Raw genomic sequence first — 44,368 nt, forward strand, 5'->3', positions numbered from 1 at the left:
TTCATCGTCGTGGGTCCGTTCCGTGAGCTGTCTTCTAAACGTCCTCGGCTACGTCTGCGATGACCGCCGAGCCGAATAAATCAGCGTTTCCCTAGATCGGCACCGGTCGCGGTGCCATCCGCTTCGGTCCAGCCGAATGGCGGTTCTTCGATGTACGCAATGGTCACCTTCATCGCTTTCTCTCGCAAGCCGAAGAATCGATCAGGAATGCATCAGCTTACCGTGGGAAGTCGAGGTCCACTCAGCGTGGACAAAATTAATCCGGATGTAAGCAAGTTGGCGGCATTTTCCTGACGCGCCCGTCGATGCAGTCATCAACCCGAAACATCGAGGCCCGATGCGACTGGCGTTCTGGCGTGACGGCATGACCTGGCGCCACGCTATTCGACGCTATCCGTCACGTCCGTCATCCGGATCATGTGCGGCTTGATGCCGTCGTCTTCGACCGTCGCGGCCTCCTTCGGATGAATCAGCGCTTCGAGTCGCGCCTTCGTCGCGATGAACTCGGGCGTATTGACCTGCGAATAATCGCGCGGCCGCGGCACCGGCACTTCGATCAACTCCTGCACTCCGCCCGGATTCGCCTTCAGCACCAGGATCCGGTCGGCCAGAAAGATCGCCTCGTCGAGGTCGTGCGTGATGAACAGGATCGTCACGTCGATGTTGCGCCAGATGTCGAGCAGGTGCGTCTGCATCCTTGTCCGCGTCTGGGCGTCCAGCGCGCCGAACGGTTCGTCCATCAGCAGGATGCGCGGACGGTTCGCGAGCGCACGGGCAATCGCCACGCGCTGCTTCATGCCGCCCGACAACTGGTGCGGATACACGTCGGCAAAACGCGTCAGCCCGACGAGATCGAGCCACTGCAGCGCCTCGCGCTCGGCCGCGCCGCTGCTGCTGCCGTTCATGCGCAGGCCGAACATCACGTTCTTCTTCACCGTGAGCCATGGAAACAGCGTATAGCCCTGGAACACCATCCCGCGATCGGCGCCCGGCCCGTCGACCGGCTTGCCGTCGAGCAGCACGTCGCCGCTCGTCTGCGCGTCGAGCCCGGCGAGGATCCGGATCAACGTCGACTTGCCGCAGCCGGACGGGCCGATCACGCACACGAATTCGCGCCGGTGCGTGCGGAAACTGATGTCGTCGAGCGCGACGCACTCGCCCTGCGGCGTCGCGAAACGCTTGCCGACGTGTCGCACGTCGAGGATCACGTCGCGCTCCTTCAGCCGCGCGAAGCGCTCGCGCACCGCGTCGGATTGAATCAGGTAATCGGGGACGGCTTGCGGGTTCTGCATGATGCCCTCTGCGGAAATCGGTCGATGGGGACGTGGGAGCGGACGTCACGCTTTCAGCGTGCGGTCCCACGGAAAGAGCCGGCGGCCGAGCAGCCCGAGCACGATGTCGGTGCCGAGGCCGATGATCCCGATCATCAGGATTGCCGCATATACGTTGTCGAAATGCTGGTAGCGCGCCTGCTGGCTGATGTACCACGTGATGCCCGAACTCGTGCCGACCAGTTCGGCGACGATCAGGTAGGTCCACGCCCAACCGAGCAGGATCCGCTGATCGCGATACAGGTCGGGCAGCACGCCCGGAATCACGACGTGCGTGAGCAGCTTCAGCTTCTTCGTGCCGAGCGTCATCGCGGCCTCGAACAGCCCGTATTCGAGCTTGCGCGTGGTGTTCGCGATGATCAGCACCTGCTGGAACAGCGTACCGATCACGATGATCGCGATCTTCGGCGCGTCGTAGATGCCGAGAATCGCGACCATCAGCGCGCCGAACGCCGGCGCAGGCAGGTAGCGGAAGAACTCCAGGAACGGCTCCTGCAGCCGCGCGAGCGCACTGAAGGTGCCGCAGACGATGCCGAGCGGCACGCCGATCGCGGACGAAATCACGAAGCCCCAGAAGATGATGCGGATGCTGTGCCACAGGCTTTCGTGCAGCCACACGCCGTCGCGCGACGCGGGCGGCGTCGTGAACGCCGTGTAGAACGCGCGCAATACCTGGTGCGGCGCCGGCAGGTAGACCGGATTCGCGCGCTCGCCCTCGGGCACCGCCGCGTGCGCCGCACGCGCATGCGCGAGCTCGTCGTCGAACACGTCGCGGTCGATCTGCATGCCGGTCTGGAAATAGTCGACGCTGCCCGGATTCGTGATGCGCATCTGCGGATGCCAGACGAACGGGACGTAGCTGATCAGGCACCAGACGGCGAACGGCAGCAGGAAGGACGCCAGCCCGAGCGTCCATTGGCCGCGCGTCGTCAGCTCGCGGCGCACCGCGAGCCAGCCGGTCGTGTTGCGGGTCGTTGTCATCGGAATCTCCGTATCGTTTCGGGTGCCGGTCGCGCGGATGCCGCGGCATCGCGCGACCGGGCGTTCATTGCAATGCGCCGCTGGCTGCCTGCGCGCGGTATGCCCGCCAGCCGCCGAACCGCGTGATGTCCTGCGCATCGTCGAGCGCCACGCTTTCGCACAGGAAGCCCTGCACGCGCGTACCGTCGGCGAGCGTCAGCGTGCCGATGCCGAGCGGCGCCGCGATACCGGCGACGAAGCTGCCGTACGCGTCGACCGGCATCTCCCAGACCTCGACCGCGATCGGTGCGCCATCGTTCGGCACACGCACGAGGCCCGGTTTCGCGACACCGCCGCTTGCTTCCGCGGACAGCGCGTAGAGGCGATAGGCCGGCGCGGTGGTGGTCGCGGTGACGAAGCGCGCGCCGCGCTGCGTGAGCTGCCCGTTCAACGGTTCGCCGCGCAGATGCGCGCCGACGACAGCCACCCGCACGACACCCGCGGCTGCGACACGCGCCGACACTGTGGCCGCAGGCGGCCGACCGTCATCGGCAGCGGCAACGCCGTCGCCCCACGCGTGTGCGAGATCGAGCAGCCGCGCATCGTCGTGCGCACGCCCGACGAACGTGATCCCGAACGGCAAGCCCGCATGCGGCCCGGTCAGGCACGTGCCCGCCGGCATCGCGATCGCCGACAGGTCGAGCAGGTTCACGAAGTTCGTGTAGTAGCCGAAGCGCGAATTGATCGCGATCGGATCGGCTTCGAGCGCATCGACGGTCGCGGTCGTCGCCGAGGTCGGCATCACGATCGCATCGAGGCCGTCCCACGCGCGGGCTGCGTCGACGCGCAGCGCCGCCAGCCGGTCGAATGCGGCGAACGCGTCGGCGGCGCTGAAGCGCGACGCCCCGCCGACGATTTCGCGGATCACCGGATGCAGCGCGTCGGGCTCGCGCGCGGCGAATGCGCCGATCGCGGCGAGCCGCTCGGCGACCCACGGGCCGTCGTACAGCAGCCGCGCGGCGGCCAGGAACGGTGCGAAGTCGATCTCGACGAGCCGCGCGCCGGTCGCGCGCAGCCGTTCGAGCGCCGCGACCCACGCCGCGCGATACGATGCGTCGCCGAAGAATTCGAGCTGATCGGCACGCGGCGTGCCGAACCGCACTTGCCCGAGCGGCCGCGCCGGCTGTGCCCGCAACCCGTCCGCACCCAGCAGCGGCTGCCATGCGCGCCCGTACGGATCGCCTTCCGTCACGCCGTGCGCAGCGGCGAACACGACGCGCGCGTCGTCCGCCGAACGCGCGAACACCGACACGCAATCGAGCGACCGGCAGGCCGGCACCACGCCGAGCGTGCTCAGCACGCCCCGTGTCGGCTTGAGCCCGACGAGCCCGTGGAAGGCGGCCGGCACTCGCCCGGAGCCGGCCGTGTCGGTGCCGAGCGAGAACGTCGCGACCCCGAGCGCGACGGCCACCGCCGACCCGGAACTCGAGCCGCCCGACGCGTAGCGCGGGTCGAGCGCATTGCGGCACGCGCCGTAAGGCGAGCGCTGCCCCGAGAGCCCGGTCGCGAACTGGTCGAGATTCGTCTTGCCGACCGGAATCGCACCGGCCGCGATCAGCCGCTCGACGACGGGCGCGCTGCGTGCCGGCGTGTACGCGTAGGCGGGGCAGCCGGCCGTCGTCGGGATGCCGGCGAGGTCGATGTTGTCCTTGATCGCGAACGGCACGCCGTACAGCGGCAACGACGCGATGTCGCATCCGGCCAGCGCGTCGGCGTACGGCATCATCTCGTCGCGCGTGAGCGGCCGGATCCACGCATGGTGCGGGTCGCCCGCATCGAAGTGCGCGGCGATCGCGTCGACGAGCGCAGGCGGCGTCAGGTCCCCCGCCGCGTAGCGGGCGCGCAGCGCGGCAATCGCATGCACTCCGCGCAGGATCGAGCGTTCCGTCGTGCTCATGCGACCTCCTCGGCGGCGCCCGCCTTCATCACCATCAGCCGCTGGCCGGCCACCACCGCCATGCCGGGCGCGCAATCGATCGTCTCGATCGCGCCGTCTTCCGTTGCCGTCACCGCCACCTCCATCTTCATCGATTCGACGATCGCGACGACCTGCCCCGCGCTCACGCGCTCGCCGGCTTCGACCAGCACTTTCCACACGCTGCCCGACACGTCCGCGGCGATCGCCCGCTGCGTGTCGTCGAGGGCGCCCGCTACCCGTTCCGCTTGCGCATCGCCCGGCTCCCCCTCGCCGACGTATTCCGCATGGCCGGCCACGCGCCACCGCTCGCGCTCCGCGTCGAACGCGGCCTGCTGCGTCGCCTTGAACGCGGCGATCGACTCCGCCTCGTCGTGCAGGAAGCGGTTGTAGGCGCGCAGGTCGAACACCGATTCCTCGATCTTCAGCGTCGCGCGGCCCGCGATGAAATCCTCTCGCAGCGCACGCAGCTCGGCCTCGCTGACTTCGTAGAAGCGGATCTCGTCGAAGAAGCGCAGCAGCCACGGCTTGCCGGCCTCGAATTCGCGCGTGGTGCGGTGGCGATTCCACATCTGCACGGTGCGGCCGACGAACTGATAGCCGCCCGGCCCTTCCATCCCGTACACGCACAGATACGCGCCGCCGATGCCGACCGCGTTCTCCGGCGTCCAGGTGCGCGCGGGGTTGTACTTCGTCGTCACCAGCCGGTGCCGCGGATCGATCGGCGTCGCGACGGGCGCACCGAGGTAGACGTCGCCGAGCCCCATCACCAGATAACGCGCATCGAACACGATGCGCTTCACGTCGTCGATGCTCGCCAGGCCGTTGATGCGCCGGATGAATTCGATATTGCTCGGGCACCACGGCGCATCGGGCCGCACCGACTGCATGTAGCGCTCGATCGCGACGCGCGTCGACGGGTCGTCCCACGACAGCGGCAGATGCACGATGCGGTTCGGCACGCGCATGTCGGCCACGTCGGCGAGTTCGCGTTCGGCGGTCTGCAGATGCGCGAGCAGCGCGGCAAGCGGTAGCGTCCGCGCGTCGAACTGCACCTGAAGCGACCGGATGCCCGGCGTCAGGTCGAGCATGCCGGGCAACCGGTGCGCGTCGAGCCAGCCCATCAGCGCGTGCACGCGAAAACGCAGGTTCAGGTCGAGCACGAGCGGCCCGTATTCGACCAGCACGTTGCGATCGCCCGAGCGCCGGTAGACGACCCCGATGCCGCCGCCGGCCGACGGATCGCGATGCAGCACGCAATCGTCGAACGAGCCGGATGCAGCCGCGGCAACGTCATGTGTCGCCTCCACGACCGCGGCAGCCGGTTCCCCGGCCGATATTCCGGACGACACGCCCGCGCGCACGAACTGCACGGTATCGCCCGGCCGCAACTGCCCGAGCTTCCACAACTCGTCGCGCACGACCGTCACCGGACAGACGAAGCCACCGAGGCTCGGCCCGTCGGGGCCAAGGATCACCGGCATGTCGCCGGTGAAATCGACGGCCCCGATCGCATACGCGTTGTCGTGGATGTTCGATGGATGCAGCCCCGCCTCGCCGCCGTCCGCACGCGCCCATCGAGGCTTCGGGCCGATCAGCCGCACGCCGGTGCGGCTGGAGTTGTAATGGACGGTCCACTGCGTGCCGTACAGCATCGCGATGTCGTCCGGCGTGAAGAAATCCGGTGCGCCATGCGGACCGTCGAGCACGCCGAGCGTCCATGCATGCGTCAGCGCGGGAATGTCGGCCGCGGCCAGCGTCGCGCCGGCATCGCCACGCCCCGCTTGCGCGTGCAGATGCAGCACGTCGCCCTTGCGCAGCGCGCGGCCGGCATGGCCGCCGAACTGGCCGAGCGTGAAGGTCGCCTTGCTGCCGAGATAGTCGGGCACCTGCAGCCCGCCCTTGACGGCGAGACACGCGCGCACGCCCGCGCCCGTCACGCCGCCCAGCTTCAGGACCGCGCCCGCTCGTGCGCGCACGACCTGCCAGAACGGCGCCGCTTCGCCGTCGAGCGTGGCCGCGAGCGGCGCACCGCCGAGCACGAACAGCGTCGCGGTATTGAAACGCAGCGTCGCGCCGACCATCGTGAATTCCAGCCCGGCCGCGTCACGCGGGTTGCCGAGCAGCGCGTTAGCAAGGTCGAATGCGCGGTCGTCCATCGGCCCCGACGGCGGCACGCCGACGCTCCAGTAGCCGACCCGCCCGGGGGCCTGCTGAACGGTGGTCTGCACGCCGCCGTCGAGCACGTCGATCGTATGCGGCGCGAACGCGAAGCGCGACAGGAAGGCGGTCGTCGGCGCGCCGCGCGCGAACGCGTCGGAGCCGACGACGGCACGCAGGTAGTCGAGATTGGTCTCGATCCCGTACAGCTCGGTCTGGTCGAGCGCGGCACGCAGCGCGGCCAGCGCGTCGCGCCGCGTGTCGCCGCGCACGATCAGCTTCGCGAGCAGCGGATCGTAATGCGCGCTGATCTCCGTGCCTGCCTCGATCCAGCCGTCGACCCGCACGTTGTCCGGAAACGCCACGTGCGTGAGCAGCCCGGCGCTCGGCTGGAACTGCTTGTGCGGATCCTCCGCATACAGCCGCACCTGGATGCTCGCGCCGCGTGGTGCGACGGCGAGCGTGTCGAGCGGCGGCAGGTCGCCCTCGGCCTGCAGGATCATCCATTCCACGAGATCGACGCCCGTCACGGCCTCGGTCACGCAATGCTCGACCTGCAGCCGCGTGTTCACTTCGAGGAAATAGAACTGTCGCGTGCTCGCGTCGAACACGAATTCGACCGTGCCGGCCGATGCGTAGCCCACCGCGCGGGCGAGCCGCACCGCGCTCGCGTGCAGCGCGTCGCGTTCGGCGTCGGTCAGGTCGGGCGCGGGGGTTTCCTCGATCACCTTCTGGTTGCGCCGCTGCACGGAGCAATCGCGTTCGCCGAGCGCGAGCGCCCCGCCGCGACCGTCGCCGAAGATCTGCACTTCGATGTGTCGCGCATGTTCGACGAACTTCTCGAGATAGACGCCCGCATGCGCGAAGTTCGCGGCGCCGAGCCGCACGACGGATTCGAACGCCGCGCCGAGCTGCGCGGCATCGCGGCACAGCGACATACCGATGCCGCCGCCGCCCGCGGTGCTTTTCAGCATCACCGGATAGCCGATCGCGTCGGCTTCGGCAAGCGCCGTCGCGACGTCGTCGAGCAGTCCGGTGCCGGGCAGCAACGCGACGCCGTGCGCGGCCGCGAGTTCGCGGGCGGTGTGCTTGAGGCCGAACGCGCGCATGTGTTCGCCGCGCGGCCCGATGAAGCGCAGGCCTGCGGCTTCGCATGCGTCGGCAAAGGCGGCATGCTCGGACAGGAAGCCGTAGCCGGGGTGCACGGCCTGCGCGCCGGTCTCGCGCGCGGCGGCGAGGATCGCCGCGACGTTCAGATAGCTGTCGGCCGCCGGCGCGGGCCCGACGCGTACGGCTTCGTCGGCGAGCGCCACGTGGCGCGCGTCGCGATCGGCATCCGAATAGATCGCGACCGATGCGATACCGAGGCGCTTCAGCGTGCGGATCACGCGGCAGGCAATTTCGCCGCGGTTCGCGACGAGGACTTTGGCGAATCTCATGTTGCCTCCTGCAGCGAACGTATCGGCCCGGAGTAACGCTTCAGCGCGTACTCCGGCTCCATGCCAAGCAAGTGCGCGTGGGGGCCGTTCATTCCGCCTCCCACACCATCAGGCGCACGGGTGTCGGGTTGTAGCCGTTGCACGGATTGTTGAGTTGCGGGCAGTTCGAGATCAGCACCGTGACGTCCATCTCCGCACGCATCTCGACGTACTTGCCGGGTGCGGAGATGCCGTCCTCGAACGTGAGCCCGCCGAGCGGCGTGACGGGCACGTTCATGAAGAAGTTGACGTTGCCGACCAGGTCGCGCTTGGTGAGCCGCGCGCCGGCGCCGCACGTGCAGTGTGCGATCGCGTTGAGGAAGCTGTCGCGGCAGTTGTGCATGTAGCGCTTGTCGAGCGCATAGCGCACCGTGTTGCTCTCGGCCGCGCACGCGCCGCCGAGCGTATCGTGACGGCCGCACGTGTCGGCGACGATCGTCGCCATCGGGTTGCCGTGGTTCGACACGAGCACGCTGCCCGCGCTCAGGTACAGGTTGCGCTGCGCGCGGATCGTGTCCTGCGCGCTGTAGCGCTCTTCGGGATCGTCGGTGCGGTAAAACAGCGTGTCGACGGCCTGGTTGCCTTCCAGGTCGAGAATGCGGAAGATCTGCCCGCGCTTCAGGTCGTGCAGCCACGGGTCGCCCGCGTTCAGCGTGACGTCGTGGATCGCGTCGCGCGGATCGAGACGGCTTTCGGTGATCGGCATGGTCTCGCTCCTCATGCGAACAGACGGTCGGTGTTGGCGAAGCCGCGCGTGTTCTCCGCGCATGCGCGCCGGCACGGGTCGTCGTCGGGCGCGGCGCCGTCGGCCGGATACGCGCGGTACGCGATCAGCTTCACGGCTTTGGGCGCATAGTCCGGACGCGGATCGAGCGGATGCGGCGCGGTCGAGAACGCCGCGAGCGTGTTCATCTCGAAGCGCAGGTCGAACGTGCTGCCGGCCGGCGAATGGCCGGCGACGAACTCGAGCGCGCCGTCGTCGCGCGTGTCCAGCTTGCTGAAGAAGTTGACGTTCGCGGCGAGGTCGCGCGCCGACAGTCCGTATTTCGCGAGTTCGAGCACGAGGCTGTCGCGGCCGTTGCGGATCATCGCGTTGCGATCAGCCTGGTACGACGACGTGCCGTACTTGTGCGCGAACAGCCGCGCATCGCCGACGCCGCCGAGCGGGTCGTGCCAGCCGAGCGTGTCGGCCGTGATCGACGCGATCACGCGGCCCATGTCCGTATACAGCGCATGGCCGCGCGTGAGATGCGCGGTGTGCTGCGCCTTCAGCGTGTCGGCCATGTTGTAGCGTTCGAGCAGGTCTTCCTGGCGATGAAAGACGGCGGAGAGGTTCGCGCCGCCGTCGACGTCGACGATGCGCAGCGCGAGGCCGCGGCGCAGGATGCCGGACCAGTGGGTTCCGGCGGGAATCAGCGTTTCCCACGCGACGTGCGGCGGCGGGGCAAGAATGGCTTGGGGGCTCGGCGACATGGCGGCTCCGGGGTCGGTTGATAAAAGGCGTGAGAGGGCGACCGAACGACATCGCGACCTCCCGGGCTTTTATCCCTCCGTGGAGCCTCGCCGTTTCCTCTCATCGAGGCGAAGGCAAGACCGGATTGCTCTCGGACCAGACATCGCACGGCACATGCCGCACGACCGGAACCCTAGCGATCCTGAAGATGATGCAAATTGCTTCGCACCTCTCGAGCGTCGAATAAGCGAGTTGCGTGCCAGGCGCTGCCCAATGACCACACGACGCGGCTCGGCGGCGCGATGATGCATGGCATCCGAATGGCGGACGCATTTTCTTGCCCTCGCGGCGGGCGTGCGGCGCACCATGCGCACGCAACCGCGCACCGGCGCAGTGCGCGTCGCGTGCTCGCACACTGCGCGCTCCGCGATGGCATGGCTATTGCTGAATCCGTGCACCGTCATCTCACGCACGATCCTTCATGAACAAGCTCGACCTGCTCCGACGCGTACTGCACGCGCTGTTCGCCGCCCGTTTCATCGAACTTCAGCGCCCCTTGCGCCGACGTTGAATCGGATGGCCGCGTGCCATTGGCACGCTTCTCGCTCGGCATGACGCCGAGAGGTGCGGCGGCGTCGCATCTTAGGGGTGCTAGGGTTCCGGTTCATCGAGCGTCTGGTCCGAGAGCAGCCCGGCGCGGGTTCATCCGTTCGCGAGACCGGATGCGCACGCGCTACACGGCGGGACAAAAGCCCGGGAGATTGGCGATGGCAACGGCCGTCGCGCCTCTCCGTGGCCGCCTCGTTCGTTCCGCATCCGCAGGAACCGGCCATGCAGTCGGAACGTGTGCTCACGCACGATCCGTATCGACGATCCCGATCCCGGTCTCCTGGAGAACAACGATGACCCGTCCCGCCCCGGCGTTCCGCCGCCTGCCGTCCTTCCGTTTCATCCGTCATACATTGGGCGCCGCCGTTGCGGCCGCCACGCTATGGGCGGCGCCTGCCGCGCAGGCTGCCGCACCGCTGAAGATCGGCTACAGCGACTGGCCCGGCTGGGTCGCCTTCCAGGTCGCGCTCGACAAGGGCTGGTTCAAGGAGGCCGGCGTCGACGTCGATTTCGAGTGGTTCGATTATTCGGCGTCGCTCGACGCGTTTTCCGCAGGCAAGCTCGATGCGGTTGCGGCGACCAACGGCGATGCGCTGGTAACAGGCGCGTCCGGCGCGAAGAACGTGATGATCCTGCTGACCGACTACTCGGCCGGCAACGACATGATCGTCGCGAAGCCGCCCTTGCGCACCGTCGAGGCGCTGAAGGGCAAGAAGGTCGGCGTCGAGCTCGGCCTGGTCGATCACCTGCTGCTCGAAACCGCGCTGCAGAAGCACGGGCTCAAGGACGGCGACGTCACGCTCGTGAATGCGAAAACCAACGAGTTGCCGCAGGTGCTCGGTTCGTCGGCCGACATCGCGGCGGTGGCCGCGTGGCAACCGAATGCGGGCGAGGCGTTGAAACGCGCGCCGGGCGCACGCGCGATCTTCACGTCGGCGGATGCGCCGGGGCTGATCTACGATGCGATCACCGTCGCGCCGGCGAGCCTCGCCGCGCGCCGGGCCGACTGGGCGAAGGTGGTCAAGGTCTGGTATCGCTGCGTCGCCTACATCAACGATCCGAAGACGCAGGCCGATGCGGTCAAGATCATGTCGGCACGCGTCGGGCTCGCGCCGGCGCAATACCTTCCGCTGCTGAAGGGCACGCATCTGCTCGACGAAGCGGCCGCGAAGCGCGCGTTCCGCAAGGGCGACGGGCTCGATTCGATCTACGGCTCGACGCGCAACGCGAATGCGTTCAACGTGCGTAACGCCGTGTACAAGCAGTCGCAGGACGTGGACGCGTATATCGATCCGCGGCTCGTCGACGCGCATTGACGGCGGCGCGCCTGCCGGCGCGGCGACGCGCCGGTGGTAACGCCGGTCGATCGTCTGCTCCGGGGTAACAAGCGACATGGCGTGTCCATGTCGTGCCAATGCCTCGTACGTCATCGACCGCCGTGTCCCCGACGGGGACGCTTACGCGAAGGGGAACGGGCCCTCGAAGTGCCCCACGTAACACAAGTGGGAGACCGCTGGCTGACCTCGACCTGCCCAGCGATGCAGCATGTATGCAGGGGGTTCGAGAAAAGAAGCGGGCTGCGCGTCCGCTTCAACGCGCAGCGCAATCTGAGTGGTCGTGCTCGGGCAGGTGAGTACCGGAACGCGCCCAAGACGCGTCTGCATCGACCGGTGGACGTGCCCGGCAAGAATGCGATCTACGTTGCTATGCCGCGCAAGAACCGCGGCAAATGCCTCCGCATTTCGCAACCCGTAGATGTCGAGATAAGGAATGCCGGTCATGAACGGTGGATGGTGCATGACGATAACCACCGTCCGATTGCGATGCTCGGCAAGTTCAGTGTCGAGCCACACCAGGGTTTCGGCGTCCAGTTCACCGTGATGTAGCCCTGGAACGGAGGTGTCCAACGCCACGACGCGTAGTTCGCCCACGTCCAGCGCGAACGAGAGTGCGCCCTCGTCCGGAAGCCACGCGTGATCCGGGAACGCGGCTCGCAGATTGCCACGGTCGTCGTGATTACCCGGCAGAACCACGAACGGTCGCCTCAACTCGACGAGCAGTTCGCGAAGTTTTCGATACTCGTCTTCGGTGCCCTCGTCCGTCAGGTCGCCGGAGATGACGACCAGATCTGGCTCAGGTCGAATGCGGTTCAGCGAATCGACGGCTGCCGAAAACATGACATTGGAATCCACGGCGTCTTGATACAGGACGCCGTGAGGCCGGACATGAATATCGGAAAGTTGTGCGATGACCGTCACTCAGCGCTCCGTTGGCTTTGACCTGCCCGTACATCGATCGAGGAGATTTTAGGCCGGACAAAATTCGCCCATCGACAGAGGCTTTCGGTGACAACGGTCGTGCGCCACGCGCGCTCAATCGTGCGTCAGCGTGGCTGATTCGGGTTGGCAAGCAGACGCAGACGCCGGGTGGCGAAGCACGCAAGGCGGCTTCTGGCCGGTAGCGGCCTCTCGCCACCGCCGACCGCAAGCCCGACGGCGAATCATCCCCCGGCCCGCGCTTCCCGCTTCATACACGTCTCGGCAGCCGCACCGCAAACACGGTTTCCGTCTGATCGGAGCGCGCGTCGATCCGGCCGCGATGCGCCTTGGCGATTTCCCTCGCGATGAACAAGCCGAGCCCCAGGCCGGCATCGTCACCCGTCCTTCCCTGACGCTCTTCCCCGCGCTCGAGCGGATCGAAAATGCGGTCGAGCATGCGCGGATCGATCGCCGGCCCGCTGTTGCCGACCTCGACGAACACTTCATCGCCGGTCGTCGTGGCCACCACCCGCACCGGGGTATCGCGCGCGCCATACTTGATGGCATTGCCCACCAGGTTGCTCAGCAACTGCTGCATTCTCTGCTCGTCCCACTCACCCCGGAGATCACCGCGCATATCGACGGTAATTTCGCGATCCGGATGACCGGCCCGCAACTCGTCCACCACATTGACGAGCACGTGCGCGAGATCGATATTGCGGGGAACGACGTTGATGCCCAGCCCGAGCTGGGTTCGATTGAAATCGCAGAGATCGTCGAGAAGGCCCTGCATGCGGCCGCCGCTTCGGATCAGCCGAGCGGCGGCCTCCGATACGGCCTCGCCCGCATTGAGGGCGGCAAGATACGACGCCGTGAGCTGGATGGTCTGCAGCGGCGTGCGCATGTCGTGGCTCAGCATGCCGAGCAGCAAGTTGCGCGCCTGCTCGACCTGGTCGGTAAAGAAAGCCACGGATTCCGCCAGCGCTTGGTCGATCGCTTCGTTGAAGCGAATCATGTCGCCCATATCAGGCGGCGCCGGGTGACACGCATCGATCCACAGCCGCAGCACACTGGCACGCAGCGCCCGATACTCGGCTGCCAGCTGGTTGATGTTGAAACCCCGCCGGGCGCGCAGAACGGCATGCGTCTGGGCGGCCGTCTCGCTGGCGTTCGCCGGCTCGGGCGCGCGCCCCAGGGATTTCTCGTGCTGCTCCTCCCTCGTTTGCGGCGTCGCGATGTCCTTGGCGACGGCGGTCAGGATCTCGCGCGCGTGGTCGCGTAGCCCCTGCGAGTTCATGTGCCTCGCGGCCGGTAACAACGTGGCGGCAAACGCTTCCCACTGCACCAGGATCGGTTCCATGTTCCGTACGATGAAATCAGCAAGACGCATGTCGCCCCTCACAACGGAATGAACGGTGAACGCTTCTGTCGAACCGCACGATATCACTGAACAACGGCGTTATCCGACGATTCGATCACCGCCGTCGTCATTTCCGGCCGCGTGGGCGGTGAATGCCCGGCGGCCAGGGCCCGGCGAACCGAACGATTCCCGATGCGCGATGGTCCTTTTCAGGGCCGAAGGAGGCTTCGATTCGCACGCTCGTCACGTCGGGCGGCTAGCATCGCCGATAATCGATGCGCGTCACCCCCGTTCAACCGGACGCCGCCTTTCGGTTGCCGCGGCACCGGCAGCACGAACCTTGCTCCGCGCCCGTTCGACTTCCATCCGACGGTGGAGTCGGCCGCCTCTTCCCGCCACGGCCGGCCGCCCGCACGAAACCGCACATGCCCAGGAAAAAATCCAGCCTCTGGTTACGGCATCTCGAACTGTTTTCCATCGCGACCGGTGCGCGGCCGAAGAAGCGGGCCGGCAAGCCGCGACCAGCCACCCAAAAAGCCGCCAAAAAGGTCGTTCAACGCACCATCAAGCCGGCCGTCGCCGCCCCTGCCGCCAAACGGACGGGCACCGCGCCCGCCGCACGCGCGCCGTCGGTCGAGCTGCCCGGCACCTGGCTGCGCTCGTTTCATTCCGCCGGCCCGAGCGCCGGCCGGCTCGTGAACCATCTTGCGTATGCGCTGTATCTTCCCGCCGCACCCGCCAAGACAGCAGGCATGCCAGCCATCGTCATGCTGCACGGCTGCAAGCAGACCGCCGAATCGTTCGCCGCGGGCACGCGCATCTGCCGTCTGGCCGAGCGAGCGGGGTTCGCCGTGCTGTTTCCCGAACAGGCCAAGACGACCCATGCGCACCGCTGCTGGCACTGGCATGGCGATGCGACCGAGTCCGAAGCCGCGGCCGTCGCATCGCTGGTCGACGCCATCGTGCGGCGCCACGGCTTCGATCGCGACCGGATCTACGTGGCCGGCCTGTCCGCCGGCGCCGGGCTCGCCGCGGTGCTGGCGCTCCGGTATCCCGACCGTTTCGCGGCCGTCGGCCTGCACTCCGGCCCGGCCATCGCGCCGCCGTCGTCGACGATGGCCGCGATGAGCCTGATGCGTCGCGGGCTCCGCGACGATCCGATCGCCGCGCTCGACGCGTGCGCCGACGTCGCGTCCTATCCCGGCATGCCGGCCCTCGTCATCCACGGCGCGCTCGATACGGTCGTGACCGACCGGAACGCGACGCAGCTCGGCATCGCGTTCGCGCGGCTCAACCGGCTCGTCGACGAACACGGTGCGATCCGCGTCGGCGAGCAACGCAGCTACGCGCAGGACGATGCGGACTACGTCGATTATCTGAAGGGGGGGCGGCTGGTCGTCAGGGTGTGCATCGTCCGCCGGCTGCCGCATGCGTGGAGCGGCGGGGACCCGAGCGAGCCGTTCCATTCCGCCAAGGGGCCGGACGCGACCGCGATGTTCTGGCATTTCTTTCGTCGTCAGCGCCGCAAGCGATCGGCGTGACGCACGACGCTCGCAGCGGCCGCTCGCGAACGGCCGCCGTCATGACGTCAAACCCGCTGCTCCAGCGCTGCGGCGTCCGCGCGGTCGCCGGCACGCCGAACCGGCAACCGTATCCGGAAGGTCGTGCCGCGCCCCGGCTCGCTGGTCACGTCGATCGCGCCGCGATGACGCTCGACGATGCCGTGCGAGACCGACAGCCCGAGCCCCGTGCCCTGCCCGACCGGCTTCGTGGTGAAGAACGGATCGAAGATCCGCCGCACGACGTCGGGTGTCATGCCGGCGCCGGTATCGCTGATCGCGATCGACACCTGTTCGCCGTCGCTCGACGTGCGGATCGTGATCACGCCGCGCTCGGGAATCGCCTGCGCGGCGTTGACCAGCAGGTTCATGAACACCTGGTTCAACTGCGACGGCAGGCATTCGACGTGCGGGACGTCGCCGTAATCGCGCACGATGTCGGCCTTGTACTTGAGCTCGTTGTGAACGACGTTGAGCGTGCTCTCGAGGCCCGCATGGAGATCGACCACGCTCCATTCGTCGCTGGCCGGGCGCGAGAAATCGCGCAGGTCCTGCACGATGCGCCGCACGCGCAGCGCGCCGTCGATCGATTCGTCGATCAGCGTCGCGATCTCGTCGCGGACGTAGTCGAGATCCGCCGCGCGGTGCGCGGCCGTCAGCGCGTCGCGGGTGGCCGGATCGAGCTGCGACAGCGCGGCTTCATGCGCCGCGACCACGTCGAGCAGGCTGCGCACCCACGTCTTCAACGTGTTGAGGTTCGCGCTGACGAAGCCGATCGGATTGTTGATCTCGTGCGCGACGCCGGCCGCGAGCTGGCCGATCGACGCGAGTTTTTCGGACTGCAGCAACTGCTCGTGCGTTTCCTCGAGCGCATGCAGCAGGCGTCGCTGCTCGTCCTTCTCCTGTTCGAGCAGCGCGTGCGCGGCCTTGCGCTCGTCGATCTCGGTCGCCATGTTCTCACGCGTGCGTTGCAGCATCTGCGTCGTCTGCTCGTAGCTGTGCAGCGCGCGTTCGAGTTCGCTGGTTCGCACCCGCACGAGCCGTTCGAGCGTATCGGTCATGCCGCGCAGGAAAGTGGTGCGCGCATCGAAACGGCACACGAGCAGCGTGACGACCAGCGTTGCCATCGTAAACAGCGCGACGGTCGTCGCGAGCCACGGCGCGTCGACGCCGTTCGCGGCGCCGCACCGCGCGTCCGGGGCGAAATGCGCGGCCGCCATCGCCGTGTAGTGCATGCCGGTAATCGCGATGCCCATGATGGCGGCCGCGCCGATGCGCTGCGCGGTCGCGTGGCGCGCCTGCCGCATGCGCAACGCCTGCGCGATCCAGAGCGCGGCCGTCGACGCGACCACCGCGATGCCGATCGACGCGGTGAACAGCGCGGCGTCGTAGCGAATGCCAGGCTGCATGTGCAGCGCGGCCATCCCCGTGTAGTGCATGCCGGCGATCCCGCCGCCCATCAGCACGCCGCCCGCGCACAGCCGCCGCCAGCCCAGCCGGGCGCGCGTGACGACGTTCAGCGCGAAGTACGACACGAGCACCGCGATCGCGAGCGAGGCGCCCGTTTCCTGCCACGCATAGCCGAGCGGCACCGGCAACGAAAACGCGAGCATGCCGACGAAATGCATCGACCAGATTCCGGTGCCCATCGCCGCCGCGCCGCCGCCGAGCCACGCGCGCTTGAGCTTCGGATTGTCGAGCAGCGAAATGAACGCGGCGAGGTCGAGCGTCGTATAGGAAGCCAGCGTCGCGATCGCGAGCGACAGCAGGACGAGCGGAAGGTTGTAGATGCCATGCATGATCGGGGCGCCCGCAACGAGTTGAATGCAGCGTCGCGGTGCGGGCGGTCGCACGCCCCGCGGTCGTCGTCCGGTCGACGTTCGATATCAGGCCGGCGGCGCCCCTCCATTGGGTGCGTGCGCCTGCCCGGCCGGACGGGCCAGCACGAGAATGTCGAACGGCGTGCCCTCGCGCGTCTCGAAGCGGCGCACGAGCTCGATCTGATGCGCGGACATCACGCTGCCCTTCGTCATCAACAGCACGCCGCGATGCGTGCGCAGATCGTCGGCGAGCTCCATCCCTTCGCGCAGTTGCGCCGACCGGATCTCCGCGACGGACGCCGCGATGCCGAGGCTCGCTGGATCCCGCATCAACTCGATGAAGCGCGCGACCAGTTGCGGGTCGTAACGCACGTTCGCCTGCGAACGCAACACGTCGATCGCCTGCTCGATCGAATGCGGCGCGCCGATTTCGCCGTGGCGCAGCCCTTCGAAATCGCGCGCGATCGCGACGATCCGCGACCCGACCGGGATCGCGTCGCCGACCAGCCCGTCCGGCGTGCCGCGGCCGTTGAAGCGCTCGTACTGGTGCAGCACGATCGACGCGACCTTGTGCAACTGGGCGACCGGCGTCAGCACCATCTGCGCACGCAGCGGATGCTCCTGGAACACGCGGTGCTCGTCGGTCGTCATCCGCGCGAGCGGCTTGTGCAGCAATTCGTCCGGCAGCGACAGCTTGCCGATGCCGTGCAACAGCCCCGCGAAATAGACGTCCTGCGCGTGCAGTTCGCTCATCCCGGACGCCAGCGCGAGCCGCCGCGCGATCTCGCCGACCCGCATCGCATGCCCGCTCGCGGCCCCGCAGCGCAGCTCGATCATGCTCGCGCACACCTGAACCATCGCGGTGAAACTGCTTTTCAGGTCGCTCTGCGCCGCTTCGAGAAACATCACGGTCTGGCCAAGCTCCTCGGTGCGCGCGCGAACCTGCGTTTCGAGGTCGGTATTGAACCGGCGCAGCGCGTCGTTCTGCGCTTCGGTGAGGGCCGCCAGCCGCGCCGCTTCGCGACGCAGACGGCGCTGCTCCAGCGCCTGCTCGATGGTCAGCAGCAGGTCGTGATCGTCCCACGGCTTGTTCAGGTAGCGATACACGCCGCCTTCGTTGACGGCCTGCACGACCGACGCGATCTCCGCATAGCCGGTCAGCAGGATGCGCATCGTGTCAGGGTACAGCGCCCGCGCGCGCGCCAGGAATTCCGCGCCGCTCATGTGCGGCATCCGCATGTCGGACACGATCAGGTCGATGTCGGTCGACGCCAGGATCTCGAGCGCGGCCTCGCCGCTGTCGGCCGTCGCGATGTCGTAGCCGGTGGGCCGGAATACGCGCCTGAGCGCCGACAGCACGTTCGGTTCGTCGTCGACGAGCAGGATCGACGGTACGCGGGCCGCTTCACCGGATGCCACCGCGGTGTCGGACGTTTCGGGCGACACGGCATTCAGGTCGTTTGTTGCAGATGTCGTCATAATCGGCCTCGGATCAATTATTCACGCCCTCTCTGCGACATCGGCCGGCCCCGCGTTTTCCACATTGGTGGAAACGCTAATACGTGCGTGTCGATTTCATTCGGAATCCATCACGCGAGCGCTACGTCGTCGCCGTGCCCGGTTCGCGCCGGTAGTAGATGTCCCATTCCGCTTCGCCGGTTCGCACGAAGCCATGCCGTTCGTAGAAGCGGTTCGAGTCGCTGCCGCGCAGCGCGCCGACGTGAACGGGCATCCGGTGTTCGTCGGCTTCGGCAAAAATCTCGCGCAGCACGGCGGCGCCGATGCCCTTCCCCTGATGCGCGGGCACGATGTACAGATGGTCGAGCAACCAGTGATCCGCCCTCGGGCGAAGCGTGTAGAACCCCGCACGCGAATGGTCGACTTCGACGAAACGGCATCGCGCCGGATCGAACGACGCGAGAAACCGCTCGCGCGCACGCTGCGGATCGAAACGGCCGATGCGCTCGAGGCTGTCGCGCATCGCGGCGATGCGGATCGCGACGAGCGCTTCGGCGTCGGCGTGCGTGACGGGGACGAAGATCAGGGGCATGGAGCTGACGCGATTGACGCGATGCGTGGGACAGTGTCTGATGTGCCGCTACCGACGATGCAGCGTTGCCTGACCTTACCCGATAAAGGATCGCGCGCAAAGCGAGCGGTCATCCAGCCACCGCTCGCCTCGCTCTGAACAAAATTCCCGAACAAAACGGTCTTTCGGTTTGTCCGGATAAGCGCCCGGCAAACGAGCCGACGAGATCGGCTCGAGGAATAAAAAACGCTGGCCAGTGAACTGGCCAGCAAATTGGTTCTGGCGATCCGAGGTTGGTGCGTGCCAGAACCACATGCATTAGACGGCCTGCGCGTACAGACGGACGGGCTCGTCAGACGACCGCGTCCCGAGAATCGGAGCGGTCCCGGACCGCGCCCGCGCAACAATCTGTGATCGCAGTTCAGGCCAGGCTGGCGGAGGCGATCAGGTCTGCCCGCGCGCCCGGAAACGCGAAGACATCGTCGCGATTCGGCACTTCCCACGTTGCGATCGTCGCCGCCGTCGGAAGATAGTCGGGATCAGCCGACGCGACCCCGACCCACACGCCTTGCGACACCTGTTTGCCATGGAGATAAAACTGCAGCTCCCGGCCACCGCGTTCGCAAGTACACCTGATTCTCCCCACCGATTGGCCCAAGCCTCTGATCCGTGCGACCTGGTTGCGATCCAGTTCGAACATGGCACTCATCACCCCGTCGCAATCGCCGATGCCGAGCATGTTGCTGTCATCGGTGAATGTCCACGACGGATGCGGCGTGCCTAAGCGCAGCATGAAAAAATCTGCGGACGCTGAACCAACCATCATCTTTCTCCGGCAAAAAATACGTCGTCCTACCCACTGAAACTCGACAAGAACGCGCGCTCGTCCAGTCTTGTTCTCCTCTCGGCGCCTGGATGGCCGAGCGGGCGCCCCCCAATGCGTGACATTCGCCGGGCGCGACATTGAAAAACGCCCGCCGCCCGTCGCTTCCGAAGCACCTACACGCTTGCCTGACGCGTCACGATTTCCGCGGCCATGTCGTCTGAACCGGAAAGCCTCACCGCGACAGCGGCCGCCGTCGTGCTCCCGTACACGTTGAGCGCGGTTCTCCCCATGTCGAAAAAGGCGTCGACGCCCAACAGCAGCAGCACCGCATCGGCCGGCAACCCGATCGACGTGAGGACGATGGTGATGGCGACGATCGCCCCGGACGGCACATTGGCCGCTCCGTCGATGGTGATGATCGTCAGGATCAAGATCGTGATCACCAGCGGCCAGGACCAGGCCAGGTGGTACGCGTCGGCCAGATAGCCGACCGCAAGGGCCGTATAGAGCACGGCGCCGTCGCGATTGAAAATATAGGCGAGCGGCAAAATCGTGGACGCGACGCCGTACGGCACACCCAGTTCAACCAGCTTCTTCAGGTGCAACGGGTAGGTAATTTCGGACGAACGCGTCGTGAAACCGAGGATCAGCGGTTCCTTCACCTTCCTGAGAACGGCGACCGGCGACTGACCGGCAATGCGAATGACGATCGTGAGTACGACGGCCAGCACCGCCATGCCGAGATAGGCCACGCCCAGCAGTTCGATGAGCGAGTGCGCGCCGGTAAAGCCCTTGGCCGCCAGCAGTTGCGCGATCGCGGCGAAGATCGCGAGCGGCGACCATGCGATCACCCACTGGACCATCTTGAACAGCCCCGACAGCAGCGCCTCGAAAACGGCGATCGCAGGCTCCGCACGCTCCGGTGCAGCCGCCAATGCCGCGCCGAAAATGACGCCGAAAACGAGCACCGGCAGAGAATTCCCCGCGGCGAGCGCCGCAACGATGTTCGCGGGAATCAGGTCAACGAGAAACTTCGTCCAGTCGATGCTGGACGCGAGCGCTGCCGGCATCGATCCCGACTGCGCCATGCTCGCACCGAGCCCCGGTCGAAATGCGAAGTTGAGCAGCAGGCCGAGCGACGCAGCCAGGCCGGTCATCAACACGAAGAAGGCGATACTGGACAGCGCGACCTTTCCAAGCCGCTCGCGAAGCTTGCCCGCGCGAAAGACACCGACCGTGACCGACAGGAAGATCAACGGCATCACGACCATCTTGATCGCGTGGCCGAACATCGTGCTCAAGAAGCCCAGCTTCGCGGCAAAGCCCGGAGCAAGCACGCCGCAAGCGGCGCCCAGGACAAGTCCGCCAAGCATTTGCATCGGGAGGGAAAGCCCTTTATTTTTCGTGTTCATGCCGCGCCTTTAGCAGTTTTATCCGTGCCGGCGTACCGTCAACGATGTGGTTCCACATGTGCTGACGCGCCAGCTCGCCGTTGTTCGCTTCGATTGCCTGAAAGATGTGCAGATGCTCGATCGTGCCGCGCCGGACGGTTTCGGCGTCGCCACGCGGGAGTTCGTTCAAGGCGAGCGTCTGGGCCCGCAACAAACCATACGCCGACGAGATTCGAACGTTCCGTGCGGCAGCGAACAGCTCTTGATGAAACACCCAGCCGATACGTTGCTCGAGCATGATGTCCGCGACGTCCCGGTCGATCAGTTCCCGCATCTTCCCCGCCGCCTCGCAAAGACCCGGCGTGACGCCCGATCTCGCGGCAAGAAACGCCGCGGTACTCTCCAGCGCCAGCCGCATTTCAAAAATTTCGCGGAGATCGCTCGTCGTGGGCGAGGCAACATAGGTTCCACTCTTTTCGATGACGACGACCAGCCCTTCGGATTCGAGCAAATGCAATGCGCTGCGCACCGGCATTTGGCCGAAACCCAGTTCGTCGGACAGGCCGCGGTGAGATACTTTCTGTCCAGGCGCAAGGCGGCCGTCAAAGATCCTCGATCGGATCTCGTCGTAGGCAAGCTCTGCATCTGTCGAGACTTTCGACGTCATCTGTGATCGCAGTTAGCGTATGATTGGAAAAGAAGTGGCGGATAGGAAATTACCCTTACCGGCAATATCCGGCAACTGCTAATTTTGCGAGTGGGTATACCGAAAGAGAACTGCAAGAAAATCTGCGTCACGAAAAGAGCCGATAATTATATGATTTCACAAGATGTGCGCTTTACCATCTGTGCCGTCCGTGCGGAAGAAACCTATCCCCTCAGGGCCGCCATCCTGATGGCGGGAGATGAGGAAGGAAGTGCTTTACACGGCGATCTCGCCCCCACGACAACGCATTTTGCCGTTCGCGATAACGATACGATCGTTGCCGTGGCATCGGTGTGTAAAGAAGCACAATCCGGCGTTTCCAACGCCGGGGCCTGGCGCCTGCGCGGCATGGCCGTCCATCCGTCGGTACGCGGGCTCGGGTTCGGACGCCTGCTGGTCAATCTCTCCCTTCGCCATGTACGCGAACAGCATGGCACGCTGCTGTGGTGCACGGCCCGCGAGTCGGCGTATCGATTCTACGAAATGCTCGGCTTTAATCGCGATCCGGTGCCGATTTCAATGCAGGGCCGCGACGACATGAAATTCTATCTAATGCAGCGTGAGATCGAATGCTGAGTTTCGTCTGCGACTGGCGTTCGGTCGCAATCGCAACCTGTAAGGTACTGGTAGCTGATCCAAAAACAGTGCGACACACGAAAGCTCACGCGCGACTAACGCGCAACATTCAATAATCTCCTTCTCCGTTTCGATTATCGCAATCGACGCGCAAATGGACCGGTTACCGAGCACCACGCTTGGTGACCGATTTTCCGCGATGGCTTTCGGCTTCTCGAACGGACCTCATTCGACCGGCGCCGCGCAATCAGCGAGCTCTGCCGACCGGTACTTTCCGCCCCCGATTGTCGCCCATCGCGGCCGCCCCTTTCAGTCGGATATCGTCCTCCGCCACATAGCGCGCATTCGCTTGCCCTTGTCGAGATCATCGGCATGATGGCGCGGACATCGACAGCACGTCGCCCTGATGGCAGTTCCTATAAGGGAAACTCCGTAAGGCGCGAGGTCATCAAACGAGATTAACTTATATCAAACTAATTTTGACGGGAATTTATGTTCCTGATATGGTTTTTCCACCTGCAAAGTGCGACCACGTTGCAGGGGCGTGGCGCGCGCCGCGGCAGCACGGCTGAAGCGACAACGTAGCAAGGCAGCAGCTTTCGTTCACGTCGTGGCACCACGATCGTTCCAATCGAGCGGGTGCCGGATCGCTCTGGCAATACGGCGTTCTCCACACAAGATTGTAAGGATCACGAAATGAGTGAATCTGGTCCGCCGCTCTGGCGAATACGACGCTGACCGTCGCGACCGAAACGATGCGCAAGCCGTGCGCGTCACCTGCATTCGAATACAACAAAGCCGTTTCAACCCATCCCGAAACCCACTCCTGACAGTGAAATGCAGATGAAAAACAAGAAAATCAACATCAGCGTTATCGCGGTTGCCGCCTTCGCAGCATCGTCGGCAGCAATGGCGCAGTCGTCGGTCACCCTGTATGGCATGCTCGATGCGGGCATCGGCTATACGTCGAACATCAATGGTCACAGCCGGTTCGGCCTCGATGGCGGCGCCGCCGGTTCGAACAAGTGGGGCCTCAGGGGGCAGGAGGATCTCGGGGGCGGTCTCCAGGCGGTATTCAAGATCGAGAATGGTTTCAACATCGGCACCGGCGGCATCGGCGGCCAAGGGCCGATCGGCACCACGCGTTCGCTGTTCAACCGCCAGGCCTACGTCGGCCTCGCGTCCGAACAGTACGGCGCACTGCGCATGGGGCGCCAGCTCGACGCCGTGACGGAGATGGTTCAGGCCCTGACGGGTGACGTCATTTCGGCATCGACCTTCTCGACCCCGGGCGACGTCGACAACAACGACAACACGACGAACCAGAACAACGCCGTGAAGTACATTTCGCCGATCATCCACGGCTTCCAGGCTGAAGGCGCGTACTCGTTCGGCGGCGTGGCCGGCGCAACGGGTTCGGGTCAATCGTGGTCGGCGGCCGCGACCTACGCTCAAGGCGGCCTGACGGTCGCCGGCGGCTACTTTCGTGCGGTCAACCAGGGCGAGAACGGCTGGTTGAACGCAACGGCACAACCGAGTTTCGGGGGTGCGCTCGGCTATCCGAGTTCGGGCTACAACGGCGGCAATGCGTTCAAGAGCGCGGGCATCGCGCAAATCGCCGCGCAATACCAGGTAGGGCCGTACACGGCCGGCCTGCGCTACTCGAACGCCCAGTACCACGGCAACGATGGCCAGCCTTCGATCCACTTCAACGTGCTGGGTGCGCTGCTGCAGTACCGGGTCACGCCGGCGCTGTCGCTGGCGACCGGCTACACGTATGTGTACGGTTCCGCGGCCACGCCCAAGCAAGCGGCCGAAGGTCGCACGATGGCTTCGATCAACCAAGTGTCGCTGGGTGCCACGTACTCGTTGTCGAAGAGCACCGCGCTGTACGCGATGGGGGCCTACGTTCACGCGAAGGGCGCGCAGGCGTCGGCTGCCGACTTTGGCAACACCTCGTCGGGCGGCAACCAGGTGCAGGTCAACATCGGCATGTTCCACGGCTTTTGATCGCCGACTCGCCGGTCCGGACGAGTGGGCGCACGACGCCGGCGACGAAGGCTTCCGCCAGTTTCGTCGCCCCTTGCCGCCCGATCTGACCGGCGAGCCTAGCCACCCTCCTGGCTCGCCATGCCTTCCATCCATTCCTCGAACGCGGACACCGCCGCCTCGTCGGCGCGATCGGCGTTCGTCACCAGCATGTAGTCGTCGGCACGCCATACGGGCGCTGCGATGGGACACACGAGGCGCCCCTCCGCGAGATCGCGCCCGATCAGCGGCAGCGACGCCAGCGCGACGCCGAGCCCCTCGATGGCCGCGCCGAGCTGAAGATTCACATGATCGAATTCGACATGGCGCGCCGCCCGCAGATCGGCAGCCCCCGCTTCCTTCAACCAGTGCGACCACGCGGAGCGCGTCGTGGCCGAATGCAGCAGGGTGTGATGACGCAGGTCGGCCACGCTCTGTATCGGATGCTGGCGCAGCAAGGCCGGATTGCAGGCCGGCACGCGCAGGTCGGGCATCAACGGCCGCGATACGACGCCCGCGCCTTGCTCGGGACCGGAACGCACGCCGATATCGAAAGCGTCGGCGACATAGCGCAGCTTGCGCGAGGTCGTCGACACCCTGACGTCGATGTCGGGATACCGCGCATGAAAATCGGCGAGCCGCGGCAGCAGCCAGCAAAGCGCGAAGCTCATCGGCACATTCACGCGCACGACCCCCGATATCCGCTGCGTGAACGTGTTGTGGCGCAGCCGCACCACCGCGGTGCCGAGGCGCTCGAACGCGTGGCTGACGTCGTTCAGCAACGCGGCTCCTTCGTCGGTCAGCACGACACCGCGCGGACGACGGTCGAACAACGGCAGGCCGAACCAGTCCTCCAGCAACCGGATCTGCTTGCCGACGGCCCAGTGGGTGACATGCAGTTCCGCCGCGGCCCCCGCGAAGCTGCCGTGCCGCGCGACCGCATCGAACGCGCGCAGCGCATTGAGCGGAGGCAACTCCCCGCGGTGCGTCGCAGCATCCCGGCTCTCGTTCATGACGTGACTTTTTCTCTCCATTGACGCGATTTTAGCTCAATTGAAATGGCTGTCCCGTCAGCCATAAAATTCACCCATCGAGCCTGAAAACGATACCGCGCGCGGCTTCCATGGCCCGCTCGCACGGAGCGAACGACGATGCGCCTGCCGGTTTTTTCCCCACCCGTCATGTCGGAAACCGCGCCATCCCGACGGCGCGTGCTATGGCTATCCTGCATTGCACACGCGATGCACGATGGCTATACGGACATGATCTATGCGTTGCTACCCGTGTGGCAGTCGGAATTCGGGCTCGACTTTGCGGCACTGGCGATCCTGCGCGGCATCTACGCCGGCACGATGGCGACGCTGCAGTTGTCTGCCGGGCGGCTTGCCCAGCGTCTGGGCAGCCGCACGACCCTCGCACTCGGTACGTTGCTCGCCGCGCTCGGCTATGCGATCGCGGGCCTGTCGGGCGGCCTGCTCGGATTGGGCGTGGCGCTGGCGATTTCGGGCGGCGGATCGAGCACGCAGCATCCGATCGCGTCGGGCGCCGTGTCGCGCCTCTACGGGCGCGACGCGCGGGGCCCGCTGAGCATCTACAACTTTTCCGGCGACCTGGGGAAATCCGCGCTGCCGGCCGCCATTTCCCTGCTCGTGACTCTGATGCCGTGGCGCCACGCGCTATGGATCGTCGCCGGACTGGGCTGCGTCGTGGCTGCCGTCATCGCGTTGTGGTTTCCCGCCGTGCCACGTGGTGCCGCCGCAAAGACGACAGCCAAGGTACGAGCGTCCACTCAACGCAGCGGCACCGGAGCAAGCGGATTCGCCGCGCTGTTTTCCATCGGCGTGCTCGATACGGCCGTACGCATGGGACTCCTCACCTTCCTGCCTTTCCTGCTCAACGCAAAGGGGGTCTCGCCTCAGCTGTTGGGAACGGCTCTTGCACTCGTTTTCATCGGCGGCGCGGCCGGCAAGTTCATGTGCGGCTGGCTCGGCGCGCGCATGGGTATGGTCAGTACGGTGCTGTTCACGGAGGGCGGTACGGCGGCGTGCATCGTCGCGGTGATGTATCTCCCGCTGGCGCCGGCCATGGTGCTGCTGCCGATTCTGGGCATGATGCTGAACGGCACCTCGTCGGTGCTGTACGGCACCGTTCCGGAGATGTCCGCGCCCGAGCACACCGAGCGCGCATTCGCGATTTTCTATACGGGAACGATCGCATCGGGCGCGATATCGCCCGTGCTCTACGGTTTTCTGGGCGACAGGATCGGTGTGCACGGCGCCACGTATGCGACCGCGTTGACCGCCGTCGCGATTTTCCCGCTCGCGCTCGCACTGCGCCCGCATCTGGCAAACGACTCGACAGGACGAACACCATGACGAAATCCCTCCACCCGCGCGTCGCCCTCGTCGGTCCGGGCGCGATCGGAACGACGGTCGCCGCCGCCCTTCACGAAGCCGGCCGCACGCCGGTGATCTGCGGCCGCTCGGCGCACGCGCAGTTGACGTTGCGCTTCGATGGCGGCGAGATCGTCGTGCCCGGACCCGTACTGACCGATCCGCACACGATCACCGAACGGGTCGATCTTGTCTTCGTCGCGGTCAAGGCGACGCAGGTGGCGAGCGCCGCACCCTGGATCACCGCGCTATGCGATGCGAATACCGTCGTCTGCGTGCTGCAAAACGGCGTCGAGCAAAAGACCGCGTTCGCACCGTATGCGGCCGGCGCCGCGGTGGTGCCGTCGGTCGTCTGGTTTCCGGCGCAACGCGAACCGGACGCGTCGGTGTGGCTGCGGGGCAAGCCCCGGCTCACGCTGCCCGATACGCCGGCAAGCGATGTGGTGGTGTCGGCTTTACGCGGCACGCGCTGCTCGCCCGAGGTCGCGGAGGATTTCATCTCGCTCGCGTGGCGAAAGCTTTTGCAGAATGCCGTGGCGGGACTCATGGTGCTGACCGGCCGCCGCGCCGGCATGTTCTCGCGCAGCGACATCACGGCCCTGGCGCTCGCCTACCTGCGGGAATGTCTCGAGGTCGCGCGTGCGGAGGGCGCGAAGCTGGGCGACGACGTGCCGCAGGAAATCGTCGATGGATTCCATGGCTTTCCACCCGATCTGGGTACGTCGATTCTTGCCGACCGACAGAGCAACCGCCCCCTCGAGTGGGACTGCCGGAACGGCGTCGTGCAGCGGTACGGACGCACCCACGGCATTCCGACGCCGATCAGCGATCTGGTCGTGCCGCTGCTCGCGGCAGCGAGCGACGGGCCGGGTTGATCGCGCATCAACCGCTATCCAGCCTGACCGGCGCGAATCGTCATTGCAGACGCCTCCAGTGAGGAACACGACGACGGCCCGTCAACTCGCCGCGCCCGGCTTGCTGCGATGGAGGCGGCGTCATTGCTCGTCGAGCTACCCCAAGTAGGGCTTGATGTTCGTCAGCGCGCGTGAAACGTACTCGTCCTTCTCCCCGACCGGCGCGACGTAGTGCAGCGCGCTGCGCGCGGCGTCCTCGCCTTCCAGGCGCGCGATGAGCCACGCGGCCAGATACTGCGAAGCAAAGCAGCCACCCGCCGTGGCGACGTTGCCTCGAGCGAAGAACGGCTGATCCAGGACGTCGACGCCCGCCTCGAGCACCCACGGTTTGGTCGTGAGATCGGTGCAGGCCGGGATGTTGCCGAGCAAGCCGAGCTTCGCCAGGACCAACGTGCCCGAACATTGCGCGCCGATGAGCTGCCGGGCAGGGTCGAACTCGAGCTGCGCCATCAGTGCCGCGTCATTGACGACCTGGCGGGTTTGCATACCGCTGCCGATGAGGACGGCATCGGCCGTGCAAGCGTCCGCCAACGTCGACTGCGCCTGCACGGTCACTCCGTTCATCGAGGTGACGGCAGGCTCCGGACAAGAAAGGGTTACCCGCCAGCCCGGCTTCCTGATTCGATTGAGCACGCCGAGCGCAATGAGGGAGTCGAGCTCGTTGAAGCCCTGGAAGGTCACGATCGCGATATGCATGGGACACCCTATATCCAGTCAGTCGGTGCATCTTGCCAGATTGCCGTCGCGAACGGCCCTGCTTTGCCGACAACTCAGTGTTACAGCCGGCCGGCTTGCCCTGATGGTCGACTTCATCCCGATACATCCCGGGCGGGCACACTCGCGCCGCCCAGGCAATTTCTCGCCGCTCCATGAGTCCCCGTGCCCCTGGCGATACAAACATACGACGAAAGAACGTGCGGCCATGCCGTACGACGTAATTGCCCGCCGCCACCCGGCCCGGGCCATCCGAAGCGACATCAATCCCGGTAAAAATTGACCGATCGAACAAATTGTTACCGTCGGTTTCAAAGATGCCCAAATAGCAGGCTGCCGCCTCGCTATCCTTCCGTCACCCACAATAACGATCCCACTTGGGGGGTGACATATGAACAACATCATCAAGAGCGCCCTGTGCGCCGCCTTCGTACCATTCGTCCTTGCAGGTTGCGGCGGCGGCGACGACGGTGGCGGCACGCAAACCGGTACGCTGCACGTCGCGATGACGGATGCGCCATCGTGCGGCTTCGACCATGTGTACGTCACCGTTTCGCAAGTCCGCGTCAACGCCAACGCGAACGCCGCCGACAACGACGGTGGCTGGTCGACCGTTTCCCTCGCGACGCCGCAGAAGATCGACCTGCTGTCGCTGACCAACGGCGTGCTCGCCGATCTCGGCCAGACCGCGCTGCCCGCCGGCCAGTATCAGCAAGTTCGGCTGGTGCTCGCGCAGAACCAGGGCAACACGCTCGCGAACTCGGTCGTCCCGAGCGGCGGCACCGAACAGGCGCTCGCGACGCCGAGCGCGACGCAAAGCGGCTACAAGATCATCCAGCCGTTCACGGTTCAGCCCAATACGCTCGTCGATCTCGTGCTCGACTTCAACGCCTGCAAGTCGATCGTCCAGCGCGGCAACGGCTCGTATGCGCTGAAACCCGTCGTCACCGCGATTCCGACCGTCGTGAGCGGCGCGATCTCCGGTTACGTCGCAGCGGCCGAAGCCGGCGCGACCGTCTATGCCGAACAAGGTGGCAAGGTCGTCCGCGGCACGGTGGCCGACAGTTCCGGCAAGTTCGTGCTGTCGCCGCTGATCCAGAGTTCGACGCAGGGCAATTACGATGTCGTGATCGTGCAGAACCACTTCGCATCGGGCATCGTCCGCTCGGTTCCGGTGGTCGTGAACACGACCACGGCGGTGTCGGCGTCGAACGCGCCGATCACGCTGCCGGCCTCGACGATGAGCACCGTCGGCGGTACGGTGACGGCGAGCGCGAACGCCTTCGTGCGTGCGCTGCAGACGATCGATGCGAACGCCTACGAGATCACGTCGATCAACGCGAACATGGACACCGGCGCCTATTCGCTGTCCGTGCCCGCTGCCGCACCGATCGTCGGCACCTACTCGGGTTCGCTGCCGGTCGCGCTGGCCGCGGCGCCGGCCGCCGCGGGTCAATATACGATCGAGGCCGACGCGGCATCGGGGGCGACCCAATCGGCAAACGTCAACGCAACGACCAGTCAGTCCAACGTCAACTTCAGTTTCTGACGCGCTGACGGCATCATCGAAAGGGCCGAACGGCCCTTTCATCAATAACGGGAGAACGAAGTGAAAAAAGGGGTGATCGCATTGCTCGCAGCCGCGAGCATGGCGGGCGCGCTCGGCGGGTGCGTCGCCTATGTTCCTGGCCCACCGGTCGTGGTCGCGCCGCAAGGCGGGCCGGGAAATGGATTCTGTCCGCCGGGACAGGCCAAGAAAGGCAACTGTTGACGAAAAGCCCGCGCCTCGCGGGCTTTGTTTCGTCCGTCTAGCGAGCCGACCGGCGGCCACGCCGGTCGTCTGCACGCATCCCCGCTTTCCCGCTCGTCACTCCGCCATCTTCGGCGGCCACGCATGGCCTTCTGCCTGGCAATGCCGGCACCACGCATACAGCGCGTCGTACATGACGAAACCATGTTCGAGCATGTCGTGATCGTCGGAAAACATGTCCGACAGCCCGAGCGAGATGGCATAAAGCCCGCTGGACTGCGGCGTCAGATCGAGTCGCGACGTATCCGCGCCGCGAATGATGCGGGCCATGTGCTGCAACGCGCGATCGTCGGCCAGACCATATTTGTCGAGAAACGCATCGAAGCTGCATTGCTCGCCGACGTGCGTCAGCTCCACCCCCGGAATGTCGTACGGAATCGCACCGGTCTCGTCGGCAATCCGCAGCACGTCGGCCGGCGCAACGTACAGAAATTCGGGGGTCTCGTCGATGAACCGGGCAATGAGCCAGGGACACGCCACCCGGTCGATTTTCGGACGTTGTCGCGTAATCCATTGCATGGCGGCCTCCACGGTCAATGATGCAACAGCGGATACACGATCAGGCCCAGCACGGCGGCTCCGCCCACGACCACCGGCTCCGACAGCTTCTTGAACCTGACCAGCAACACGATCGTCGCGAGCGCCACCAACGCGGTCGGCACATCGACGATCGAACGTCGGGCCAGCACGATCACCGACCCCGTGATCGCGCCGACGGCCGCGGCCGTCACGCCGTCGACGAACGCCAGAATCGCCGGCAGCCTGCCGTACTTCTTGAAGTACGGGGCCGGCAACACCGTGAACAGATAGCACGGCAGGAACGTGCCGGCAGCCGCCACGCACGCACCGGGCAGCCCGGCCACCAGATAGCCGATGAAGCCCACCGTGATCACGACCGGGCCCGGCGTGATCATCGCGACCGCCACGGCGTCGACGAACTGCTTCTCGTCGAGCCAATGGTGCTCGGTGACGACGCCGCCATAGAGGAACGGCACGATGGCGAGCCCCGAGCCGAACACGAACGCGCCGGCCTTGGCAAAGAACGCGGCAAGTTGCGCGAGCTGCGGCCAGTCGACGATACCGAGCCACGCGCCGGTGGCGGAGACGGGCAACGCCATCGCCGCATTGACGCGCCGTTGGCGTAGCCACCTGGGCGGCGCGCGCGTGAACCAGACGAGCAGGCCCGCCGCGAGAAACAGCCACGCCACTTCCGATTCGGTGATCACCGTCACGGCGACCAGCGCGAGATAGATCGCCCACAGCAGCTTGTCGTGGCCGATGCTTTTCGCGGTCAGCTTGCGCGCGCTGATCGCGATGATGCCGATCACCGCCGCGCCGACACCGTAGAACACCGACTGCATCCACGTCAGGCCGCCGAATCGCGTGTACGCGTAGCCGAGCCCCACCACCATCAGGAACGACGGCAGCACGAACGCGATCCCGACCAGCGTCGCGCCGACGATGCGGTAGTGCACGTAGCCGAGATAGATCGCCAGTTGCGCGGCAAGCGGGCCCGGCGCGAGCTGCGCGAGCGCAAGGCCTTCCTTGTAGTCCGCGTCGGCGATCCATCGACGCGTGTCCACGAGATCGCGATGCATGTAGCCGGCGAGCGCGACCGGTCCGCCGAAACCCGTCGCGCCGAGCCACGCGAAGTACCTGATCAGTTGCCACAACGTATAAGCCGGGCGGTCGCGATGTGTGTTCATGTTCGGGCGAGCAACAAGGTCAGGGTTGGCGGTTGCCGCGGAAATGCACGTACAACGAATCGAGTACGGCGCCGATCTCCGTCAACAGCGCATCGTCGTCGGCGAGACGCTTTCGGGCACCGGCGAGAATGGCCTCGAACCCGCCGGCTTCCGGCACGGTCGCGCCGCCCACATCCAGCGCATGCACCATGGCGCCCAGCCGGACGAGTCCGTCGTTGTCGCCGAGCCCGAAGCTGGCGACCAGTACCTCGAACGACACGCGGTCGCCCACGTGCGTGAACGGCGCGCCGTCGAAATCGAAACCGAGCGCGTCGGGCGGGCAATCGGCGAGGTTGTCCAGCCACACGAAGCGTGCATGCGGATCGATGAAACGCTGAATCAGCCACGCGCTGGCGACGCGATCCACCCACAGGTGACGGCGCGTCGCCCACAGCCTGCCCTGATACTGCGCAGGGTCGCGGCGTGGAATGCCGCGCTGGGCGGCATGCGGCTCGCCGGGCGAGCGCAACGCTTCGATCGCGGCGGTGAAATCCCGCCATTGCGCATGCGCGCGCAGCGAGGTTTCACCCGGAAAGAAATCGATGCGTCGAATCGCCTCGTACGTGCGAGCGTGGCGGCGTTGCATGCGATTGAGATCGGCTGCCGCCAGTTCTGGCAGCGTCTTGCGAGCCTCCGAAAGCTCGGCGAGCCAGTCCGTGTAATCGGCCGCGCGATCGAACAGCGCCTTGTACGCGTCTTCGTCCGCGGGGTCGTCCGCACGGACATCCAGCAACCACGCCTGCCCTTCGCCGTTACGGGCCTCGTCGGCGAGGTTACGCAACTGCGCCGCCTGCTCGGCATGCGCGGGCAACAGGTAAGCGCCGTCCCGCAGTGCGCCGCAGCCGAGCGCCTTGACGGTACGCCAGATGCGCATGCGCGCGGTCGCGCCGGCAGTCGGCAGACTGACGATCAACAGGAGCCAGGAAGTCGGGACCGGATTCATGAAGGCAGCATAATGGGCCGTCACGAACACTGCAATTCAGTAGATATCGCTACAACGTTTCGTCAGCCGGAAGCTCCGCTCGACGCGTGGCGCGCGCGCCGCACCTGACGACCGGACCGCTCTCGTCGCCGGACCGCAACGTGCACGCCGACCGAAACCGGATACGCAATCGCCCGCGCACGGGATCGTTACGATATCCTGCGAATCGAGCGGTTCAACGCATAGACTGAACACACATCACGGCGAACGCCCGTCACTCCATCGCACGCTTTCCCCGCCGCCGTTCCGAATGCAGCCGGGCGGCAAACGCAGGCCCATCTACGAAACCGCTCCAATGACAATCGATCCCGGCTCCATTCCTTACTATCTCGTCCTTCGGGCCGGCTGGCCACCGTATGTGCTGAATTCGGATCGTCAAGTGCTGCGCCGCCAGGCGAGTCCGCTATTGCTGGCATTCGCGCGCACGCGCGGCGCAATCGCGCATGTCGACGACAGCGCGTGGAACGTCTTCTCCGACAGCGAGGGGCTCACGGTAGTCGAACGTCGCGAGACCGGGTTCTTTTCGCTGGTCGCGGGCGACGAGACCGAACGTCAGTTGCATTTGCTGACGACGCTCTGATGTCGTCGCCGGGCGTGCCGCTGCGTACTTGCGGCCACCGAATAAATCGACCGCTCGGCAAACGATGCGCGTATGATGGGTCCATCCGCGCGATCAGCCGTCCTTTGGCCGTTCGCCCCTCCACCCGCCCGCTTGCTGCATCGCCCCGCCTTCGCGCTGCAACGTTGCCCCCTTCACCCACTGGCCCGTCCCACAACGGAAATACAGGCCGGATGTGTTCGCCCATGCGACTCGTCGTGGCCGAACGCCAGGAGTTCGTCATGAGCATGCACGTCTATCGTGGATTCGAGATTTATCCACTGATTTACTCTCACGTGGCCGCGCCGCATGGCTGCCCGCACAACTACGACGCCGGGTTCGACGCGGCAGTCAAGATTTGCCTGCGCGGCACCACCGATACGCTGACGCAGAGCCAGACCTTCAGATTGCGCGACACGTCCCCCTTCGACAACGCCGGTGACGCGCGTCGTGCGTCGGTCCGCTATGCCGAGAACATCATCGACGACAATCGCGGCAAACAGGGATTCTTCGCCAACGCGAGCTGACGCGGCTCGTCAATGCCATACACTTTTTCGGTATTTTGGAGGTCGAAATGATCATCGACGAACTGCTCGGCTTGATCAGACGGCGTGAAGTCACCCGGCTCGACACCGCCGTGCCCGCCGGAATCGCCGATTCAGCGATGTGCCATCAACCGGAGCTGCACATGTTCATGGCGGTACGTGCGCTATCGATCGGAGCAGGCTATTCGGAATTCGAATCCGACGAGATAGCCAGCGCCGTCATGACACGGCTCGGCTAGCCTTCCGTTCCAACCGCTTTCCAGACAGGATCTACATGACGACAATTACGCCGAAGCTCAACGAACCGATCGATGTCGCACTGCGGCGATTCCGGCGCGACATCGAGAAAACCGGGCTGATTCGCGAGCTGCGCAGTCGCACAAGCTATGAGAAGCCCACGACGGAGCGCAAGCGAAAAAAGGCCAGCGCCGTTGCCCGACAGCGCTTGCAGACGAAGCGCCTGCTTCCGCCCCGAAAAATGTACTAGGAGCCCATCGTGTACAACATGCCGGCTGACGCGCTTCCGTTCTTCCCGTTGACGAAATGCGAAGTCGATTTCGATCAGCAGAACGACATGGTGACACTGCTGCCGAGCTTCTATGCCTTCGGGTGCGAGTACACCAGCCGCGGATTTCTGATCGCGCGCGGCGATGCATTCAAGCTGATTGCCGCGCTCGAGAAGGCGCTCAGCGTGCAGGGGTGAGCCGGCACCGGCACGGCAGCCCGCTCGTCGGATTGCCGGTGTCGATGTCCTGCATCATCAGGCAGTCGCCGCGCGCGAGAATCCCCAGCCCGACACGCGCCGCCGACAGAAGCGCCTCGTTGTCGTTGCCGATCATGCTGCAGCCTGCGTTGATCGCATGTTGCTCGCCGTCCGGCGTCCGCTTCCCCTGCGGATACGTGTGCAGCCCGGTGATAGGATGCAGCGACCGCCCATGAAGGCCGCGGGCCGACTCGACGTCTCGTCGTCTCCGCGCAGGCACGCCCGCACATGCGATCCACGACGTCCGGTGATAAGCTCGGCATCGACGCACCGTCGCGCGTCCGTCACCCGACCGACCCCATGCCTCCCGCGAGTCCGCTCATGCCCATCGCTCCCGCTGTCGTCTCCGCCTTCACGCCCACCGGCAAGCTCCGCGCCTCGATCAACCTCGGCAATCCGATCCTCGCGAACCGCGACCCGGCGACGGGCGAACCGTTCGGCGTCTCGATCGACCTCGCCCGCGCCTTCGCCGAGCGCCTGTCGGCCGACCTGGAACTCGTGGTGTTCGACGCCGCCGGCAAATCGGTGCAGGCGCTGACCGACGAGCGCGCCGATTTCGGCTTCTTCGCGGTCGATCCGCTGCGCGGCGAAACGGTCGCGTTCACCGCGCCGTACGTGCTGATCGAAGGCTTCTATCTCGTTCCCGACGCCTCGCCGATCCGCACCAACGCGGACGTCGACCAGCCGCACAACCGCGTGGCCGTCGGCAAGGGCAGCGCCTACGACCTGTTTCTCACCCGCGAACTGAAGGCCGCGCAGATCGTGCGCGCACCGACGTCGCAGGCGGTCGTGCCGACGTTCGTCGAACAGCAACTGGAGGTGGCGGCCGGCGTGAAGCAGCAGCTCGAAGCCGACGCCGCGAAAACACCCGGCCTGCACCTGCTCGACGAGCGCTTCATGGTGATCCGGCAGGCCATGGGCGTGCCGAAGAGCCGCGGCGACGCGGCCGCGGCAACACTGGCCGCATTCGTCGAGGACATGAAGGCGTCGGGCTTCGTCGCGGAGTCGCTGCGCCGGCACGGCATCACGGGCGCGTCGGTCGCGCCGGCCGCCTGATCGGCCCGTTGCCGCCGATCACGGGCAGGTGATCGGCGAGCGCGTTGCCGCGACGACGATTCAACGTCTGTCGTCGCATGACAAACCCTTACCCTTGTGCGAAAATCCGCCGACACTTGGGTTCCCGCCCATTGTCACGCCAGCAGCGACCGTATCGCCGAATCGGAAAAATTTGCGCACCGAATGACCGAGGAGCGCACCGATATTCGCTGCGCGACACGCACCGCGCCACGCGGCCGACCCAAGCACAATCGAAACCCCTGCAGCCTGACGAGGGCATGGCAACCATGAGCATCCTGATGCTGAGAGCCCGGCAGAACGCCCTTAAACATGCTCGACATTTACCTCAATTAGCCCTTCCACGCGCGCCCTGCTCCGGCGCCGTTCGACATCGGATCCCGAACGCGAAGGCTCACCGCAGATGGCCATGACTGCGTAGCGCGGTCGCCGCGCGCGCTCGCCGCAGCAGGGCGCGCGCGGATCGCGCGGTTCGATGTTTCCTCCCCGGGTGTGCAGAACCCATGGCGCGCCCGTTCCCCTGCCTCGCCCGGCCCCGGCCGGCGTGCGCCCATCGGCCTGGCGCCGGCACGCGCGCGGCCGCGACCAAGGACGAAATGACGACGTGTGCGGTGCCGCCCACGTGCTTGTGACAAGGATGACGCCCCGATGCGTGTGCTGATAGTCGAAGATGATCCCGTTCATGCGAGCGCCGCGGCGCGCGTCGTGGCACCGCTTGGACATGAGGTGGTGGAAGTGCATGACGGCGCGTCGGCGCAAGGACTGTTGCGCGCGCAGCCGTTCGACCTCGTGATCCTGGACTGGCTGCTGCCCGCGATGAGCGGCTTCGAAGTGCTGTACTGGATTCGCCGCACGCTCGGCACGTCGCCCGCCGTGCTGTTCGTGACGAGCAAGGCGCTCGAAGACGACATCGTGCTGGCGATGGATGCCGGCGCCGACGACTACGTGACGAAGCCGTTTCGCGCCGGCGAACTCGCGAGCCGCGTGAACGCGCTGCTGAAGCGCCCGGCGCGCGATACCGACCGCCCCGACCTGATCCGCGCCGGCGACTACGTGCTGAACCCGCGCGAGCGCACGATCCTGTTGCGCGGCGCGCCGATCAGGCTCACGCCGAAGGAATTCGACCTTGCCGAACTCTTCTTCGGCAACCTCGGCAAGCTGCTGTCGCGCAAGCTGGTGTGCATGAGCACGTGGGGGCGCGAGCTCGATCCGGAGTCCCGCACGCTCGACACCCACATCTACCGGATACGGCAAAAGCTCGCGCTCGGGCCCGAGAACGGGTTGCGCCTGAGCTCCGTCTACACGCATGGCTATCGCCTCGAAGCCGTGCCGTCGGGCCGCGATCGCGACAACGCGTCAGCCCAACGCAGTCCGCTCGCGCGGCCTGTGTCGCCGCCTCCGCTGGCGGCTGCCGGACTCGAGTGTGAGTAAGGGCGCCGTCGACGCATGCGTGCGTGCAATGAGTCACATCTGATGCGTAGCGACGCGCTGCGTATTCCCGACGGTTTCGTGCGCGAATGCATCGTGATGGGTGCGTTCGTGCTGTTGCTGTGCGTGGTGCTGACGACCTCCGGCGTGCTGCGTCGCGCCGACCTGTTCTTCTTCGACATCGTGCAGCCGCTGCTGCAGCGGCCGTCGCCGCAGAAGGTCGTGCTGATCGCGATCGACGGCGCGAGCGCGAAGGCACTGGGCGGATGGCCGGTCAAGCGCGCCGACTATGCGACGCTGATCGACCGGCTGAGCGCGGCGGGCGTGGCCGCCATCGGGCTCGACGTCGCGATGACGCATCCGGGCAGAATCCTGCCGGCGGGCGACGCGTGGCTCGCCAGCGCGATCGAGCGCAACGGCCGTGTGGTCCTGCCGGCCGTGGTGGCCGACGACGATGGGGACGGGTTGCCGAACGTGGTGCCGCCGCTCGAGCCGATCGCGCGCGGCGCATTCGCGATCGCGCAGGTCAACGCAGCACCGAACGCGGACGACGTGTTGCGCAGCTTCTATCTGCGGGAAGGGCCGCCGAATCTCGACTACGAGCACATGAGCGCATCGCTGCTCCGTGCAAGCGGCGTGCCGTTCCCGGAATGCGACGAGCCGCCGGCCCGTCGCGCGATTCGCTGGACCAGCGCGTGCCGCCGCTACGTGCCGCTCGGTTCCGCTCCTCCGTATCGCACGGTGCCCTTCGTCGACGCGCTCGAAGGCCGCGTCGATCCAGGCTTGCTTAAGGATGCGATCGTGCTCGTCGGGCCGACCGCAGGCATCGCGGACACGCACTTCGTCACGCCGGGCCACGCGCCGCCGTCGCGCGCCGGCGTCGAGTTCGTCGCGCAAGCCACTTACGCGCTCGCAAGCGGATCGCTCGTGCGCAGCGCATCGTGGCCCGCCCAGTTGCTGTTCAGCCTCGCCGTGCTACCGTGGCTTTGCGCGGCACTGTGCGCGCTCGGCCCGCGCGCCGCCCTGCTCGCTTCCACGGTCATCGCGCTCGCGCTGTGCGCCACGTCGCTGCTGTTGCTGAAGACCGCGCATCTGTTCTGCTTTCCGGCCACCGCGGTAGCCGCGTGCGTGCTGGCGTATGCGCTCAGCGCATGGCGGCGGCAAGAAACGTTGCTGCGCTATCTGACCCGCGAAGCCGAGCGCGCGATCGCGGACCCGTGTCTGCCGGGCGACACCCCCACTCACACGAACGCGATCGATCCGTTCCGCCGGCGGGTGATCGTGATGAGCGCGATGATCGCGCGCCTGCGGCGCTCCGCGCATCTGATTTCCGAATGGATGAACAGCCTGCCGGAAGCCACGCTCCTCGCTTCGGCTTCGGGTGCCGTGATGCTCGCGAACCGCCTGGCGCTCGACCTGTACGGGACAAATGCGGCGCAGCGCGGTGCGCTGCCGCCGGCTACCGGCCGCCATGCGGCCCACGTGCTGCGCGCGATGACCGCATCGGACGACGTGGACCGATACGTGCACCGCGCGCTGCGAACGCTGGCCGAGCGCAACGGCGCCGCGCACGCCGGCGAAGCGTCCGCGCCGATGGACGGCCTCGAGATCGTCAATGCGAAGCAACGGTCGTTGCTGGTGAAATGCGCGATCGTGCCCGCACGCGAAACGAGCGACGGGATGCTGATCTTTCACGTTGCCGACGTCACCCCGTTGCGCGCCGCCGAACGCCAGCGCGATACCGCGCTGCGCTTTCTGTCGCACGACATGCGCTCCCCGCAGGCCGCGATACTCACGCTGATCGAACAGCGTCGCGAAGCGCCGGGCGCATTGCCCGAAGTGCTGTTCGTCGATCTCGTCGCCCATTACGCGCGCAAGACGCTCACGCTCGCCGACCAGTTCCTGCTGCTCGCACGCGCGCAGGCCCGCTCGCCGAAAGCGACGGAAGTCGATCTCGTGCCGCTGCTCGGCGACGCGGCCGACGATCTGTGGGCACATGCGAGCGCGAAGCGGATCACGATCCGGTTGAACGCGGAGCCGGGGATGCTCGTCGTCGCCGATGCGCTGCTGCTGCGACGCGCGTTCGCGAATCTGATCGACAATGCGATCCGGTTCAGCCCCGAGGGCGCAACCGTTGCGGTCGCGGCCGACGAAAGCGGGGACCACTGGCGCGTGACGGTCGCCGATACCGGTGCCGGCATACCGCAACATCAATTGCCGAACCTCTTCACCGAGTTTTTTCGCATCGACGCGAGCGGCGCGAGTGCGGGCCATGGCCTCGGGCTCGCGTTCGTCAAGCAGGTGATCGACGCGCTCGGCGGAGAAATCCACGTCGACAGCGCCGTCGGACGCGGGTCGGTCTTCACGCTGCTTCTGCCTCGCAGCACCGCGCCGCGCGATCGTTGAAACCCGGCGCGCGGCGCCGTTTTCCCCGATTCCGTCGCCGGCTCGAAAGCCCCCCGCCGGATCGCCGCATAACGCCGCGGCATTTCCATTGCATCGATTTAAAGAACTTACGTTTTTTCGCGCCTTCCAGCCGTTATCCAAATTCGCCGCAAACTGCATTCATTTTGTTGCGAAAAACCATCTCGAACGACCGAAAACCGTCACTCGACCGTCGGTCGACATGCCGCAAAGCCTTACCTGTCTGCCGTCTTCACATATCCGTTTTCTTTGTTCACATTTCGCTCACAATTATTCAGATTTGCCCGCTCTCGTCCCGGAATACCTTTCCCTTATTCTATGGACCAACGGGTTCTTGCCCGTTTCGATTAATCGAATTTGCCCGCAAAAAAGGCATAAACAATTCGATTGGCTGAAGTGATTATTTTCGGCCTGACGCGAGCAATCGATTGATCGAAATCGCCTTATCGCAAGACTCGTTTCCCGATAAATACAGTTTTCACACGGCTCGACAGACATTCAGCGCGCCCGGCATTCCTGGCTGGCCCGGTGCGCGGATGGCGCGCGCCGCTTACCGGCAGAAATCCATGAACAAGACTTACCGCACTGTGTGGAACGCGGCACGCGGCGCAATCGTCGCGGTATCCGAACTCGATCGGGCCAACGGCAAGGGCAAAGCCGGTGCCGGAGCCCGAGCCGTCGCGCGCGGCACCGGCACGTCGGCCGCACTGAAATCCGTGACGCTCGCCGTGCTCGGCAGCATGGCGATGTGGTCGGGCGGCGCGGCGGCTCAGGTGGCGGTTTCCGGCACGAATTGCCCGGGGACGGCGACCGCGAACACGAACAACGGCATTGCGATCGGCTGTAATGCGAATGCCGCGGCGACGAGCGGCGCGATCGCCATCGGCGCGAACGTCACGGCGAGCGGCGTCAACGGCACGGCCATCGGCATCTTTTCGCAGGCATCCGCTCAAGGTGCATCGGCGTTCGGGACGTCGGCGAACGCGAGCGGCCTCAATTCCGCGGCGATCGGACCCGGCGCGAAGGCACAGGGTTCCGCCAGTAGCGCGCTCGGCAGTTTCGCGAACTCGGTGAGCGCCGGCTCGGTCGCCGTCGGCACTGCGACCGCCGGCTCGACCGCGGCCAGCGACACAAACAACATCGCGATCGGCCCGAGTGCCTTTGCGACAGGCGGCACGGGGGCCGCCACGCACGGCTCGGGGCAGGCGATCGCGATCGGTGACTCGTCGTCCGCCACCGCGCTGCAGGCGATCGCATTGGGCGGGAACGCGATGGCTTCGGCACAGGACACGTTCGCGGCCGGCGCAGGCGCGACGGCTGCGCAGCAAGGCGCGATTGCGCTGGGCACGGCGGCCAGCGCGGGCGACCAGTACGCGATTGCGCTCGGTTGGCAGTCCATCGCGACCGGGTTTTACGGTGTTGCGATAGGCATCGGCTCGCAGGCGACGGCAGCCAATACCGTCGCCCTCGGTCCGAACGCGCAGGCAACCAACGCGGCTGCCACCGCAGTCGGTAACGGCGCGAAGGCGAGCGGCAACACGTCGCTCGCGATCGGCGGCCAGGCGCTCGCGAGCGGCGACGGCACCGTTGCGGCGGGCCAGGGTGCCGGCGCAGGCTCGACGACCGCCAACACCGGCTCGGTCGCGGTCGGTCTCGCGACCGGCACGCTCGTGAGCGGCGCGCAGAACACCGCGGTCGGCGGCGGCATCGCGAGCGCGATGCGCGGCGCGGGCTCCGGTGTCACGGGTACGCGCAACGTCGCGATGGGCAGCGGCGACGGCACCGTCACGTACGACGGCACGCTGGCCGCTTCCGCGGGCAGCCTCGTATCCGGCAACGACAACGTCGCGATCGGCACCAATGCGGGGATCGGCGTCACGGCGAGCGGGACCACGTCGGTGGGTCTGAATGCCAAGGCGTCGGGTACGAACGCGATCGCGATGGGCGCGGGCGCGCAGGCCACCGGCGCGAACACGCTGAGCATCGGCACGGGCAACGTCGTCAGCGGCGCGAACTCGGGCGCGATCGGCGACCCCAGCACCATCACCGGTTCGGGTTCGTATTCGCTCGGCAACAACAACACGATCAGTTCGAACAACGCGTTCGTGGTCGGCAATGGCGTGTCCGTGCCGACCGGTCTCGACGGTTCGGTCGTGCTCGGCAATGCGTCCACCGTCTCGGCTGCGGTGGCCGTCCCCAACACCGCGATTCGCGGCACGACCTACACCTTCGCGGGCGGCGCGCCCGCCGCGGGTGACGTAGTCAGCGTTGGGTCGGCCAGCGCACCGCGCCAGATCCAGAACGTCGCGGCGGGCCGGATCAGCGGTTCGTCGACCGACGCCGTCAACGGCTCGCAACTCTATGCGACCAACCAGGCGATCACCGCGCTCGGCGCCAGCATATCGGGCACGACACCGCATTACTGGAGCGTCAACGACAACGGCATCCATGTCGGCAACTACAACAACGATGGCGCCACCGGACAGAGCGCCGTCGCCGCCGGCCCCGATGCGTTGGCGGGCGGCGCGAACGCGGTTGCCCTGGGCCGCACGTCCAACGCGTCGGGATTGTCCGCGATAGCGCTGGGGCAGCGAACCACGTCCAGCAATCAGAACACGATTGCCATCGGTACGGATGCGGCCGCGAGCGGCGTTTCCTCGGTGGCCATCGGCGCGCTGACCAGTGCCATAGCGGATGCGAGCGTCGCGGTCGGCATCAATACTCATGCGACGGGAAGCCGATCGTCCGCTTTTGGTCGGGCGTCCAATGCGAAGGGCGACGACTCCTCGGTCGTTGGCGCTTTTGCCCTCGCCACCGGCCTGGGCTCGTCCGCGCTGGCTTCGCTCGCCCAGGCCACGGCCGACGGCGCGACCGCGGTCGGCTATCAAGCAACGGCGTCGGGGACCAACGCGTCGGCGATCGGCATCAGTGCGGTGGCTGGCGGAGCGAACGCGTTTGCCGCGGGTCAACAAGCCAACGCCAGCGGCGACGGAGGCGTCGCCGTAGGCAGTGCCGCGGTGGCGAGCGGCGCGAACGCGGTGGCAATGGGCACCGGCGCGCAGGCGTCCGGCGCGAATTCCATCAGCATCGGCACGGGCAACGTCGTGAGCGGCGCGAATTCGGCGGCGATCGGCGATCCGAGCACGATCACCGGCTCGGGCTCGTATTCGCTCGGCAACAACAACACGATCAATTCGAACAACGCGTTCGTCGTCGGCAGCGGCGTGTCCGTGCCGACCGGTCTCGACGGTTCGGTCGTGCTCGGCAACGCGTCGACGGTGTCGGCCGCGGTGCAAACGCCTGGTGCCGTCATCGGTGGGACCACGTACAACTTCGCCGGCGGTACGCCGGCGGCCGGCGACGTGGTGAGCGTCGGCTCGGCCGCCGCGCCGCGGCAGATCCAAAACGTCGCCGCCGGCCGGATCAGCGCAAGTTCGACCGATGCGATCAACGGCAGCCAGCTCTACGGGACGAATCTGGCGATCGACGCGTTGTCGACGTCGACGGCGTCGAGCATCACGTCGTTGTCCACGTCGACCTCGACCGGGATCGGCTCGCTGTCCACCGGCCTGAGTTCGGCCAACAGCTCGATCGTGTCGCTGTCGACGTCCACATCGACGGGCATCGGCTCGTTATCCACCGGACTCAGTTCGACCAATAGCTCGGTGACGTCGCTGTCCACGTCGACATCCACGGGTATCGGCTCGTTGTCCACCGGCCTGAGCTCGACCAACAGCACGATCACGTCGCTGTCCACTTCCACGTCGACGGTCGTCGGTTCGTTGTCCACGGGCCTGAGTTCGACCAACAGCACGGTCACGTCGCTGTCCACGTCCGCGTCCACGGCCGTCGGTTCGTTGTCGACCGGCTTGAGCTCGACCAATAGCTCGATCACGTCGTTGTCGACATCCACGTCGACGGGCATCGGCTCTTTGTCGACCGGCTTGAGCACGACGAACAGTTCCATCACGTCGCTGTCCACGTCGACCTCGACGATCGTCGGTTCACTGTCCACCGGCATCGGTTCGCTGTCCACCGGCCTGAGTTCGACCAACAGTTCGATTACGTCGCTGTCGACCGCGACGTCGACCAGCATCGGCTCGTTGTCGACCGGGCTGAGTTCGACGAACAGCTCGGTCACGTCACTGTCGACCGGCCTGTCGAGCACGGACAGCAACCTGACGTCGCTGTCGACGGCCACGTCGACGGGTCTGGGTTCACTGTCGACGGGCCTCAGCTCGATCGCGAACAACAACACGAACCTCGGCAACAGCACGGCCGGCGCGATCGGCGGCGGGGCCACCTACGACCCGACCACCGGCACGATCTCGGCGCCGTCGTACGTGACGTACAACAGCGACGGCTCGACCACGATCAACAACAACGTCGGCTCGGCGATCGACAACATCAACGCGCACGGCATCAAGTACTTCCACGCGAATTCGACCGCGCCGGACAG

Annotated in this window: 36 protein-coding genes, 1 pseudogene and 2 riboswitches; of the genes and pseudogenes, 16 read left to right on the plus strand and 21 right to left on the minus strand. The window is 66.2% G+C overall.

Annotation, left to right across the window (positions count from 1 at the left end; genetic code table 11):
* Positions 1 to 92 precede the first annotated feature (92 nt).
* From DFS13_RS36430 to DFS13_RS36460, 7 genes and pseudogenes are all read right to left on the minus strand, one after another.
* A pseudogene (locus DFS13_RS36430) lies at positions 93 to 173 on the minus strand (amino acid ABC transporter substrate-binding protein); the annotation flags it as partial.
* 207 nt (positions 174 to 380) lie between these two features.
* The gene (locus tag DFS13_RS36435; RefSeq protein ID WP_111442786.1) at positions 381 to 1,292 is read right to left on the minus strand and encodes an ABC transporter ATP-binding protein; all 912 of its coding nucleotides are present in this window, start codon (positions 1,290 to 1,292) and stop codon (positions 381 to 383) included.
* 45 nt (positions 1,293 to 1,337) lie between these two features.
* Entirely contained in the window at positions 1,338 to 2,312 is a 975-nt protein-coding gene (locus DFS13_RS36440) for an ABC transporter permease (protein ID WP_006485545.1), read from the minus strand.
* A 64-nt stretch (positions 2,313 to 2,376) separates the two neighbouring features.
* Positions 2,377 to 4,248 carry an allophanate hydrolase gene (gene atzF, locus DFS13_RS36445; RefSeq protein ID WP_111442787.1) on the minus strand — a complete coding sequence of 624 codons (1,872 nt, stop codon included), beginning with the start codon at positions 4,246 to 4,248 and terminating at the stop codon, positions 2,377 to 2,379.
* Complete coding sequence (gene uca / locus DFS13_RS36450) at positions 4,245 to 7,865, minus strand: urea carboxylase (protein ID WP_111442788.1); 3,621 nt, start codon at positions 7,863 to 7,865, stop codon at positions 4,245 to 4,247. The genes atzF and uca overlap by 4 nt, the downstream gene beginning before the upstream one ends.
* Positions 7,866 to 7,953: 88 nt before the next feature.
* Positions 7,954 to 8,610, minus strand: coding sequence for an urea amidolyase associated protein UAAP2 (locus tag DFS13_RS36455; RefSeq protein ID WP_006498062.1), 657 nt, complete (start codon positions 8,608 to 8,610; stop codon positions 7,954 to 7,956).
* An 11-nt stretch (positions 8,611 to 8,621) separates the two neighbouring features.
* A complete protein-coding gene (locus tag DFS13_RS36460; protein WP_111442789.1) occupies positions 8,622 to 9,377 on the minus strand; it encodes an urea amidolyase associated protein UAAP1 in 756 nt (251 codons plus the stop codon).
* Between the two features lie 56 nt (positions 9,378 to 9,433).
* A riboswitch (guanidine-I (ykkC/yxkD leader) is annotated at positions 9,434 to 9,565 on the minus strand.
* A gap of 432 nt (positions 9,566 to 9,997) precedes the next feature.
* Positions 9,998 to 10,119: riboswitch (guanidine-I (ykkC/yxkD leader) on the plus strand.
* A 140-nt stretch (positions 10,120 to 10,259) separates the two neighbouring features.
* Here DFS13_RS36460 and DFS13_RS36470 point away from each other — a divergent pair.
* Positions 10,260 to 11,282, plus strand: coding sequence for an ABC transporter substrate-binding protein (locus tag DFS13_RS36470; RefSeq protein ID WP_111442790.1), 1,023 nt, complete (start codon positions 10,260 to 10,262; stop codon positions 11,280 to 11,282).
* Positions 11,283 to 11,423: 141 nt separating this feature from the next.
* Here the strand turns inward: DFS13_RS36470 and DFS13_RS36475 are convergent, their stop codons facing one another.
* Positions 11,424 to 12,224 carry a phosphodiesterase gene (locus tag DFS13_RS36475; RefSeq protein WP_111442791.1) on the minus strand — a complete coding sequence of 267 codons (801 nt, stop codon included), beginning with the start codon at positions 12,222 to 12,224 and terminating at the stop codon, positions 11,424 to 11,426.
* A 268-nt stretch (positions 12,225 to 12,492) separates the two neighbouring features.
* Positions 12,493 to 13,614, minus strand: a complete 1,122-nt coding sequence (locus tag DFS13_RS36480) for a sensor histidine kinase (RefSeq protein WP_060214077.1) — start codon at positions 13,612 to 13,614, stop codon at positions 12,493 to 12,495.
* 395 nt (positions 13,615 to 14,009) lie between these two features.
* Here DFS13_RS36480 and DFS13_RS36485 point away from each other — a divergent pair, with 395 nt between their 5' ends.
* Positions 14,010 to 15,125 (plus strand): PHB depolymerase family esterase, encoded by a 1,116-nt coding sequence (locus DFS13_RS36485; RefSeq protein WP_006498058.1) that lies wholly within the window; start codon positions 14,010 to 14,012, stop codon positions 15,123 to 15,125.
* A 47-nt stretch (positions 15,126 to 15,172) separates the two neighbouring features.
* On the opposite strand, the gene DFS13_RS36490 is transcribed toward DFS13_RS36485, so the two are convergent.
* From DFS13_RS36490 to DFS13_RS36515, 6 genes are all read right to left on the minus strand, one after another.
* A complete protein-coding gene (locus DFS13_RS36490) occupies positions 15,173 to 16,942 on the minus strand; it encodes a histidine kinase (RefSeq protein ID WP_111442792.1) in 1,770 nt (589 codons plus the stop codon).
* 87 nt (positions 16,943 to 17,029) lie between these two features.
* A complete protein-coding gene (locus DFS13_RS36495; protein WP_006498056.1) occupies positions 17,030 to 18,442 on the minus strand; it encodes an HD domain-containing phosphohydrolase in 1,413 nt (470 codons plus the stop codon).
* A gap of 121 nt (positions 18,443 to 18,563) precedes the next feature.
* Positions 18,564 to 19,013: a GNAT family N-acetyltransferase gene (locus DFS13_RS36500; RefSeq protein WP_034203987.1), complete on the minus strand. Its 450-nt coding sequence runs from the start codon at positions 19,011 to 19,013 to the stop codon at positions 18,564 to 18,566.
* Positions 19,014 to 19,413: 400 nt separating this feature from the next.
* Positions 19,414 to 19,818 carry a hypothetical protein gene (locus DFS13_RS36505; RefSeq protein WP_006485531.1) on the minus strand — a complete coding sequence of 135 codons (405 nt, stop codon included), beginning with the start codon at positions 19,816 to 19,818 and terminating at the stop codon, positions 19,414 to 19,416.
* Positions 19,819 to 19,991: 173 nt separating this feature from the next.
* A complete protein-coding gene (locus DFS13_RS36510; protein WP_166677948.1) occupies positions 19,992 to 21,230 on the minus strand; it encodes a dicarboxylate/amino acid:cation symporter in 1,239 nt (412 codons plus the stop codon).
* Positions 21,214 to 21,876 carry a GntR family transcriptional regulator gene (locus DFS13_RS36515; RefSeq protein WP_006485559.1) on the minus strand — a complete coding sequence of 221 codons (663 nt, stop codon included), beginning with the start codon at positions 21,874 to 21,876 and terminating at the stop codon, positions 21,214 to 21,216. The genes DFS13_RS36510 and DFS13_RS36515 overlap by 17 nt, the downstream gene beginning before the upstream one ends.
* A gap of 150 nt (positions 21,877 to 22,026) precedes the next feature.
* Here DFS13_RS36515 and DFS13_RS36520 point away from each other — a divergent pair, with 150 nt between their 5' ends.
* Both DFS13_RS36520 and DFS13_RS36530 read left to right on the plus strand, forming a co-directional pair.
* Complete coding sequence (locus DFS13_RS36520) at positions 22,027 to 22,491, plus strand: GNAT family N-acetyltransferase (RefSeq protein WP_034203986.1); 465 nt, start codon at positions 22,027 to 22,029, stop codon at positions 22,489 to 22,491.
* Between the two features lie 843 nt (positions 22,492 to 23,334).
* A complete protein-coding gene (locus DFS13_RS36530) occupies positions 23,335 to 24,501 on the plus strand; it encodes a porin (RefSeq protein WP_006485558.1) in 1,167 nt (388 codons plus the stop codon).
* A 98-nt stretch (positions 24,502 to 24,599) separates the two neighbouring features.
* Here DFS13_RS36530 and gcvA read toward each other — a convergent pair whose 3' ends face one another.
* Positions 24,600 to 25,532, minus strand: coding sequence for a transcriptional regulator GcvA (gene gcvA, locus DFS13_RS36535; protein WP_006485586.1), 933 nt, complete (start codon positions 25,530 to 25,532; stop codon positions 24,600 to 24,602).
* A gap of 138 nt (positions 25,533 to 25,670) precedes the next feature.
* Between gcvA and DFS13_RS36540 the strand changes: the two genes are divergently transcribed.
* Both DFS13_RS36540 and DFS13_RS36545 read left to right on the plus strand, forming a co-directional pair.
* A complete protein-coding gene (locus DFS13_RS36540) occupies positions 25,671 to 26,894 on the plus strand; it encodes an MFS transporter (RefSeq protein ID WP_048985953.1) in 1,224 nt (407 codons plus the stop codon).
* Positions 26,891 to 27,787, plus strand: coding sequence for an oxidoreductase (locus DFS13_RS36545; RefSeq protein ID WP_111442794.1), 897 nt, complete (start codon positions 26,891 to 26,893; stop codon positions 27,785 to 27,787). Before DFS13_RS36540 ends, DFS13_RS36545 begins: the two co-directional genes overlap by 4 nt.
* A 135-nt stretch (positions 27,788 to 27,922) precedes the next feature.
* Here the strand turns inward: DFS13_RS36545 and DFS13_RS36550 are convergent, their stop codons facing one another.
* Positions 27,923 to 28,522, minus strand: coding sequence for a DJ-1/PfpI family protein (locus tag DFS13_RS36550; protein WP_006485564.1), 600 nt, complete (start codon positions 28,520 to 28,522; stop codon positions 27,923 to 27,925).
* Between the two features lie 409 nt (positions 28,523 to 28,931).
* Here DFS13_RS36550 and DFS13_RS36555 point away from each other — a divergent pair, with 409 nt between their 5' ends.
* Positions 28,932 to 30,089: a DUF4382 domain-containing protein gene (locus DFS13_RS36555; RefSeq protein ID WP_111442795.1), complete on the plus strand. Its 1,158-nt coding sequence runs from the start codon at positions 28,932 to 28,934 to the stop codon at positions 30,087 to 30,089.
* 318 nt (positions 30,090 to 30,407) lie between these two features.
* On the opposite strand, the gene DFS13_RS36565 is transcribed toward DFS13_RS36555, so the two are convergent.
* The 3 genes from DFS13_RS36565 to DFS13_RS36575 are packed head-to-tail and all read right to left on the minus strand — an operon-like array spanning position 30,408 to position 33,038.
* Positions 30,408 to 30,869 carry a chromate resistance protein ChrB domain-containing protein gene (locus DFS13_RS36565; protein ID WP_006498045.1) on the minus strand — a complete coding sequence of 154 codons (462 nt, stop codon included), beginning with the start codon at positions 30,867 to 30,869 and terminating at the stop codon, positions 30,408 to 30,410.
* 14 nt (positions 30,870 to 30,883) lie between these two features.
* A complete protein-coding gene (locus DFS13_RS36570; RefSeq protein ID WP_006485582.1) occupies positions 30,884 to 32,056 on the minus strand; it encodes a chromate transporter in 1,173 nt (390 codons plus the stop codon).
* Positions 32,057 to 32,075: 19 nt separating this feature from the next.
* Positions 32,076 to 33,038, minus strand: a complete 963-nt coding sequence (locus DFS13_RS36575; protein ID WP_077189528.1) for a chromate resistance protein ChrB domain-containing protein — start codon at positions 33,036 to 33,038, stop codon at positions 32,076 to 32,078.
* 334 nt (positions 33,039 to 33,372) lie between these two features.
* Between DFS13_RS36575 and DFS13_RS36580 the strand changes: the two genes are divergently transcribed.
* The 5 genes from DFS13_RS36580 to DFS13_RS36600 all read left to right on the plus strand — a co-directional run bounded on the left by DFS13_RS36580 (position 33,373) and on the right by DFS13_RS36600 (position 34,923).
* On the plus strand, positions 33,373 to 33,657 hold the full coding sequence (locus DFS13_RS36580) for a hypothetical protein (RefSeq protein ID WP_006485538.1): 285 nt from the start codon (positions 33,373 to 33,375) through the stop codon (positions 33,655 to 33,657).
* A 260-nt stretch (positions 33,658 to 33,917) separates the two neighbouring features.
* A complete protein-coding gene (locus DFS13_RS36585) occupies positions 33,918 to 34,202 on the plus strand; it encodes a hypothetical protein (protein WP_034178507.1) in 285 nt (94 codons plus the stop codon).
* 47 nt (positions 34,203 to 34,249) lie between these two features.
* Positions 34,250 to 34,459, plus strand: a complete 210-nt coding sequence (locus tag DFS13_RS36590) for a hypothetical protein (RefSeq protein WP_006485579.1) — start codon at positions 34,250 to 34,252, stop codon at positions 34,457 to 34,459.
* Positions 34,460 to 34,494: 35 nt separating this feature from the next.
* Positions 34,495 to 34,707 (plus strand): 30S ribosomal protein S21, encoded by a 213-nt coding sequence (rpsU, locus tag DFS13_RS36595; protein ID WP_006485562.1) that lies wholly within the window; start codon positions 34,495 to 34,497, stop codon positions 34,705 to 34,707.
* 9 nt (positions 34,708 to 34,716) lie between these two features.
* Positions 34,717 to 34,923, plus strand: a complete 207-nt coding sequence (locus DFS13_RS36600; protein ID WP_111442797.1) for a hypothetical protein — start codon at positions 34,717 to 34,719, stop codon at positions 34,921 to 34,923.
* Here DFS13_RS36600 and DFS13_RS40495 read toward each other — a convergent pair.
* On the minus strand, positions 34,907 to 35,059 hold the full coding sequence (locus DFS13_RS40495) for a hypothetical protein (protein WP_006485535.1): 153 nt from the start codon (positions 35,057 to 35,059) through the stop codon (positions 34,907 to 34,909). The genes DFS13_RS36600 and DFS13_RS40495 overlap by 17 nt on opposite strands.
* A 245-nt stretch (positions 35,060 to 35,304) precedes the next feature.
* Between DFS13_RS40495 and DFS13_RS36605 the strand changes: the two genes are divergently transcribed.
* The 4 genes from DFS13_RS36605 to DFS13_RS36620 all read left to right on the plus strand — a co-directional run.
* Positions 35,305 to 36,039: an ABC transporter substrate-binding protein gene (locus DFS13_RS36605; RefSeq protein WP_111442798.1), complete on the plus strand. Its 735-nt coding sequence runs from the start codon at positions 35,305 to 35,307 to the stop codon at positions 36,037 to 36,039.
* 666 nt (positions 36,040 to 36,705) lie between these two features.
* Positions 36,706 to 37,488, plus strand: a complete 783-nt coding sequence (locus tag DFS13_RS36610) for a response regulator transcription factor (RefSeq protein ID WP_111442799.1) — start codon at positions 36,706 to 36,708, stop codon at positions 37,486 to 37,488.
* Positions 37,489 to 37,527: 39 nt separating this feature from the next.
* Positions 37,528 to 39,891 carry a CHASE2 domain-containing protein gene (locus DFS13_RS36615; protein ID WP_111442801.1) on the plus strand — a complete coding sequence of 788 codons (2,364 nt, stop codon included), beginning with the start codon at positions 37,528 to 37,530 and terminating at the stop codon, positions 39,889 to 39,891.
* 554 nt (positions 39,892 to 40,445) lie between these two features.
* The coding region (locus tag DFS13_RS36620) for an ESPR-type extended signal peptide-containing protein (protein ID WP_111442800.1) at positions 40,446 to 44,368 on the plus strand (3,923 nt) is incomplete at its 3' end.

This window comes from Burkholderia sp. 28_3 (assembly GCF_003253915.1).
In the GTDB taxonomy this organism is placed as follows: Bacteria; Pseudomonadota; Gammaproteobacteria; order Burkholderiales; family Burkholderiaceae; genus Burkholderia; species Burkholderia cenocepacia.

What these genes read in the sequence shown, in the direction of transcription:
- DFS13_RS36435 (WP_111442786.1), bottom strand. Translation starts at nt 1,292, where the DNA reads ATGCAGAACCCGCAAGCCGTCCCCGATTACCTGATTCAATCCGACGCG.
- DFS13_RS36440 (WP_006485545.1), bottom strand. Translation starts at nt 2,312, where the DNA reads ATGACAACGACCCGCAACACGACCGGCTGGCTCGCGGTGCGCCGCGAG.
- atzF (WP_111442787.1), bottom strand. Translation starts at nt 4,248, where the DNA reads ATGAGCACGACGGAACGCTCGATCCTGCGCGGAGTGCATGCGATTGCC.
- uca (WP_111442788.1), bottom strand. Translation starts at nt 7,865, where the DNA reads ATGAGATTCGCCAAAGTCCTCGTCGCGAACCGCGGCGAAATTGCCTGC.
- DFS13_RS36455 (WP_006498062.1), bottom strand. Translation starts at nt 8,610, where the DNA reads ATGCCGATCACCGAAAGCCGTCTCGATCCGCGCGACGCGATCCACGAC.
- DFS13_RS36460 (WP_111442789.1), bottom strand. Translation starts at nt 9,377, where the DNA reads ATGTCGCCGAGCCCCCAAGCCATTCTTGCCCCGCCGCCGCACGTCGCG.
- DFS13_RS36470 (WP_111442790.1), top strand. Translation starts at nt 10,260, where the DNA reads ATGACCCGTCCCGCCCCGGCGTTCCGCCGCCTGCCGTCCTTCCGTTTC.
- DFS13_RS36480 (WP_060214077.1), bottom strand. Translation starts at nt 13,614, where the DNA reads ATGCGTCTTGCTGATTTCATCGTACGGAACATGGAACCGATCCTGGTG.
- DFS13_RS36485 (WP_006498058.1), top strand. Translation starts at nt 14,010, where the DNA reads ATGCCCAGGAAAAAATCCAGCCTCTGGTTACGGCATCTCGAACTGTTT.
- DFS13_RS36490 (WP_111442792.1), bottom strand. Translation starts at nt 16,942, where the DNA reads ATGCATGGCATCTACAACCTTCCGCTCGTCCTGCTGTCGCTCGCGATC.
- DFS13_RS36495 (WP_006498056.1), bottom strand. Translation starts at nt 18,442, where the DNA reads ATGACGACATCTGCAACAAACGACCTGAATGCCGTGTCGCCCGAAACG.
- DFS13_RS36500 (WP_034203987.1), bottom strand. Translation starts at nt 19,013, where the DNA reads ATGCCCCTGATCTTCGTCCCCGTCACGCACGCCGACGCCGAAGCGCTC.
- DFS13_RS36505 (WP_006485531.1), bottom strand. Translation starts at nt 19,818, where the DNA reads ATGATGGTTGGTTCAGCGTCCGCAGATTTTTTCATGCTGCGCTTAGGC.
- DFS13_RS36510 (WP_166677948.1), bottom strand. Translation starts at nt 21,230, where the DNA reads ATGAACACGAAAAATAAAGGGCTTTCCCTCCCGATGCAAATGCTTGGC.
- DFS13_RS36515 (WP_006485559.1), bottom strand. Translation starts at nt 21,876, where the DNA reads ATGACGTCGAAAGTCTCGACAGATGCAGAGCTTGCCTACGACGAGATC.
- DFS13_RS36520 (WP_034203986.1), top strand. Translation starts at nt 22,027, where the DNA reads ATGATTTCACAAGATGTGCGCTTTACCATCTGTGCCGTCCGTGCGGAA.
- DFS13_RS36530 (WP_006485558.1), top strand. Translation starts at nt 23,335, where the DNA reads ATGAAAAACAAGAAAATCAACATCAGCGTTATCGCGGTTGCCGCCTTC.
- gcvA (WP_006485586.1), bottom strand. Translation starts at nt 25,532, where the DNA reads ATGAACGAGAGCCGGGATGCTGCGACGCACCGCGGGGAGTTGCCTCCG.
- DFS13_RS36540 (WP_048985953.1), top strand. Translation starts at nt 25,671, where the DNA reads ATGCGCCTGCCGGTTTTTTCCCCACCCGTCATGTCGGAAACCGCGCCA.
- DFS13_RS36545 (WP_111442794.1), top strand. Translation starts at nt 26,891, where the DNA reads ATGACGAAATCCCTCCACCCGCGCGTCGCCCTCGTCGGTCCGGGCGCG.
- DFS13_RS36550 (WP_006485564.1), bottom strand. Translation starts at nt 28,522, where the DNA reads ATGCATATCGCGATCGTGACCTTCCAGGGCTTCAACGAGCTCGACTCC.
- DFS13_RS36555 (WP_111442795.1), top strand. Translation starts at nt 28,932, where the DNA reads ATGAACAACATCATCAAGAGCGCCCTGTGCGCCGCCTTCGTACCATTC.
- DFS13_RS36565 (WP_006498045.1), bottom strand. Translation starts at nt 30,869, where the DNA reads ATGCAATGGATTACGCGACAACGTCCGAAAATCGACCGGGTGGCGTGT.
- DFS13_RS36570 (WP_006485582.1), bottom strand. Translation starts at nt 32,056, where the DNA reads ATGAACACACATCGCGACCGCCCGGCTTATACGTTGTGGCAACTGATC.
- DFS13_RS36575 (WP_077189528.1), bottom strand. Translation starts at nt 33,038, where the DNA reads ATGAATCCGGTCCCGACTTCCTGGCTCCTGTTGATCGTCAGTCTGCCG.
- DFS13_RS36580 (WP_006485538.1), top strand. Translation starts at nt 33,373, where the DNA reads ATGACAATCGATCCCGGCTCCATTCCTTACTATCTCGTCCTTCGGGCC.
- DFS13_RS36585 (WP_034178507.1), top strand. Translation starts at nt 33,918, where the DNA reads ATGAGCATGCACGTCTATCGTGGATTCGAGATTTATCCACTGATTTAC.
- DFS13_RS36590 (WP_006485579.1), top strand. Translation starts at nt 34,250, where the DNA reads ATGATCATCGACGAACTGCTCGGCTTGATCAGACGGCGTGAAGTCACC.
- rpsU (WP_006485562.1), top strand. Translation starts at nt 34,495, where the DNA reads ATGACGACAATTACGCCGAAGCTCAACGAACCGATCGATGTCGCACTG.
- DFS13_RS40495 (WP_006485535.1), bottom strand. Translation starts at nt 35,059, where the DNA reads ATGATCGGCAACGACAACGAGGCGCTTCTGTCGGCGGCGCGTGTCGGG.
- DFS13_RS36605 (WP_111442798.1), top strand. Translation starts at nt 35,305, where the DNA reads ATGCCCATCGCTCCCGCTGTCGTCTCCGCCTTCACGCCCACCGGCAAG.
- DFS13_RS36610 (WP_111442799.1), top strand. Translation starts at nt 36,706, where the DNA reads ATGCGTGTGCTGATAGTCGAAGATGATCCCGTTCATGCGAGCGCCGCG.